Source organism: Elusimicrobiales bacterium (genome assembly GCA_041651175.1).
Classification (GTDB): Bacteria; Elusimicrobiota; Elusimicrobia; order Elusimicrobiales; family Elusimicrobiaceae; genus JAQTYB01.
In genome coordinates this window covers 57,526-105,270 of the sequence record JBAZJT010000009.1, presented here as the reverse complement: position 1 = coordinate 105,270, position 47,745 = coordinate 57,526, and the positions used below count along the sequence as shown (strand labels likewise).

Here is a 47,745-nt window from a genome sequence, read left to right as displayed (position 1 = left end):
TCCATTTCCAGCGTCATGGCTTAGTTTACGAACGACGGAGCGCAAACGGACGATTTCAGCGCGGTTCAGGCTCATCTTGTGTTGGAAACGAGCATTCCTTCAGGCTCATCTTGCATTGGATAATTCTAACAGGGTTTTCCGTCTGGCCTTTTTGGTACAATCATATGAGCCTGCCGGGAGCCTGCGTATTCTGCGCCAACCGGCTGTTGTCCCGGAACAGGCCCGGCGTCCGCGCGCGGCGTTGCCGCGCGGGGTTGTTTTGTTTTCCGAATTGCTATGGCAAAAAAACGTTTTGACGATACCGGTGTTTTGATACTGGCCGCGGGGCTTGGCACCCGCATGAAGTCCGAGCTGCCCAAAGTGCTGCATCAGGCGGGCGGCAGGCCGCTTCTCGCGCACGTGATGCGCGCGGCGGACGCATTGTCCCCCGCCGGCATGTGCGTGGTGGCCGGACACAAGGCGCAACTGGTGCGGGCGGAGATTGCCGCCAACGCCGCGAAGTGGGGCGTTAAATCCGGCTGCGAGATTATAGAGCAGAAAGAGCTTACCGGCAGCGGCACGGCCGTAAAAGAGGCGCGGGCCTTCATAAAAAAATTCTCCCGGGTGCTGATACTCTGCGGCGACGCGCCGCTTCTGCGCCCGGCCTCGCTGTCCGGGATGGCGGGATTGGGCGGCTCCGTTGTGGTGCTTTCGGCGGACGTGCCCGACCCCGGCGGCTACGGCAGAATTGTCCGCAAACAAAACGGAGACGTAGAGAAAATCGTGGAAGAGGCGAACGCCTCCCCTGAAATAGCCGCCATTACCGAGATAAATTCCGGCATTTACCTTTTTGAATCCGCCGCGCTGCTGGCCGCGCTGCCAAAGCTCCGGCCCAACCCGCCCAAGAACGAATACTATCTTACCGACGCGGTGGAGCTTATTGCCGCCTCCGGCGGCAGGGTCCGCGCCAGCCGCGCCGCCGATTATACGGAGACGATGGGCATAAACTCCCGCCGGCAGCTGGCGGACGCGGACAAGCTGCTGCGCGCCCGCAAAGCGGACGAGCTGATGGACTGCGGCGTTACTATCTACGATCCGGGCGCGGTCTGCATAGACGACTCCGTTTCCGTCGGCGCCGACACCGTCATTTACCCCGGCACCCATATTTACGGCGACACTGTCATCGGAAAAGGCTGCGAGATAGGCCCTTTCGCCGTCATAAAAGACTCCCGCGCGGGCGAGGGGTGCAAAATACTCTCCGGCTCCCTGGTGTATGAAAGCGAGTTGGCCCGCGGCTGCACTATCGGCCCGTACGCGCGCATACGGCCCGGCTGCCGGCTGGAGGCCAACGCAAAGGCCGGAAATTTCTGCGAGCTTAAGGCCGCGAAAATAGGCGAAGGCTCCAAGGTCCCGCACCTGAGCTATGTGGGCGACGCCGAGATTGGCGCGCGCGTCAACATCGGCGCTGGAACCATCACCTGCAATTACGACGGCGTAAAAAAGCACAGAACGGTTATAGGCGACGGGGCTTTCATAGGCTCCAACGTAAACCTCGTCGCGCCGGTTGAGGTGGGGCGGGGCGCGAAAATAGGCGCCGGCTCCACCATAACCGAGGATGTCCCCGCGGACGCGCTGGCCATAGCCCGCGCCCGCCAGATAGTCAAGCAGAAAACTCCGGCAAAGGCGAGGTGAACCCGTGGAACTGCGCAGAATCGGCTCCCTGAAGCTGTTTTCCGGCAATGCTAACCTGCCCCTGGCGGCGGACATCGCCAAGGCGCTCAAAACCCGGCTGGGCGAAATCCGCGTGGAGCGGTTTGCCGACGGAGAAACCAATGTCCAGATTCTTGAGAATGTGCGCGGCTGCGATTGTTATGTGATAGAGCCGTCCTGCCCCCCGGTGAATCACAACACGATGGAACTGTTGATAATGATAGATGCGCTCAAGCGCGCCAGCGCGGGCCGCATCAACGCTGTGATTCCCTATTACGGCTACGGCCGGGCGGACCGCAAAACCTGTCCCCGCGTTCCCATCACCGCCAAGCTGGTGGCGGATCTGCTTACCGTCGCCGGCGCCCACCGCGTCATGGCCATAGACCTGCACGCGGGCCAGATACAGGGATTTTTCGACATTCCGGTGGACCATCTTCAGGCGGCGCCGGCTTTCGTGGAGTATTTCAGGAAGCAGAACTACAAGAATCCGGTTGTGGTCTCGCCGGACGTGGGCGGGGTGGAGCGCGCGCGGCAGACGGCCAAGAAGCTGAACGCCGGCCTTGTCATCATAGACAAACGCCGCCCCCGCCCCAACGAGGCGCACGTCTACAATGTCATCGGCGACGTGTCCGACACCACCGCGATTATCGTGGATGATATCGTGGACACCGCCGGCACGTTGGTGGCCGTGGCCAACGCCGTCAAGAAATGCGGCGCGGCGCGGGTGATAGCGGCCTGCACGCACGGGGTGCTGTCTGCCAACGCGGTGGAAAAAATCAACCGTTCCGTCATAGAGCTTATGCTGATAACCGACACCCTGCCGCCCCGCGTCAACGGCAGCAGGAAAATAAAGGTGTTGTCCGCCGCCAAAATACTGGCGGAGGCGATACAGCGCAACCATAACGGGCTGTCCATAAGCGAACTTTTTGATTAACAGGAGGAAGTATGCAAGAACTAAGCATAACCGCGCAGCTCCGCCAGAAAACGGGCGGCAAGGGGCTCTTAAGCTCCCTGCGGCGCGATAAGAAAATTCCCGGCGTGGTCTACGGCGGCGAGAAGCCGCCGGTAACCATCTCGGTTGCGGAAAAGGATTTGCAGCGGCTCCAGAAGTCCGGCAGCAATTCCATAATAAACCTGTCCGCCGAAGACTGGACTGACAAGGTTATCATCAAGCAGATTCAGGGCCATGTGATCACGCTTGATCCGGTGCATGTGGATTTCCTGCGCATCTCCATGAAGAAGAAGCTGGAAATAACCGTGCCCATACGGCTGCACGGCGACAGCAAGGTGATGAAGGAGACCGGCGCGCTTATGGAACATGCGTTGCGCGAGCTTGACGTGCGCTGCCTGCCCGCGGACATCCCGTCCGAAATCGCCGTGGATGTTGCCAATCTGGTGCTTAACCAGGCGGTTACCGTGGCGGACCTGCAGCTGCCGCCCGGCGTGGAATCCCTGGGCGAGCCGACGACTCTGGTTGTCCACCTCGTCATACCCAAGGAAGAGGTGGTGGAAGAGGCCGCGGCTGCGGAAGGCGGCGCGGCGGAGCCGGAAGTTATCGCCAAGGGCAAGAAGGAAGAGGAAGGCGCCGAAGGCGCGGCCCCGGCGGCGGGCAAGGACGGCAAAGCCGCGGCCCCCGCAGGCAAGGACGCCAAGGCCCCCGCCGCGAAAGCGGCGCCGGCCAAGCCGGAGAAGAAATAGTTGTCCGGCGGCGCGCTGGTTATCGCAGGGCTTGGAAATCCCGGCCCGCGCTACGCGCGCACGCGCCACAACGCCGGCTTCATGCTGGCCGACGAGGTGGCGCGGCGCGCGGGCGCGGAGGGATGGCAGTCCTGGCGGGGCATGGGCCAGTGCGCGCGCGGCGAACACGCCGGAAGGAAATTCTGGCTTGTGAAGCCGCAGACGTTTATGAATGATTCGGGCGTGATGGTCCGCGCCTTCGCGGATTATCACGGGGCGGCGCGCGGGGACGTGCTGGTCTGCTGCGACGATATCGCGCTGGAGCTGGGCCGGATACGGATACGCGGCGGCGGCTCCAGCGGCGGGCATAACGGGGTCAAAAGCGTCATCGCCCATCTGGGCGGCATGGATTTCCCGCGGCTGCGCATGGGCATAGGCCCCCGCCCCGCGTGGATGGAGGGTGCCGCCTTCGTGCTGGAGCGTTTTTCGGAAACCGAGCGGGAGCCGCTTTCGCAGATGCTGGACGAGGCGGCCAAAGCCGCGCTGGAGATAGTGGAGAACGGCGTGGAGGCGGCGATGAACAGGCACAACCGCGCGCCGGACGGGGGCAAGCCTAAATGATTACCGAAATCGTTCTGGGATTTTTGCTTATCGCGCTGGGTTATTGCTATCTGGCGAGACCGGATGTCGTCTCGCGCATAAACACCCTCATAAAAAACACCGTTCTGAATGATTCCTACATCGCGCTGGAGCGCAGGAAGATAGGCGTGTTCCTTCTGCTCGCCGGCGTGTTCTTCCTGCTGGCGGCTTTCGCGCGCTGATACACCCGTTTTCCGAAATCCAATTGCGGAGAATTTGCACACACAGGGGCGGACGCCGGAGGGGGATAGGTTCCGGCATCCGCCTTTTTTCGCCCGCGCATGGCGCGCGGACAATTTTTATTACAGGGGTTTTCGTCCTCTTTTCGCCAAAGACGCCTGCGCCGGCCCCAGTGCCGCGTGCATTCCGGCTATCAGGTGGCGCAGCAACAGCTCGCGCCTGCCGCTGTCCAGATTCACAAAACAGACCCCTATGTCGTAGTCGTCCTCAAGCGTCATTTCCACCAGAGTCACCTTGCCCAGCACTTCCAGCTTGTCGTCTTCCTGCGGCTTGGCCATGCGCGGCTGCGACGCTAGGAATTTGGCCCAGCCGGGGATGCGCAGCTCGAGGCGGAGTATATCGCCAATTCCGAACAGCTCTTTGCTGGCGAATACGAAACCGCCGCTGCGCCCGTGCGCGGAGGCCGCATGCCGGCGCTCTTCCTCGTTCATGGAGCCCTGGCGTGTCTTGGCGCAGGACGCCACATAGGAAGGGTTCAGCCGCGCGTAGCGCCGCTTCTTGCCGTAGTCTGGAAACATCATAGCCTGCCTCCGTTTATCCCCTCCGATAGGATACTGCGGCGGACGATTTCCCGTAATCGGGAAAAAACTGAATTTTTTGTAGGAAATCGCCCGCGGTTTTAAGGGAAAAGCCCTACAACTTGTCCGGCTGTTCGCTTTCCTGAATCCACTGGACGGCGCGCTGTATAAGCTCGGTTGCGTTGGCTATGCCCAGCTTGGCCTTGATACGTTCCCGGTATGCCTGCACCGTTTTCACGCTGAGGTTGAAACTTTCCGCTATTTCCCGTGTCGTGCGCCCGCGCCCCATTGCGCGGAAAATCTCAATTTCCCGGTCGGAGAGCCTTTTGTCCGGCGTGCGGCTTGAATCGCCAGAATCCAGCAGGCTGACCAGAACGTCGTTTTTAAGCTCTTCCTTTATGAAAATCTCCCCGGCCAGCACCCTGTCTATGGCGACAAGCACGGTGTCGAACGGCTCGGTCTTCATCACATAGCCGCTGGCGCCGGCGCGCAGCGCGCGGGCGGCGTAGGTCTGCTCGTCGTGCATGGAAAACACCAGAAAGCTGGTGCGGGGCAGCATGGCCTTAAGCTCGCGCACAAGCTCCAGCCCGCTGCCGTCCGGCATGGAAATGTCCAGGATGACCACGTCGGGGGAAGTCTTTTTTATCAGCGCCCTGGCCTGGGAGAGGTTGCAGGCCTCTCCGGCGAATATATGGCTGGTCTTGGCCTTGATCATGTCGGCCAGCGCGCTGCGCATCATCGGATGGTCGTCTACCACCGCTATTTTTCGTTTGACTTCGGACATAGTGCCCCCGGTGTTCGCATATAGTATCCTAGATTATACACAAAGCGCAACCGCAAGTGAACGGGAGCCGTATATTTAATGATGGATGAAAGGGTGCTGGATAACTGCCTTCGGGGCGATGAAGCCGCGTATGAGGAATTGCTGAATATTCACAAAAACCGGATTTTCAGCTTCATACTGCGCTTTGCCGCCGCTCCGGAGGACGCCGAGGATATTGCCCAGACTGTTTTCCTGAAGGTTTTCGCCAATCTGGCCTCTTATGACAGGCGGCGGCCTTTCATGACCTGGCTGTTTGCGATAGCGCATAACTGCTGCATGGACCATTTGCGGAAAAAAAGGCCGGAACAGCTGTCGCTGGATGATGAGGAGCGCCCGCTTGAAATAGAGGATCCCTCCTCCTCCACGGAAGCGGCGGCGGCCCGGAATTTTGAGCATGAAGAGGCCGAGGCGCTGCTTGCCCGCCTGCCGCCGCTGTACCGGGAGGCGCTGCTGCTGCAATACCGGGAGGGGATGGGCTGCTCCGAAATCGCCGCCGTTCTGGGTGTGCCGGAGGGGACTGTCAAAGCCCGGCTGTTCCGGGCGCGTGCGTTGCTGATGAAAAAAATGCAACCCGCCGGGACGGGAGGACGTATCACTTGATATGAGCGGAGACCGGGACATAATAACCCTTATGAAAGCGCTGCCGGAGCGCGCCCCCTCGCCGGATTTCAACGCGAAGGTGCTGCGGCGGCTTGGGCTGGCGGCGCGGCGCAGCGCATTTCCGGGCTGGATTATGCTGGCGGAAGAAATATCCGTCTCGGCCTCCGCCTGCTGGCTTGCGCTGGCGGTTTACTGGGTGGCGAAGCTGGCCGCCTCGCGCCCCGGGCTTATGGCGGAGCTGGCCGCTCCGGGCGTATTATCCGCCCGGCTGAAGCTGCTGGCGGTTGACACCCTGGCTTTTGCCGGCCATGCCGCAGGCCTGGCCGGAACCGCGCTCAAGTTATGCCTGTGCGGTTTTGACGCCGCCGGCTGCGCCGCGCGGCTTATTGTGGCGGCGCTGGTGGCGGCGGCGGCGATAGCCGCCCTCTCAAAACAACATCACAAAGGAGCAAGTGTATGAAAATGAACATGATTCTGGCCGCGCTGCTGCTTGCGGCGGCGCCCTGCCGGGCCTGGGGCTGGCACAGCCATCATTCGGGCAAAATAAGCCATGAGCCCGTAGTCATAGCCCAGGGGCAGACCGCGCACGGGGACATAACCACCGACAAATCAGTGCAGGTTGACGGAGTGCTGGATGGCGATTGCGCCGCGCTGGGCGGGCCGGTTACGGTGTCGCCCTCCGGCAGGATAACGGGAGACCTGGTTTCCATGGGCGGGCCGGTGTCGGTGTCGGGGACGGTGGACGGCGATATAACCGCTTTCGGCGCGCCGGTGGAACTGAGCGGTTCCGCCGGAGGCGACATCTCCTCCCTGGGCGGCGGAGTAACCATGCTGTCTTCTGCCACGGTGAGCGGGGACGTTTCCGCGCTGGGCGGGCGCGTGGAAAAATCGGGCGGAGTGCGGCTCAAGGGCGATATTGACCAGGCTGATTTGAAGCTGCTGCGCCGGCTGCTGCCGCATATGGCGCGGTTGCGCGGCATGGAAGGCAATCCGCTCGGCAAAATCGCGCTGCTGGGAGCCTTCGGGATGGGGCTTGTGGTATTTATTGCGGCGGCGTCGGCGATGCTGCTGCTTATGCTTATCGCGCCGGTATTTTTCCCCAAAAATGTTGAGGCCGCGTCGCAAGCCCTGCGCGCCGATTTCTGGAAGGCGTCCGGCGCCGGGCTTCTGATTGTGCTGGCGGTTTTCCCCTGTCTGCTGGGGCTGCTGGTGTCCATATTGGGGATACCGCTTATTCCGCTGGCGCTGCTTGTTCTGGTTGCGGCCAAGATACTGGGCGCGGCGGCTTTCATGGACGTGCTGTCGCGCAGGTTTTTTGACGGCATCGGCAGGCCGGTCCCCGGCAGGCTGGCCGCCCGGGTGGCGGCGGGGTATTCTCTGATAGTGGCAGCCATGCTGCTGGGGCATATCATTCCCGTTATGGGCTGGCTGCTGACGCTGCCCGCGCTTTTTGTGGTGGCTTTCGGCGTGATGTCGGGGCTTGGCTCGGTCTGGCTGACCAGATTCGGAACCCGGCGCTGCCCGCCGCCTCAGGCCGCCGCGCCCGATGTTCCGCCCGCCGCGCCGCCTGCCTCCGTCGTTTAGACTGGCATGTGCATGCGCGGAGGTTGCACTTGCCCGTCAATTCAGCTAAAATAGAAAGCACGTCGTGGGGACGTGGTGTAGCTTGGTTAACACGCTGCCCTGTCAAGGCAGAGACCGCGGGTTCAAATCCCGTCGTCCCCGCCAGTCTTGACCAAATTCTGCTACCGAACTCCGGTGGCAGTTTTTGTTTGCAGTGGCATTTGGCCCCCGCCGTTCTGCAAAACCGTCCCCCCTAAATACTTCCCGCATATCGCCGGATAACAGCCGTTTATCCAGCGCTTTCTGCAAATCCCCGACGGGAAGCTCCCGCAGGCGCACCTCAATGCGGTTTGTGGATATAATCACCCGCTCCACCAAAAGCCTGATAATCCGCATCTTATGTTCCAGCGGAATCCGGTTGATAAACAGCGCGAATCGCTTGAATACGCCCTGCACTGCGTCCACATCGTAAACCGCTCGTTGGCGGTGCGCTATGATGGCTTCCAGTTGCGCGATTCGCGCCGTAATCTCAACCTTTGCGCTTTCCAGCCGCGCAAGCTCGTCGGCTGTCTGTTTCGTCGCGCCGCCTGACTTTGCCATTTCCACAAGCCCTTGTATCTGCGTCTGCAAACCGTTCAAATGCTCCTGTAATTTCCGCTTCTCGGCTTCCAATGGGCCGATGCTCGCTTTTGTCAACTTTTGCGCCTTGGCCAGCACATCCTCCAGAAATGGCCTGTCCCAGCCGATAGCCGCCAGCTTTTCAATGATGAATTCCTCTAACTTCCGCGCGCCAATGCTTGTGAACGCGCATTTGTCGCCCAAGTTCGTTTTTTGTCCGAGGCATTTGTAATACAGGTAAACCTTGTCCTTTTTAGGCCGGATATACGGCGTTACCGCGCTGCCGCATTCGCCGCAGCGAATCATGCCTTTGAGCAGAAAGCCGTATTTGTTGGCGGCATAATGCACTTCCCCGCCGCGATGGTTGCGCGATGCTAGTAATTTCTGGACATATTCAAATTGCGCTGTTTCGATTATGGGCGTGTGTTGTCCGGGGAATTCCTGTCCGGTCCGCTCGTTGCGGACAATGCCGGTATAGACTTTGCGCTGAAGCACACGCAACACGCCGTCCATATCAAACGGCTGCCCGCCATAGGGTTTACCCGTCAGCGTCTGGTATGCTTTGCGCCGAAAGCCCAGTCGGTTCAATTCCTCTGCGACGCGGATTGTGGATTGGTGTTGGATATAGAGCGCAAAGATGCGACGCACCAGTTCGGCTTCTTTCTCGTTCACCACCAGCAGCTTATCTTTCGCGTCATAGCCCAACGGCGGCAACCCGCCGCACCACAAGCCTTTCTTCGCCCGCGACAGGTGGAAATCCTTTGAGCGCTCTTGGTCCAACTCGCGGTCATACTGCGCGAATTGCACCATAATCGCCGTCATAAGCCGACCCTGAGGGCTTTTGGTGTCTATGCTCTCCGTCGCCGAGATAAACGCGACATTATGCTTTTCAAAAAGCTCCAGCAAATAATGAAAATCCTTGCTGTTGCGCGTAAGCCGGTCCAGCTTGTAGACGATCACGCCGTCTATCTTGCCTTCGCCGATGATTTTAAGAAGCCGTTGCATGGCCGGGCGTTTCAGGCTCTTGCCGGACTCGGCGGGGTCGTCAAACACTTCAGGATATTCCTGCCACCCGTTTGCCTGCTGAATGTTGATGTAGCTCCGGCAGCAGGATTTCTGGCTGTCCAGCGATGTGACATTGTTGCCAAGGTTCTCGTCGTTGGATTTGCGCGTGTAAACCGCAATCAGCTTAATCTTTTTAGTTTCCGCGATTTTGTCAGCTGTCATATAATTATCCTCCACCATGAAGGGTACAGTCATTCCCGCCGAACATCAAGGGTTTTGTGAACCCGCTTCAGGCAGCATATTATCGGCGAATTCGCCCAGCAAATCATGCTCGGCGAGGTATATAAAGCCTTCAGCAAAGGCTTCCGCCAGCGCGTCCATTCGTTCTTCCAGCGTTATGGGCATGTTTGGAATCCTGTTAATCTGCATAGCGTTCGTCCTCCGGCAAATCTGCGTCGGCTTGCCCGACTACCGCGACCGGCTGTTCATCTGACCACCACACGCCAATCCAAACGCGCTGACGTTGCCTGTCAAGCATTGCGCGCCCTTCCGCGAGCTTCATGCTGTCCGCCAGCCGCTTGTTAAAATTGCGGACGCTTACAGGACGCAAACCTTCCGCTTCGCACCATTGTTTGTAAACTTCATAGACAACGGCCTTGCCCAGTTCACGACCTTCTGCTTTTTCAAGCCGCTCCTCAGCGAACTGGAACGCGCTGTCGCAATCCTTGCGGTAACGATTTCCTGCTTCGCGCACGCTGACACAATCGCTGAACCCCTGCTGTTCTTCAAGGCGTCTCAAACCGCGCAGCGCGTATCCAAGCAAAGCGGCGCGCGCCTGCGGTGTGGTGAGTTTTTCCACCAGCGTTCTGTCGGCCTGCACGCCTTCAAAAGTGTTGGGGAACGGGATGATAAGCCAACGCCTGAAAAATGCGTTGGTGGTGTCCTTGCTGCGCGGCAACTCATTGGCGCTGAATATAAGCCTTGCCGTCGTGGCCAACACAAACGGATGCGCGTGTTTGCGCTCCGCTTTTATCGTGTCGCCGGATACCAGGGCTTTGAATATGTCGCTCTGCTCCAACCCGCGCGACGGCAAGTCCGGGTAACAGTTCAGCAACTTGCCCTGCAATTCCGCCAAGGCAAACCGGTTTTCGCTGAAGTCCTGCAACCCGACATGGGACACGTTTTCAGCGCCCAGGAAACTTATCAGCGCGGAAAGGAATGTGCTTTTCCCGTTCGCGCCGAAACCCGTCAGCATGAACGCTTTTTGGAACTTTGTGGTGGGCCGGACAAGATAGCCCAGCAATTCCTCGGCAAGCACAAGCGCGTCCGGAGGAAACACCTCTTGCAGAAACTTGCCCACGATTGCGTCGCGCGCATCAGGCAGATAATCGGCGTTGATTTTGAAGGTGCAATGATAATCCGGCGAGTGCGGCAATAATTCATCCGTCCGCCAATCCACCATGCCGTTGCCGACACAAACAAGCCGCTGCACATGTGTGTTCAACGCCGGTTCAGGCTGTTTTGTGCTTTCGCGGATAAGCGCGCAGACTGATTCCAATCTGTCAGGTTTTGACCTGTCCAGCAAGAACCGGTGCGCCATGTTGCGGGCTGACGATTCGCCGGATTCATAGACACCGTCACGATACACCAGCAGCCGCACGCCGCGTCCGGCATCGTCAATCGGCGTGGATAAAAACCTATGCTCCGACTGCAATTCTTCGGCCAGCCTGTTTGGCAGGAATTCTTTGCCGCTGAAAAAACGCTTAATATTTGTGTCGGGTTGTTGTTTGCCGGTGGTTGCTTCTGCGGTTTGGGTTGCCTCCGCTGCTTGCGCGGAATACTCAGGCGCGTTCAAAGCCAGCGCTATCAATTCTTTTGCGCTATGCCCTGCGCTTATCCAATCTGATACATCCTCGCCCTTCCTGGCAACGCCCGGCAGTTCCACCAGCTTTACGCTTCGGGCAATGCCGGCTAGACTTTTGCAGATTTGCCGGGCATGTTTTCGTCCCACCTCGTCGTTGTCCGGGATAACGGCGATGTACATCTCAGTGAAGAAGCTGCTATATTCGTCGCGCCATTTGCCGGCTCCACCGGGGTTGCAGGTGGCGGTGAAACCATGCGAACGCAAAGTTTCCACATCCTTCTCGCCTTCCACGATGAATACGGTTTCGTCGCGGTCCATCGCTTCAATAAGCTCCGGCAACCGATAAGGCACACGGCGCACGCATTCAAGGTTCCATATCCAACCACCGCTGCCATCCGGACGGCGCTGCCGGAAATCCTTCGGCACATAACGAACCATTTGGAAAAGCAAATCGCCTTGCTCGTCCTTATAATCATAGGCGGCGAGTATTTCATGCCGCACTTTGGCAATATGCGGGATTGATTCAGCTGGCAAGCCGAGCTTTCGGGCAAACTCTTTCAGCCCGCCGCTGCCGCAGCCGGCATGGCAGGTCCACACCCCATCCTCCACATTGAAAGAAAACGAGGCCTGCCGGTCGTCATGGAACGGGCATTTGCCGGAACGCTGGCCGTTCCGCCCGCGCTTGATTCCTTCTATATGACCCGCAAAAAAAGTTTCCGTGTCTGCCATAACTCGCACTCTCCGGGCTTGCGGGCCACAAGGACAATGGAAAAAACACTCAGTGGCGCAAGCTGTAACGCTTCACCATTAAGTTTACCGCCCGTCCCGAGAGGGATAAAATACCGCCTCGCGGAGGGGTTTTATGTAATTACCCGGGGGATTTCAGGCGCGTACCGGAGGGGTCGCTATAAGCAGCACGTTTTCGCCGGTCAGCATGATGTCTACAGAGGGGGTTTTATCAGCCGCGATTCCGAGGTTATGGCGCAGGTTCTTGACGTAATCTTTCATCCGCGATTTCTTGCACTGGATGGTCTCTTTAGCCGTACCGAAAGTTTCCTCGCCGCCGGAAAGGCTGTCGTAGGTTTTTGTAATGCTAAGTTTTTTGCCGTGGTTTTTTATCAGATGGCACAAAAGCTTGAATTCCAAAGTGCGGTTGGAAGCGAATGGGTAACGGTTGTTCTTGTAAAACGCCACACCGTCGGCTTCGTTGACGCGCAAGCCGCCATATGCCAGCCAGTAGCCTTCAATATCTTTTATTTCCTGAGGACTCCGTTCAAAGCGCACAAGAATATTCAACAGCCCCGGCTTATCCTCGTCGTAATCAGCGTCCTGAATGCTTATGTAACTTTTGCCGGCAAGGCTCAGCAGCAACTCGCCCAGGCGGAGCCGCTCGCGGAACTCTTGGAGCAAGTGGAACGGGTCTTCACGCGCCAAAATGGCAGGCCGGTGTTGCTCAAAATCAGCATGCTCCAGTTTGGCGGTGACGTAAAATGTCGCGCCAAAGCGTATATAGCTGGGGCCGAACAGGCTTTCTATGACATCCATGCCGGTTTGGTAGGGAAAATAGTTTATCTCCCGACAATGGCATTGCCCCGCTTCATAGGCCTGCAAGTATCGCGCAAGAAAGGCTTCAAGACCTTTCCGGTCGCGCAGTTGTAATTCGTAAGCCGAAAATCCGCCCTTGCCGGGGTTTTCCGCCAGCGCGAGAAAATCCTTTGTCAGCGGGACAACGTTGCCTTTGCGCAAAGCCGGATACCGGCAATCCTTGGCTGCGCCGGTATATCGGATGGAAATGAATTTGCCGGTTTCGGTATAGTCCAAATCCGCAAGCAAAGCATTCAGGTAACCGGCCTTTATATACGAGCACTTGAACGCTTCCTGATACGCATTGTGAAGCAGGAAAATAAAAAAGTCCGTGGTCACCGAATATAGATATTGGTTGTCAGTTCCCATTGCTAAACCCTCACTTGAAATCGCGCATCAAAACGATGGCCTGAACGGCTGGCGTTTAAAGATTCTCCAAAATTCAGGGGCCGGCGGCAAATGCTGCCCATGACCGGGTTCGAGGCGGTAAGCCACCCGCTAACTTGTATTGTGTGGCGGACCAACTGACCGGGAAGACCGGGTTTGCGCCACTATCCTACTTTTACACATCCAGCCTCATATCCCCGTATTTTGAAGAAGTCGCGCAGTGGAAAATACCCGGTCTTCCCGGTCAAACCCGGTCAGACACGGTATTCCCAACTTGCTTAACGGTGGTTTTTGGACACCATCGTTTGAGAACACCAAATCCAAAGATAATGTGCAGCCGCAAAGCGGCAAGGGGCTTATGGATTTGAGGACATCCAACCCGCAAAACCGACTGCCCCAGCCTATAGGCGGGTCATTTCCTCCCGGCTTTTTGACTATAGACCGCGCGATGCCTAAACGCGCGCGCGTGCAAAACTGTAAAAAGGCACATGTTCGCGCGCGCGTCGGAGCGAAGAAAATGAATATGTTGCAAAAACGCCATCTGTGCCGATTCCAGACGGGCCGGATATGGAAATACCCGCAAAATGGCGGGGCACCCCCCCTTGCGAATTATGGACGCGTTTGCGCATAGGCCGGGTACGGTCTATATCATAAAAGTTGGGAGGAAATGAGCCGCCTATCCGGTCAACAGCTATACAACTTGCAGGATTTTTTTTGTTTGCCTTGGTCAGCCTCCTTTCCATACAAGCAGATACCGACATGGTGGGCAACTACAGCGGCACACCGGCCTGAGCAAAATGCCTAGCGTTTCAACCCACGCCCCCGCATGGGGGGCGACACAAGGGTACATCTGGCCTGCCAGTATTACGACGAGTTTCAACCCACGCCCCCGCATGGGGGGCGACATGCGCGCCAGATAGCTTTTCCCGACGCGGAACAGGTTTCAACCCACGCCCCCGCATGGGGGGCGACCGTAGTCCGCCGCGCGTGTAAAGTCAAGTTTGCAGTTTCAACCCACGCCCCCGCATGGGGGGCGACACCCGCCTTCGGGGGCGAAGCGTCTGGCAAGGTGCCAGTTTCAACCCACGCCCCCGCATGGGGGGCGACACCCGCCTTCGGGGGCGAAGCGTCTGGCAAGGTGCCAGTTTCAACCCACGCCCCCGCATGGGGGGCGACACTTTTGTTCCTCGAGATTTTTTATCTGCTGATACTGGTTTCAACCCACGCCCCCGCATGGGGGGCGACACGAAATAGCCCGCAGTCTATTTCAGGCCATAAGCAGTTTCAACCCACGCCCCCGCATGGGGGGCGACACTCGCTATCCAGCCATCCGCGGAATCCGGGTTGAGTGTTTCAACCCACGCCCCCGCATGGGGGGCGACACCCGGCGTGGATAGCGCTTATTATTACGAGGACCAGTTTCAACCCACGCCCCCGCATGGGGGGCGACACCGGGGGCAAACACCGACGTACTGGTCATAGCCGCGTTTCAACCCACGCCCCCGCATGGGGGGCGACACCCAGTAAGCGCGCCGCCAGCACTTCCCGCGGGAGCGCGTTTCAACCCACGCCCCCGCATGGGGGGCGACCACCTCCCAGTGCTATAAATCCCCCGGTCCCTACGGTTTCAACCCACGCCCCCGCATGGGGGGCGACCACGGTTAAACGCGACATGGCACGCGTTGCGGCGGTTTCAACCCACGCCCCCGCATGGGGGGCGACACATACACCTGAATTCTGCTTATGCTGCAAGTGTATTTTCAGCAATTTCTGCGAATTTGGGCAATGCACCGTCAAATTGCTCTTGCCGCATCGCATACCGTGCGATTTGCAACAATACAAAACTGTTTCCGCGAACCCCACTGGCCATGTCTCCCAACTTCAGGTTCGCACCCGCTCATAAAATCAGCGGGCCTTCCAAATCCATGGAACATTTAGCGCCGACATGTTCCACTTTATGCTGCCAATTGGAACCCATATAGTAGAAACGCAAGCTATCCTTTGCAGGGTCTATCTCATCTATCAAACGATTTTTGAGCTTTACCCAAACGGCCGGATCCACCACACACTCAAATACCGAAAATTGTACACGTTGGCCGTAATCCTGGCAGGCTTTTGCCACACGGCGCAGCCGTCTTGCGCCGGCCTTTTCATCCTTAGCCACATCATAAGTTACCAGCACCATCATGTTACAACCTCACTTCCACAGAAAAGCGGGATACCCGTCAATATCGCCGCGCAAATGTCTTGCAAGCAAAAGCGCCTGAATATAAAACAGTAGACCCGTCTCAACCGTTTCCTGCAAATAGGGATGCGTTATTTCCTCCTGCTTGCGTTTTTGATAGGCGGTCAGAAGCGTCTTCCTGCCTTTATCGGAAAGCAGAACCGCGCCTGTCTCCGCTTTGGTAAAATCATTGCCTGAGAGTTGTTCCCGATTTATCAGGGAGAGCGCCAGCCTGTCCGCGATAACAGGACGCCATTCTTCCATCATGTCCAGCGCAAGGCTTGCTCTGCCGGGCCTGTCCTTGTGCATGAAACCGACACAGGAATCCAACCCCACCGTCTCAAGCGCGGCGCGCACATCGTGCATAAGCAAAGTGTAGATAAACGAAAGCAGGCAATTGACATTGTCCAGCGGCGGACGGCGGTTGCGCTCGTCGAAATTGAAAGCGTCTTTCTGCGCCAGAATCAGGTTATTGAACACGGAAAAATACAGTTTTGCCGCCTCGCCCTCTACGCCCCGCAGGAAATCCAGCGTCGCGCAGCTTTGCGCTTTTTTCACCGAATGGGCAAGAGCGTTGACGGCAGCTTCAACCGCCTGCCTGTCTATTTTATCGCCGTGATCGCGCAAGGCGCGGCAAAGCACGCTGCGGCAGTTGTAAATTTTGCCGATGGTAAATGCGCGCGCGATTGCAAGGCATTCCGTTTCGGTGTCCGCAACACGGTATTGCTTGCGCCGCAAAAGCACGTTGCCGGATATTTTCCCCTGCACGCTCGCCAAAAATCTGCCGTACTCGGTCAGAAAACTGACCGTAATGCCGCTTTCGGCGCAAAATCCCAGCAGAAAAGGGCTGCAAGCCACATTGCCGAAACACACTATGCCGCCCAATGCGATGGCGGGAACTTGCAGCAGTTTTTCCCTGTCCGCGCTGACGACAATGGTTTCCCCCTCCTTTGACAGGTACGAACCTTGAGTGGTAACAAACAAAGTGTTCAGATATTTTTTCACAGGTCAGCAAGAGCCTCGTTGAAATAACCGGCCACCGGTTTTGCCGCATACATGGTTTTCGGCAGGCAAACGCCGATAAAAGAGCAAGCCTGGCATTGCGGGCAGTAACACGGCTTCGGCGTTGCCGCGGTGGAGATGAACTCATGCAAAAGCCGGGCGGTTTCAATGGTTTTTTCGCGCAGTTGCGCGGTGAACTGCACCTCGTGACGGCGGCGCACTTTGCCGTAAAATATGGCCCCCGACGGTATCGCCGTTTTCAGCATTTCCTCAAGGCACAACGCCTGCGCGCAAAGCTGCACATTGTCGCAATCGTCTGACTTTTGCCTGCCGCGTTTATACTCAACGGGGAAAACAACGGGGACACCGGTTCCGCCGTCGCGGAATTCAACAATGTCAGCCTTTCCCGACAAGCCAAGCTCGCGCGAAACCAGCGCCAGCCCGCGCTCAACCCGAACGCCCGGCAGCGTCTGATGCCCCTCGTCATGCGCGCGCTCGTGCATAACCCTGCCTTCGGCAGTGTGCGCATTCTCCGTCCATGACTGCTCTATGTGGATAAGCGCGCACTGCCGCCGGCAGAATATGAAATGCTGCAACGCCGACAAAGGCAGCAATTCCTCGTCGGAGTACATCAGATTTTGTCGTCTATCACGGTTACGCGGGGCGGAACAGCCGCGCGATTGATGTCTACCTTATAATCCGTGAATTCCCGCGCCGGTTTTGCCGCATCTGTCGCTCTGGTTATTTTAACCAAATCAAACAGCTTGCTGGCGGGAGCGCTGCCCATTGCGTCATCATGCTTGAAGATGACCAGTTTTCTGGCGGACATAAGGCCGCGCGCTGCGGAGCGGTCATGCTCAAACATGTTGACCAGCGAGTTCCAGAAAAGTTCCAAATCCGCGTCGTTAAAACCGGTTTGGGAAGCAAGCGGCGCGGAGATGAAACCATGCGCGACATAAATGCCGTAAGGAATGGTGGTTTTGCGGCCCATAGTGCGATTATCGCCGGATTGCTTTTCGGCCTCGGCCTCGGTCGCCACCGCCATGCGGGTGATGGAATGTTCCAATGTAACCACAGGGTCCACTGAACGGGCAAAAGTAAGCTGCACGGGGCCACGCACCTGACCGGCGTTGGCACCGGTACTCATCACAGCTCCGAAGGTGCGGATGTCATAGTAGTTTTTGCACATCTGCACACGACCCTTTTCCACCTCGCCGCCCTGTGCCTCCCCCTTGCTGTTTCGTTTTTTGCCATCCTTTACATCATTGGGTTCTTTTTCAAGGTCAATGCCGAGTTTGGCGTAGGCATCAGCGATATTTTTGTTCAGCACGGCTTTTTCTTTCACGAATATATCATGGCCATCGGAACATTTTTTATCGAGTTGCACATAGTTGCGCACTTTGCGTTTTAGGCAGACATCGGTGACAATGCCGCGTCCGGTTTCGGGGTCTATGCGTGGCAGGTTGCCTGCGTCCGGGTCACCGTTGGGATTGCCGTCCTGCACATCGAATACGTAAACGAAGTCATAGCGGTTCTTGATTGTGTCGGTCATAGCGGTCTCCTTTATTTGTCTTCCTTTTTGGTGTAAAAGTCCTGCTTCTGGTGATAGTAGCCGATTGCGAAGCGGCCCTGGTCGGCCAGCGGCAAATGGGTTGGATAGCCGTTTGCGTCCACGCCGGCATGTATCTCGCCGAGCAGTTTTTCGAATTGGATACGCCGTCCATCGGAGAGTTTCGCCAGATGATGGTTTTTGAGGCGCATCAGATTGCCAAAAACCACTATCGGCGTTCCCGATGCCGCGCCGTAAAACCTCTCGCGGATTGTGGCGGAACCGTTTGCCTCTTCCTGTATTTTTTCCAGCGCGGCAAACAGCCTGCCGAGCAGGTAGCCAGCCGATCTGTTTTCTTTGTCCAAGCTCACTTTGAGTTCCTCCTCTGCTGATGGATTTTTATATCTTGCGGAACGGTTGATGCAGGCTTTTATAAGCGCAGCGCGCGGGTAATTGATTTCATGCTCAGCGCGGATGCGGTTTATGGCAGCTTGCAACAGTGTTTGCGGATAGGGCAGCCCTTCCAGTATGGCCCGCATGGTTTCTCCTGCGAGATTGGGCGGGATATTTTCGGATTTGCTGTTTGCCGCGGTTGAAACAAGCAATCGGAAAAGCGGCAATGCGTCTTTTTCCTTCGGGCCATGCGTTATCTTGATATCGTTAAAATGCCGCGCAATATTTTCAGCCATAACCGCGACAGTTTGCGCAAACCAGAAACGGATTGATATGCGGGAAACATTGGGCGACAACCCCAGCACATAGAAGTTGGTTTCCCGCGCTTGCGGCGTGGAAAAAACGCCGGTCTGAACGGAAGTCAGAAAAGCTTCAATGGCGTGCAGATTGGCGTCCGGGTCGTCTTTGGGCGGCAAATTAAACAGGGCGGCGAAACCGCCCTCAAACGCGGTGTCTTTTGCCGCCCAGAACACTGTGCTGGCGTCGCCGACCTGAAGCCGTTGCGCGGAATCTTTTCGCAACAACTGATTTAGCGCTGTGGTATAGGCGAATTCGGCTTTTTCGCCAACAGGGGCGTTTTCGCCCTGCTTGCCAAACTTCTCATGGGAACAAAATGACGGCTGATTGAATGAAACTATGTTGCCGCCGCTTGGCTGCGCCCCCCACACGCCTTTTATCGCCGTATGCATTCTGGCTATTTTCCCGCGGATTCCTGAAACCAGACACAGACCGTCAACAGCATCATCGCTTTTCGCATCAGCCTGCGCGACGGCATGAACTGTCGGCATTTCAGGGATGATGCTATCGGCTCTGGCAATCCGAAAAGATACATTGCCGCCTTTTTCCAGCATTTGTTTCAAGGTTTCCGCGCATGACGGCAAATTTTCCAGCAAGGCCTTTTTGTTGTCCCGCATGAGGAATTTTTTTAGCGCCGTAATTTCCGGAATACGTTTTTCATCAAGTTCACAAACGCGGCGCACGAATTCGTTATGCCGTTTTGCATCGCCTTTTTCCGATATTCCAAGCGCATATTCCGGATTATCCCAAAGTAAATTGGAGGCAATCCCGCTGGAGCGCTTTATGGAATGCGGCACGAGGAAACGTTTGGCGCGCCGCTTTTTGCCCTCTCCCTCATAGGTGGATTCAATGTTTATAGGATTGCCGTCTGAATCCAGAACTATTATGAAAGGAATCTCTTTCCACTCAAGGCCATACGGCGCAATGCCGCTGTCCGGCAGCGCGGCTTTTCGTTCGTAATATTCATTTAACGCTTGAAGAATCATCTCATCACCTCCGCGCTGTTATGGTCCGGCACCGTGATTATGCCGTACTGCATCATCGCCCTGAAAAACAACGGCTTCGGGTTTTGCGGGTCGGCGTAATCCATATCGTAGAGCATTATGCTGAGGTCGCGGGTTTCGTTTATCGGCGTGGACGACTCTGCTTGAGGGTCAACCAGCCGCACATCAGCCGCGAATTCCCGGCAGCCGAGGTATGGCTGATTAAAGCACTGCCCTTTTTTCGCGCGGCGTTCAAACATCGCCGCGTATTTTGCGGGGGTTTCGTCTTTGCGCATTTCCGCGCGCTCATCTTCGTCGGAAAAGTTTTCCGGCAAGGGGTTTACGGTTTTTTGCCGTTTCTCCGTCGGGATGAACTCAAACTCGGCATGAAGCCGGTATTTCACGTCGCGCAGTATAAGTCCCGCGCGCTGCTGCCTGTCGTCCTCTATATATATGCCTTTTTTGCCGGGGGAGGCAACCCCGCCCACTTCGTTGCGCCTTATTGAAAACCATTTTATCGGCGCGAGAACCTCTATCTTTTTGATATGCCAGCGTATGGCCGGTTTCCACAACACCGCGTCAAATATGGCGCGCGCGGCGGACGGGGTGATAACGTCATAGCTCACCCGTTCAACTTTCATTTCAGGACGGGTAAAGCAGGCGTACGGCCCGCTCGCTTCCAGACAGAATCCTTTCATAATCCTCCTATGCCATCAAGGTTTCCGGCGGTATTTCGCCGTTCAAATCAAGTCCGGTTTGCTCATTATATGAAAGCAAGCCCTGTAAAAGAATTTCGTCTTCCAACTGTTCAAGTCTGCCGTCGGCTGCCATTTGAGGAACCAGCCGCGCGGGGATGTTGACCATATAACGTTGCAGGTTCCGCATTATCTCGCGCGTCGGCCCTGCGGCGCGCAAAGCAGCTATCAACTTTTCATTACCGCTGTAGCGGACTATCACGGGGCGGCTGTAATCGTCTATAAGACGGAACCAGTCCTCTGCCTTTCGAAATTGGAAGTCAACGGAACCGACATTCCTGACGAAGTAATCGTGAAATTCCTCTTTCCCGTTGCTGGTGCCTCTCTGATAAAAATTTTTGAAGTACTTCTTGAATGTTTCCGACTCATGCAGATTGCAACCAGATGAGCATTGCATTTCAATTGTTGTATCTCTGCCTTTTCTCAGTAACGGTGGCAGGCGTTCGTTTTCGGGGATAAATACATTAACTTCTCCCACCTTCAATTTCCCTTCCCGGTTGCAACGCCCTGCGGATTGGGCAATTGAATCCAGCCCCGCGCGGGCACGGTAGACTATGGGGAAATCTATATCAACCCCCGCTTCCACAAGTTGAGTGCTTACCACGCGCACCGGCTTTTTGTCAGAGAGCAATTTTTTTATTTTCGCTATCACTCCCGCCCTGTGTTGTCCGCACATAAGAGCGGAAAGATGTATGGTTCCCTCCGGCATAAGTCGGAACAGGTCGTAACAATCGCGGCGGGTATTTACCACGCAAAGGGCCTGTTCATGCTTTTGCAATTCTCCTGCAATGTCCTGCCATGAAATCGGAGCAGCATCGTGGGCGGCAATATTGTACTGCACCCTGCGTAAACGTTCATACAGTCTTGCGGATGCCGGTGTGATTTCGCGTGTGTCAGCTTCAAGCTCATCCCATGCAGGCTGCGTGGCGGTGGACAAAACAAAAGTTACGCCATAGCAACGCGTCAATTGCTTCATCGCGGTAACGCACGGGTGAAGCAATGTGGGCGGAAGCAATTGCGCCTCGTCGAGTATGACGACGCTGTTAACGATATTGTGCAGCTTGCGGCAACGCCCGGCTTTGGCGGCATATAACGACTCAAAAAACTGCACATTCGTGGTAACTATTACAGGGGCATCCCAGTTCTCGCAGGCGAGACGGGATTGTTCGGTTTCATTTTCCGGCTCCACAGTGCTGTGATGTTCAATCACATTTTCAGGCCCAAGTATTTTTTTTAGCGTGTCGGCTGTTTGCTCCAGAATGCTTGTATAAGGGATGACATAGATTATCCTGCTGCTTTGATGCCGCAACGCATGGCGAAATGCAAAAGCCATGCCGGACAATGTTTTCCCGCCGCCGGTAGGAACGCTCAAGCTGAAAAAACCGGGCGGCTGTTCCGCTGCCGTTTCGCAATAGCCGCGCACTTCCCGCCGGATAATGTTGACCGGACCGGGATTGGGGTCTGCCTCCATTTTCGCCATGTGCGCGAAAAAGCGCTCCGCCAACTTTTCCAAAGGCTCAAACTTCTCACGAAGACCGGCCCGTTCTTTGTTTTCGGCGGACTCGGCGTCAAGCCTGTCCGCATCCACGAGGCAGGAAAAAAGCAGACGTATCCACAAATGAATATATGCCTCGCCTTTATCGTCAGGACATGCTTTTAAGGGAGGAACCGGCGCATTTTTTCCAGGAACAAGGGCATCGGCGTAAGCAGTAATAGAAGACTGCATGGACTGTTTCTGCGCATCTAATTTGTATTTCAATCCATTGGCTCCGGATTGGGCCGTCTGCCAATCGGAAAGACCGGCGTGGTGTCCGGCGATTATATAGGCAAGAACTCTCCCGACGCCATCGCCATATTTGGAAACCGCATGGCACGCCCCGTAAATAGAATGCTGCGGATAAACGGAACAGGGTTGGCCCCCGCTGGATTGTTCAAGATATCGCTGCCATTGCGGCGAGGCTTTTCCGATATCGTGCAACAATCCTGCAAGTTCCGCCCATTTCGCGGAATCGAATTTCTCCGCAAAGGCGGCAGCGCGGCGCGCGACATTGCCGGAATGCTCATTCAGCGTTTGCCATTCCGGCTTGGGTTTGTTTTGCAGGCTGCGAGCAAGATAATTGTTGATATACCCCCCTTGCGGTATTCATTATAACTATTGTGCTGCGCGGCGGCCGCTCTTGGGAGCATGAATTTTTCGCGGTTCAGTTTTTCGCTGTTTTCCCTTCCGCAGAGAGGGCGGCGGCGCGAGTTCTATACCAAACACCTCTTCCAGATTTCTGTCCGAGAGCTTCTTGTGTTTGCCGCCTTTCCTGCCCCTGGCGATGACGCTGCCGGCCTGTGCCGAACCGACAAGCTCTTCATGATTGACGCCGCGCAACAAGAATAGAAGCTCCGGTTTTTCATCCAGACGCGCGCCCACTCCGTAGAGAACCGCCGCCACGTGCTTGCACATACCGGCCCAGTCCGGGCAGGAGCAGTTCAACGCGATTTCCTTCGGCAGAGGGAACAGCCCTTTGTCGCGGTTGGTAACAACCGCCATAACGGTGTCCGACAGTTTTCCGCGCAAAAGGTCCAGGAGGGACGCGACTTCCCCGCCACAGCATTTTTTGACCGCTTTCCACCGGTCATCCGGGAGCGGGTTCACCGCAACTTTGACAGTATAGAGGCGGGAGCCCATCACCCTGGCCTGTATCTCGCCTTTCTTGATATCAAGGTGGCAGACCGAACCGTTGCGAACGTATGACCGTCCGCGCGGCAGGCGGTTCTCGTAATCGCTGAATTTTTCCAGATGCGCGCACCAGGCCTTGCCCCAGAAGGTGCGGGCGATTTGCCGCCCTTCTATGCGGACCGGTGAAGCCGCTTCCCCCTTCTTGCGCAGCTTTTCCATTTGCAGAACCGCTTTGCGCCGCCGCTCCGCAACAGGCACATAAGGCCGCCATCCATATCCCCAAGAAGCCATTGCAATCCCCCCTATTCGTCGCCGCCAGCGGCGATTCCATGGACATCAAGCGAAACAAATTTTAGCAATTCGTCGTCCTTCATTTCTGTCATCAGCGCCTGCGAGCCGGTTTCCAGAAGGTCCCTGGCAAGCGTCGTTTTATCGCGTATCAGAGCGTCAATCTTTTCCTCTATCGTTCCTTTGCAGACAAACTTGTTCACCATCACATTGCGTTTTTGACCGATGCGGAATGCGCGGTCCGTGGCCTGATTCTCCACCGCGGGGTTCCACCAGCGGTCAAAATGTATGACATGCGAGGCCGCTGTAAGGTTGAGGCCCGTGCCGCCCGCCTTGAGCGAGAGGACGAAAAACGGCGGCCCGTCCTCGGACTGGAAGGCAGCCACCAGAGCTTTGCGTTTTTTCACCGGCACACCGCCGTGCAGGACCGCGCCGGGCCGCCTGAATATGCCCGCCATGAAATCCGCAAGCGGCCCGGTCATCTCGCGAAACTGGGTGAAGACGAGAACCTTCTCCTGCCGCGAGGCTATCTCTTCGGCGATTTCACGCAGCCGCGCGAACTTGCCGCTCTCGCCGGGCGCGTAGTCCCCTGTCCCAAGCCACTGCGCCGGATGGTTGCATATCTGCTTGAAACGCAACAGGAATGCGAGTATCGCGCCGCGTCGTTTGATGCCGTCCAGGCCGTTGAGTTGCTGCCGCAGTTCCTCCACCGAATCCTCATAGAGCGCGGCTTGCTTTCCGGTAAGCGGGCAGAAAGCCTGAACCTCGGTTTTATCCGGCAGGTCGGAGATGACGGAAGGGTCCGTTTTCAGGCGGCGCAGGATGTATGGCCGCGCCAATGTCCGAAGCGGGCCGTAGGCGTCCGTTTTTCCTTCTAACACCTTGGTAAAGGCATCAAACTCCTTGAGCGAGCCAAGCAACCCCGGACAGATAAAATCAAAAAGCGACCAGAGGTCGGTAAGCCGGTTCTCAATGGGCGTTCCGGTCAGCGCCACGCGCGAGTCGGCGCGAAGCTCCTTGACCGCGCGGGTCTGCCGTGCAGAGGGATTTTTTATCGCTTGCGCCTCGTCAATGACCGCAAGCCTCCATGACACATTTTTTAGCCACGGCTGGCGCAGGAGCATGCCGTAGGAGGTAAAGACGGCATCCACACCCGCAAGCGTCTTGTCCGGCTCGCGAGATAGCGCGGAAATTTCCTCCGCTTCCATCTCCGAAGGATGGATGAACTTAGCCGACAGCGTCGGCGCAAAACGCGCAATCTCGTCCCTCCAATTTGCTAGAAGCGAGGCCGGCAGCACTATGATTGAAGGACGCTTTATATCGCTGTCGCGCTTGAGGATGAGCAGGAGAGCCAGCACCTGCACGGTTTTCCCAAGGCCCATATCGTCGGCGAGACATGCGCCCAAACCCAGCCGCGACAGAAAACGCAGCCAGCCCACGCCCGCGCGCTGATATGGCCGCAAATCCGCCTTTAAGCCGCAGCCGGGCGTCTTATAATCCAGGGCCTGCGGCTCGCGCAATTCCCGCAATATGCCGGACAGTGTTTTGCCGGCTTCCACAAAAGCCCATTGGCGCGCGGCGTCATTATTGTCAACGCCGGACATGTCCATCGGCGCGCCGGAGAGCAGCCGCATGGCCTCCAGGAATGAAATGCCTTTCTCCCGCGCGGCTTTGCGGACTTTCTCCCAGTGCGACATGGCCTGCGCCAGTTTTTCCCGGTCCACCTCAACCCAGCGGCCCTTGAGGAGGACGAGACCAGACTCGGCTTGCAATAATCGCCGCCACTCCGTGTCGGAAAGGACTTCTCCGTCCAGCACGGTTTCCACATTGAAGTCCAGCATGGCCCCTGCGCCCAACCGCCCCGAAACTTTGTCGCCCACCCTCACCCGCACGACAGGGCGCGGACGCTTTTTCCACCAATCGGGAACACGCAGAAGCAACCCCGCTTCCTCCAGTATCGGCGCGTCCTGAAGAAAGCGATGCGCGTCAGCCGCCGTCCATGCCAGCGGATGAAAAACCTCGCCCGAATCCACCAATTCGCGGGCCAGCGCGCTTGTTTCGGACGCGCGCTGCACCGGCGTTAAAAGCTTCTCCAGCCCGGATTTGTTCTTTGCGCCAGCGTATTCTTCCAACGCTCTTGAGAGGGGCTGGTACTGAACCCTGCCCTGGCTGGATACGCGCGGCGCATAGGTGGCAAGGAAAGCGAAAGGACGTTCGGTGTCGCGCCTGTTCTCCGCCAAATGGAAGCAGACGCGCCCGACGCGATGCCATAGGGGGGCATGATTCTGCAGCCAAACGGATATCCCGCCCTTGCCCGCGACAATTTTGCCGCGCACACACTTGTCCAACTCCGCCCACACAGCCGTCAGTACGGCAGCGTTCAGGTATTCCGCACCGCGCATGGGCGGCGCGGACTGCAGGAGCCTGTCTATTTCAGAAGTTTCCGGCGGAGAAACGGGACTTATTTCTTCGCCCGTAATTTCAGGAATATGGCATAACGCAGTGAGGAAGCGGCTGGCAAAATCCCTCCAGTATGAAAACGCCGCAGGGAGAGTAGTCTGCGTCTCGGCTGTGGCCAGGTGGAGAAGACCCTCGGCGGAGCCTTTTCCGAAAGCGTCCGAAATTTGCCGGACTGTCGTTTCCGGCAGCGGGCAGCGGACGGATATTGCCGCTTCCGCGGATTCCACCCTGAGATGTCCAGCGGGAGTAAGGATGATATCAAGCGCATTCCCGCTGGCGATTGTTTTTGCCATGAGCGAAGATTACTTCAGGCACGTTTATGCCAAATTTTCTACTCGGGTTTCCAGACCATTAGTTAGCAGCAGTGGTTCCGATAAGCGTTTTTACAAAAGTGTCCAGTTGCGCCTCGTATGCCGGAGATTTGCCGATTTGCCGCTGCCTGAACCCGGCGGAAGCCTCGGCCTTTTTGCCGGAAAGCCCTTCCATCAGCCGCACGGTTTTCTCATGCCCGCTGCCGCCGAAAGTGGTGAAAAAAGCGACTTTCGGCAGTTTTCCCGTATTCATCTCAAGATATGCGCGCACTGCGGGAGTCATGTTCCAGGCCCAAACCGGCGTGCCGATTACAAGCAGCTTGTAATTTCCGGGTTTGGCCGAGGCCGGGGCATTTTCCGCAGGAATCTCCTTCATTGCGGCGCGCACAGCTTTCAGATAGCCAATGAATCCGGAGCGGTCGCTCAAATCCCGTATTTCCTCGGTATCCGCGCCAAGCCGCTGCGACAAATCCTGCGCGACTTTTTTGGTATAGCCAGTGCGCGAGTAGTAAACCACCAGAATTTCCTTGTCCGGCATTGTCTGCCTCCTTTACGGCGTGCCACTTTTTCCGATTATACAAAAGCCCGCAGTAGCGATGGCAAAGATGGAGTCGGACGTCAGCCCAGCGTGGGGAACTGTCGCTGGCACCGTGCCATCACGTCGTCGCTAGGCATATTCACAAGACTCCATGAAATTATCCCTTCGATTGGACGATTTTTACGCGCTTGCTCTCGTCCTTGACGACGCGCCAGCCTTTGCGGGCGTACGTAACCATCCTCGCGCGCACGTTGGCCTCAAGGTTTTTGCCCTGCGCGGCATCGCCCGCCTTGTTGGACAGTTCTATGGCGATATCGCGCACAGTATGCCCGCCGCTGAGCAGGAACGGGTCTATGATGGACGCCAACGACATGCACGCCCCGCTGACAGCGGGTTTTTGTCTCGGCGTGGACTTCTCAATTTTAGACTTCGGCTCGGTAGGTTCGGGTTTATGGACCGCACCGGCACTGCTTTTTATCGGCTTCAGTTCGTAATCCGGCCCGCAGCGAAACACAATTCCGCTGGCCAGCTTCATCACAATTTTGCCATCTTTCTCGCCAGTCATTGTCACTGTCGCGCCCGTTTTGGAGAGGTATTTCTCGCCAATTTTCGCGTCGCGCGCTTTCATAATGTTGCCTCCCGTTTCGGAATTTTGCTTCCCGTCACCACTGAAGGTACAGCTACTTCGCGCGGAAATCAAGACTTTCCTTCGCCTGTTTCTCAGATGGGAAATGGCGTCAAAAAGGCCTTGATGTTCGGCAGAAGTCCTTGTACCCTTCAGGTGAGGAGGGAAACGATATGACGACGAGAACCACGACGGGCAAACAGGCGAAATACTACGTGGCGGCGGTATCAACAACGCTGGCGGGGACGAGGTTTCGCTGCACGATACACCGCACAATCGGCAAGTTTGACACGGCGGACGAAGCACGGGCATTTGCCGAGGCGCAAGTCCGCCGCCCCGAAGTCCGCAACGCCAAAAGCCGCATACGGTTTATAATCCGGCACAACGGCAAAACAATCGCGCAGATAAAAGTACAGGAGGCGATATGACCGGCAAAACACTGAAGTCGCGCTATCTGAGCCTCAGGCAAAACGGCTCGGAGATGTACGTGGAAGACGTCGCCCTGACCGGCACGACGGAGGACTATATCCCCGCCGCGCTCCAAAAGCTGGAAATCGTCCGCAAAACCCTGCCGAAGGCGAAATGGAGCATCACGATAGAGGAACAATTCACCGATGGCAACTGGCGAAACAGCAAACGCTATTACACCGTCCGAGACGCCGAAACCGGCAAAATCACACACGCGGAATTTTAACGGAGACGCCATGAAAATCCGATTATCCGTAAACGTGGAAATCAGAATGGGCCAAGGCCCCGAAACCGGCATAAGCCTCGTCGGCTACATGCCCGACGGCACGACATACGCCGAACTGGTCCGCGTATTCGGCAAGCCCCGCCCGTTCGCATTCCCAAGCGGCAAAAGCAAGATTGAATGGGTCGGCAAAATCAACGGGCTGGAATTCAGCATCTACGACTACAAATCCGCCGTCATCCCGGAAAAGAACATGGACTGGCACATCGGCGGCAAAACCGAACTGACGGCAAAACTGTTGCGCGCATATTTCAAATGCAATTCCCGCAGGAATGAGAATACGGGCAAGGTCACGTGCCACACCATACTTACATAAATGAAAACCGAGTCGTGTAAGCCAAGCCGAAATTTTAACGCTGGCTGAATTCAAACTCCGGAATTTGTAGACAGTGAAATGCTACAATTTTTCGCTGCCGCTGATGAGCGGGAATGCGAAAAGGAGGCGATGTTCAATGGTTGTGGTGAAGCTCGCTGGTTGCGGATATAGGAAAACCGATTTACAGAAGGTTGTAGATGTGCAAAGTTCATTGGCAATTTTCAACGAAATTGTAAAAAAGGGCGAGAATATTGCGCCAAAGGGGTTGCTAATATCCGGACACACAATTGAACAATTGGAATCGGATTTGAATCACGGCGGCATGCTATATGCGGTCGAGAAGGATATGCAGTCTTATAATGGGTATCTCCTTTCCACAAACGGTCAGGATTTTGCAAACAAACTTAATGCCCCCGATACCGCTATTGGATGGAGAACGAATGACAAAGAACTCATTTCATCCGCAATGTCTGGACAGTATGATTATCTGGACCAAATAGGCGTTCGTTTTGAGGCACATGGACATGGAGTCGCGGAAGCGTTGCTAAAAAAATATGAGGAAGATAGGAACGGACAATTAATTGTCGTATTGATAATGACGGCCCCTGTTGATAATCTTCGCTCTACGGCTTTTTTCAAAAAACATAATTACCGGATAATCGCTGATGTGAAGTTCAGTAAGTACGGAACAGTGAAAGATTTCTCCGGAATCATTCTGTACAAGGAATTGTGAACCTATGGGCATAGCGGTTATTCTCCTTTACCTTGCCGTCATGTTCTTTATAGCGGCAAAAACCAGAAACACAAGCGACGAGGAGTTTTTCATAGGGACAAGAAATGAATCGGGCGTCGCTGTCGCGCTGACAGAACGCGCAGCGGGGGAGAGCGCGTGGCTTATAGTGGGTCTCACGGGTCTGGCATATTCAATTGGCCTCAAGGCTTTTTGGGTAGTCTTTGGCGAAACGGTATTCTGCGCATGTTCTTGGCTGTTTTTGGCTCCGCTATTCCAAAAACGAATTAATTCTCGAGGCTATGGTTCCATCATTGATTTTCTTGAGAACCGATACGACGACAAATTGAGAATCATCCGTGTTATATCCGCGCTTATTGTCATATTGTTGGTCCCGACTTATTTTTCCGCCCAGCTTTCCGCTGTGAGTAAAGTTTTCCACATGTATTTGGGAACTAATCAAACATTGGGTTGTGCGGTGGTTGGAACAATAATTTGCCTTTACACATTTCTCGGCGGCGCAACGGCCATATTCAAGATCAACTTAATGCAAGCGGGATTGATGTTTGGCGGACTAGTGTTGGTTTTCAGCGTTTTGTTGCATAAAGTGTTGCTTACGGGGAGCGTTCCCGTCCTTTTTTTAACTTCGCTTTGGGGCAGTGGAAGACCATCTGATTTTGCAGACGCCGGTTCTTTTTTTGCGATAGGTTTGGGATTTCTGGGAATTCCTCATCTTTACACCAAATTTTTGTCGCTAAAGCGCACGGAAAATATAAGAAAGATTTCATGGATTCCGATTTTGTTTACGCTTATTTGTGATAGTTTGGCCGTGTTTATAGGCATAATGGGGAAAGCTATTTATCCGAATCTTTTGAATCCTGAATCCATTTTTATGCATGTTTCAATGGGATTGCCTTCCGTCTTAACGGGATTGCTGGTCTGCTCCATTCTTGCGGCGGCTCTTTCCACCGCCGATACACTTTTGCTTTTTGTAACGCAAGTAATCGTTAAAGACACTGTTCAAAAGCTTATTTCAGGGAATCAAACCCCGCAAACAGCGATTCGTTTTTCCAAAATGACCATGATAGTTATCACCGCGATGGCTATACTGACAGGTATAGGAGATAATCGTTTTGTGTTTTGGATGGTTCTGCTCGCATGGTCTACTCTTGCCTCATCATTCAATCCGCTAATTATTATGGGGCTGACCAACAGACGTATCTCGGCAAACATCGCCATAGCGGGCCTGGTTTCGGGTGCACTTTCATCAATTCTCTGGAATATTTTCTTTGCCGCCAGAACCGGTATTTACGAGATGATAATAGGCTTTTTAATCAGTTTTGCCGTAATGGGCATTCTCATAAAGACGCATCACGGGAATAGAGCTGATGAAACTTTACAATAAACTTTTGGCCACGTTAGTTCTTGCATCGCTTATTCCGGTGATGGTCATCGTTTTCACCGTTAATCTGTTAAACAGAAAATACTTGAACAATGCGCTAAACGAGAAGCTGGATCAATACTCTAATGGTTTAGTGCCGCCAAGAACAACAGGCATCACTTTCGACACGGCGAGCGGAAATATTATTTCAGAATCACCCGCCTCGATAAGTAAACAAGCGCTCAAAAGTATTGCGTTGAATCTCCACGAGATTAACAGAAGCACTCTCAGAGCCGAATTTAACGGAGTTGAGCATGTCGGAGCGTGTTTTGTTAAAGAAGCGAGCATTGCCCAATGTGTTTTTGTTCCACAAAATGACGTTGAAAAAAATGCTGACAGTATCACAAATTGGATAATTTTAGCTTCGTTATTTTCAGGTTTTGTATCCGTTTTTTTGATTGTCTATCTGACAAGGTTTGTAACGCAGCCGCTGGAAGCTCTCATAGATTATATTTCCTCAATGAAACCTTCCGACGATTTCCGTTTTCAACCTACAACAACCATGGAAATAAACACTCTGGTGGACAAGCTGGCCATCTATCACTCCAGATTAGAGGAGTATCAGAAAATAATTGCGGCCCACGCAAAAGAAACCGCGATTGCGGAGACCGCCGCGCAGGTGGCGCATGATATACGGTCGCCGCTGGCGGCTTTGGATATGGCGGTTAAGGGATCGGCGCATATTCCGGAGGATGAGCGTATAATCATACGCGCCGCGTCCTCGCGCATACATGACATCGCCAACAATCTCATCGAACAGAACCGCGCCATGAAAAGTCCGGACGGGCAAATCGGCGAGGCGGATTCATCATCGGCGGAGTCGCCTTCCGCGCAGCTTTTGTCGAGTTTGATTGAGCCGCTTATTACCGAGAAGCGGTTGCAGTTCCGGTCCAAAATCGGGATTGAGATTGACGGCGGGGTGGACACTGCCTCTTACGGTTTATTCGCAAGCGTTCAGCCGACGGAGTTCAAGCGTCTGATTTCCAATTTGATCAACAACGCTGTTGAAGTGTTGGATGACAAGGGGCGGGTGTCGGTTCGGCTGGCGCAATCGGGCGGCAAAATATCCGTGAGCGTGTCTGATAACGGCAAGGGCATACCGCCGGGAATTCTCGCAAAGTTGGGACAGCGCGGCGAAACTCATGGCAAGAAGGGCGGCTCCGGGCTTGGGATTTTCCATGCAAAGCAATCGGCTGAAGGCTGGGGCGGCGGGTTGGAAATAGCGTCTGAAATCGGCAAGGGGACAACTGTAACCGTAACGTTGCCTCTGGCTCCGCCGCCGGATTGGTTTGTGTCCGTGCTTACGCTTTCCACTCAATCCGCCGTCGTGATTCTTGATGACGATGCCAGCATTCATCAAATTTGGAAAGGGCGGCTGGAATCGGCGCAAGCCCGCGCGAATGGAATCGAGGAATTTCATTTCAGCACGCCGGACGAGATTCGCGCATTTGTCAAAACCAATCCGAAAGCTGGCAATGCGGCGTATCTGTTTGACTATGAATTGCTTGGCTTTGCGGAAACCGGATTGAGTCTTGCCGATGAACTCGGTTTGGGTTCGCAGGTTACTTTGGTAACCAGCCGCTACGACGAGCCGCGCATTATGGAAGAATGCGCCCGTCTCAAAATCCGGCTGATTCCAAAGGGGTTGTCCGCCCTTGTCCCGATTTCAATAGTGGCAACTGAGCAAAAACCCGTTATGCCAGAAACGCAATCTGCCACTGCCGTCGGGAAAACCGCTGTTTTGGTTGACGACGACCCGCTTGTCCACATGACTTGGAAAATGGCGGCGAAAGCCAACGGGATAACTCTGAAGACTTACAAAAATCCTGACGGGCTAATGGCCGACTACGCTATGTTGGATTTGGCTATTCCGATTTACATTGATTCCGAACTCGGCGACAATGTTAAAGGCGAGGACATCGCCCAAACCCTGCACGATAAAGGTTTTACAAACCTGTTCATGGAAACCGGCCATCCGCCGGATAAATTCGCGCGCCTGACCTTCCTAAAAAACGTGCAAAGCAAAGAACCGCCGTGGCAATAGCCTGAATCCCCCCCTGCGGAAAACTTCCTGGCATAGAAATTGCCCTAGTGCATATGCGGAGGCAAAACCATTCTCAAGTCATGGTTTTGCGAACCGCATTACACACAGGAGGCTTGGATTATGTTTGGCAAAAACCATATAGCGGCGCGGTTGGCGGGGAAATTGGTGAACTTTGGACGCGCGGTTGTCGCGGTGGTTTCCGCAGCTTGCGCCGCCGATCAGGCGAAACCCGCTCCGGCAAAAGTTGTGTGGCTGAAGGAACGGTTCTGACCGGAACACGATTACGCGCTGAGTATCTTTTCCAGTTCCGCCAGATAGCGCTGAATATCCTGCGCCGCCTCGCGCATAAGCGCGATCATCTCGCGCTTTTCTTCCGGCGGGCAGTCCCTCAACAATCTCACCGCGCTTTTTAGGCTTGCGGCTTTGGATTCCAATCCGTGATATATGTCAGTCGTTCCGGCCATATCATTTGCCCCCGTATTTCCTGAGCATGGAATACAACAGCCGCGTGGCGATTTTCAAATCGCCGCGCGTCCGCACCTTTTTGCCTTTGTTCTCGTCTAAATTCCGCTTTATGGCCTCGTATGCGAAGCGGTCCAGCGCCTCATTCAGCCCGTGTTTGAGCGCAAAATCATATTGCTGCTGCGTCAGAAAATCGCCGGCGGGCTGCTGCGTTTCGCTCACGACCTGCTTTATGTGCCGGTGCGCGGTTTCTTTTGTTATCCTGCCTTCGCCGCCCGCCGAGACAAGCTCTACAAACCGCTTCACCTCGCGCGTGTTGCCCGGCCAGTTATGCCGGAGCAGATACTGCTTCGCATCGTCGTCAAAAGCCAATCGCTTGCCGGTTTTGCAGAATGCGTTTATCAACGGGAAAACATCGCATTTCCGCTGCTCAAGCGGTTTCAACGTAATCGTCATTCCATGCACGCGCTGGAAGAAATCAAAGCGCAGCTTTTTCTGCGCCAGCAATTGCTGCATATCCTCCAATGTCGCGCTGATTACGCGGAAATCCGAGTATTCCGGCCTGTCCGAGCCGACGGGGTAAAAACATTTCTCCTCAATGGCCTTGAGAAGCTTGGTCTGCATGGACTGGCTCATCGCGCCGATTTCGTCCAGGAACAATGTGCCTTTGTCGGCCTGCAGCAGCCTGCCTTTGCGGTTGTCATGCGCGCCGGTGAACGCGCCTTTTTTGTAGCCGAACAGTTCGGCTTCCAGCAAATCCTCGCTGTAAGCCGAGCAGTTGATTGCGACAAAATCGCCCTGTCTGCCGGAATTATCGTGGATGATTTTCGCCAGTGTGGTTTTGCCGGTTCCCGACGGGCCGAGCAGCAGAATCGGCAAAGCGGCGGGCGCGTATTTGAGCGCTTCGATTATCATAGAGCGGGTGGACGGGTCGTCGGTGATAAATCCGGATGAAAAAATATCCTGCGCGCTGCCCGCGCCTCCGCGCAGATACCGCGCGATAACGGCGGCGATATTAGAGTCCTCGTTGCCTTTCACATAAAAATCGCGGCAGCCCAGCGCGTAGGCCCGGTTGATGGTTTCCTCGGTCTCGCAACTGGACATCACGACGGGATAAGCGCCTTTTTCAACAGCGGCGGGAATAAGTTTCAGCCCGGAGTAATTGTCATTTTTGCCGAGCAGCAAATCAAAAAAGCAGATGTCATAATGTCCGGCGTTGAGTTTGCGCAAAGCGGAACGGTAATCATCGGCGACATCCACTTCCTGCCCCGCAAGGCTTTTGAGCATGACTTTCTGCTCAAGCTTGTCGTCGTCAACCACCAGTATTTTGAGCGTGTTCATAAAGTCCCCCCAAGCCGGCGACCGCCAACCTCAAAGTATTTCAAATGAAATAAACCCAACCCCACATTCGTATTGTAGCATATTCCCAAAACGCTACAGATGTTTCATGTGCAACAGGATTTTAATAATATTCATTGCGCGCAAAAACCGAGAAACTGCCATTCCCCGGCGTGAATTGCAAAATTAACCGCGCATTCCGCAGTATGGCACAAAAATTGCTTCTGCAATTGTGTCGGACAAAGAGCCCCGCCGAATACTGAAAGGGATTTTCGGCGCATACGAGACAGGACCTCGTACCATGAAACAGAATCAGGGAGAAGGAATAAGTATGAAAAAAGTCACAAATGCTATACTGGGCTGTTCTATGACCGCATTGTTTATAGGCGTCAGCCACGCTGAAAACCAAAGCAGGGCTTTCAATCAAGTCACTGCCTATGCAAGGGCTAATGCTCAGGCGGTTCTAGCCGCCATCCCGGCGGCAGATGAACCGGCGGTTGCGTCGGTTGCGGTGTCCGAGAAACCAAATGCTTCAAATAAAGCGGCAAGACGCCTTGCAACCCTTAAAAATTTGCTAAAAGGCATCCCGGCGCAAGACCGCGCGGAGTTCCTCAACGGGCTTATCATGGAGGACGGGCATCTTGTAACGCCGGATGTGGCTCCCCTCAAGCGAACGATGGAAGATAAACAGATTTTCGCCATCCTTCAATCGCTCAAACCGACGGAAAGCGTAAAACTTAATGCGGCTAAACTGCCTATCCGCATAGCCGACGCGCTAAAAGATGTGCCGGAAGAGGTGCGCGATGAATTCATTGAAAACCTGACCTTCAAAGGCGACGCCATTGTTTCCTATTCCGTTGTCGGATTGAGAAAACTGATGAATGATGACGCCGCTATAGACGCAATGGTGAGACCGCTCCTGCAACTCAATGGCACAACGCCGGCGCATGATTCCAAAATGTTATGCGGCGACGGCGTATGCTTTGAAGCCGCCTGTTATGGCGACTATCATCATAATTCATGCCATGACTGGCCCGGGCAACGTTGCGTTGCTCCCTGTTAGATACGCTGTTTCTGCCGGGGGGGCGTTTTGAAAACGCCTCCCCGAAGGAGTTGTCTCACGTGAACGCAAAAATCGGAATTGTGCCTGCCATTGCCCTGATTGCGGCGTTTTCCGGCTGCGCGGGACCGGAGAGCCGCGTAAACAAAACCAGCGGGGCGATAATTGGCATGAACACGCCCGTTGACTATAATCCCGCCAAAATGGCGGATTTGGCGTCCCGATACAAGTCTGCGGATTTTACCGCGGATCGTCTGCAAACCTATTCAGACAGGACCTTAACCATTCTTTTCGAAGCCCTCAACGATGGCGCTTTTCATTTGCGGGACAATGCCGCTCTTGTCAAAATGCAGGAGTGTGTTCTTGCCGAAAAAATCCGCCGCGGCAAATTCCTTGACCATGATATAAGGGACATGATTGTGGGCTATGTCAGACAACGCTCGTTTGACAAAGCTGCGGCGCTCAAGAATCGTTTCCCCGAATTCAAGCTGCCCTGCGTCCCGGAAATCATTCCGTCAACGGCGCCCGCAGCGGGATTATGGCGCGTTTACGATGTGTCCGACGGCGGGAAAAAAGTTCAAATCAAAACCCTGCCGCTGGAGAATGGTCCCATAATAGTGATGGCCATGCTTACTGGATGCTCCGTCGGAGAAAAAGCCATGTCCGAACTGCTGGCGGACCCGGAACTGGGACCTGCGTTTCGCAAATACGGCATAATCATAACCGACAAATTCGATTCAGTCGGCGTGGCGATGTGGCGTGACTATTTCAAGTTCCCGGAGGTCTATCTCACCGCCGGCAAAAAGTATTTCCCCGGTTTTACGTTGGATTCTTCGCCTTATTTCCATTTCATCCGCGATGGAAAAATAGTGACCCGCATGGATGGCTGGGGCAATGACGGCAAAGAGGATTTCCGCAAAAACCTGCATGCTTTTCTGCCGCCGGAAGCTGAGGCAAAATGAAAACGACTCTCGCAATACTGGCTGTTTTCCTGACAAGCGTCTGCGGCATATCCGCTTCGGACAGCGGCAAGACATTCCCGTTTATGGTTATGAAGGATGTCCTCAAAGACATTCCGCCTCAGGACAGGCGGGAATTTGTCGGAAATCTATGGATTGAAGACGGGCGCATTGTTACCCTGGGCACGGCGGAACTGAAGCGAACGCAAAGCATGGACGCGGTTGACGATATAATCCGCACAATCGCCCAAACCCCTTTGGACAGACCAATGCCGCCCAAGCGCCGTTTTGATATTATAGCCCTAAATAAACTGGTTAAAGACGTGCCGGAAAAATTGCAGCCGGAATTTCTGGACAATCTGATGGTGAAGAATTGCACGCTTGTATCCGCCTATATCGGCGGACTGCGCAAGAAAATGAAGGAAACCAAAATCAAAGAGGTGCTGAAAGCGATTTTCCCGCTAAGCGACAATGCTTCCGCGCCGGGGGATAAAATCAGGTGTTCGGAAGGCATCTGTTACGACGCTGTTTGCGCCGCAAACCCTCCCGCTTCCGGTCCGCCTTATGCGGCCAAACCCGGCTGGGTTTGTTCGGCGAGCTGTGGAATCTATTGAACAACCGATAGGTTTCCGGGTATCGCAATAAAATCCATAAAAATCGGCCTGTTGTCCGCGATGAGCAAATCGGATTTCGCAAAATCGCAGGGTGAGGTTGAGCAATTACACCTGTTTGCACTTTTGTCATCCACCGCCTGCACCGCAGCTTTTGAGCATGTTCATGAAGTCCCACCCCAAGCCGACGATTGCCAACCCCAAGGTGTTTCAAATGAGATAAAATCAACCCCGCATCCGTATTGTTGCATATTCCCAAAACGCTACAGGTGTTTCATGCGCAAGAGAACTGATACTATGGTAAAGTAGCAACAGCGGAAACGTCGCAGAATAACAGAATATAGACACAGGATGTGGGTATGATTAAAGCGCTGGAAGTGGCAAATCTTACAAAAAAATATACGCCGCAGGCCGGGGTGGAAAACCTGAGTTTTTCCATAGCCTCCGGCGAAGTGCTGGCCTATATCGGACATAACGGCGCAGGAAAAACCACTACCATCAGGACTCTGCTTGGTTTGCTTAAAAGCGACAGCGGCGAGATAAAATACTTTGGCAAAAGATATGACACTTATGCGGGAGATTTTGATGCTTTGCGCGGACAACTGGGCGTATGCCTGGACAATCCGGGGTTTTATCCCAATTTGTCCGCGTTGAAAAATCTTGCTTTATTCGGGGAATTGTATGGCGTCTGCGGCGCTGAGTTCTCTTCCCGCGCCGAAGAACTGCTCAAGAAAATGGCCCTCCATCATGTCAGAAATGATAGGGTGCAAACATTCTCCAAGGGCATGCGCCAGAAACTGGCCCTTGTTCGCGCGATGCTGCATAAGCCAAAACTCATTTTTCTGGACGAGCCGATGACAGGATTGGACCCCGCCGCGCGTGTTTTAATGCGCGAGACGGTGCGCGAATTGGCAAAAGAACAGGGCGTCTCATTCTTTCTGGCATCGCATGACCTTAACGAGGTGGAACAGCTTGCCGATAATATAATTATCCTGGAAAAGGGCCGGATAAAACAAAAAGGGACTTTGGCGGAATTGCAGAATGCCCGTTCCGTGTTTAGTTATACACTGGTGCCGGATAAGCCGGTATCGCCGGAAGTTCTTGAAAAACTGCGTTCCGTCCTCGCGTGCGCTGTCTCCGAGACAGATGCCAGCAGAATAAATCTCTCCGCCACAACGCCGGTGAAATTGGCGCGCGTAGTTGCTGAATTTGCCAAGGAAAACATTGAGATACTTGAGTTCCATAGCGCGATGAATCTTGAGCAGATATATTTTGAATCCTTGAGGCGTGAATGATTAACCGAGCTTTGCTGAAAAGCGAGTTGGAGGAACTTTTCGCTAATCCGGTTAGTTGGTTTCAGGCGATTGGGTTTCATGCCGCGATGTTTATTGCTCTTTCATTTTTGGTGTTGATTGGCGCGGGCAAAAAACAGGATTTCTGGAATTCTTACGTATTGTTTAGCGGCACAGCTTTCTGGCTGATGATGACCATTGTCTCGGCTTCCTATATTTTCACAAAACCTAAAATCAGCAGGACGATGGATGCTCTGCTTGTCTCGCCAATGCCGGTTGCGGAATTTATGAACACCGGCATACTGGCTTGCGCGCTGTTTAATACTGTGAACCTTGTTATGCATTTTCTTATCGCTATGCGCTATATGCATCTCCCCATGGCAATGCAAACAGGATTGGCCTTGGCGGGTTGTTTTTCTCTTGGCATGGCGCTGTTGTTTGTGCTGGCAAGGCTGGCTTTAAATATGGATAGCGGGGAGCAGCTAAACGGTTACATCGCCCTATGCATCATGGCGCTGATAATTTTTCTGGCGTTATGCAACACGCTGAGGGTAGATATGCGGATTTCCGCGCCGCAATTGGCGGCGCTATCCGTGATTTTGTTGGCAGTTTTCATTGCGTCATTCAAATTTGCAAGCCGAAAAATTGAGAAAGAAGAAATTGTTAGGGAAGACAAGGGAACTGCCCGGATGTCAAAGGCCAGCGCATATTGTCGTCGCAATTTGTCCGCATTTGCTGAAAACCCCGCAGTTAAATTGTGGCAAGCGCTTTTTCCCCGGAATGCATTGCGAACTAACGACTCCGCAAAATACGGGAGAAACAATTTTCTTTTCTTTATGCGGCAAGCTTCGTTCGCCACGCTTAAAATACCGTTTATCTATGTTGTGGCAGCATTGCCGGTATGGCCGGCAATATGGCTGACAGATTTGCATGCTGAAGAAATGAGCGCGGCCAGTCTCGCCCTTGATTTTGCCGGGATGATGCCCGGCTTATTGACATTATTATTGCTGATTTCCATATATCAATGCGCTACGCAGATATTTACCGAGGACAAGAGGAATAACATAGTGTCTGAATTTTTATGTTCTCCGGCCACCGGACATCAGTTGGTTTTGGGCAAGGCGCTGGGCATTGCGATAGCGGTGTTTGCCGTAACAATTGCAATTGTATTTGCCGAACTAGCCGTCTTAAAACCTGTTTTTTTTGCGATGTTTATTAATGCCGCCGGCTTTCTTATGCTGGCGCGGCTGTCGGTATTGACGATTATATTTTCGCTTTTTTTCACACTCTGCGTCTTGGCGGTTAAGGACCGGCGATTTGCCAACATCGCGCTATTGGGCGTTCCCTTCCTTCAGTGGGCGATAGCAAAAGCGGCAAATCTTGCGCATTCGCCGGACATGCTCCGGCGATATTCTGTTGAATACGGGATTATGATTTGCATCTGGCTGGCCCTGTATGTTTTATATCTGTCCAAGCGACGGATTCTGGAAGCGGAAAGCGCGCTCCACATATAGAATATGACACGAAACAATCAGAGGAGACATTATGGATAAACTTGTAATAGGACTGGCAATTTTTGCGGTTTCCGCAACAGCGCATGCCGAAGTGTTGCGAATCAATGATACAGACAAAAACATATTCCGTGTGATATACGAGCTTTCCGCAGATTCCGCTAAGGATAAAACTGCGGCCTATATAAGCTCCTTGTGGAAAGAGAATTGGCCCAAAGCGGAACTTGTCGCCGGAGAAACGGCGCACACCTCCATGATTCAGGAGAGAAGCCGTAATAATTTCGTGCTTTATTCGGTGTTCGGCGAAAAATCACAGTTTCTTAATCAGATGGGCGATTCTTTGAATCTGCATGTATACAGTTCCAGCGTTTCGATCGGCGGGGAGATTTATCAATGCGCCAACCCGCGTCTGATTTTTGCATGGAAAGAGGAAATGTACAACGGTTATGCGACGGTGTACGCCGCAAAATCCAATGCGCAATTAATTGGCATGGATAAATTGCCGCAGGAAAATAATTATTCATATCTACTCTTCGACGGCGACAAACTGATGATGCGGGGTTCTTACGACGACTTATACAATTTCTCAAAAAACGCTGTCTCCGTGTCCGAAGCTGGCGAGGATATGAACCAGTTTTTCAGCGATTTGGAAAGCATTCATCCAAATCTGCTGGCCAATATCTCAGCCGATAACTATTTGAAGCTGAAGCGCCAAACCGCTGACGAAATAGCGAAAAAGGGCGGGGGTACCGGAACTATAAGCGTGAAAGACCTGGCATACATTCTTTATTACGCCGCCGCGCAATTCAAGGACGGTCACACGTCGCTGCAGGCATTGGGCATGTTCGGTTCAGCGGAAAAATTGGCGGGAGGCGAAAAAATATTCCCGCCGTTTGTAACCCGGTTTGTCAACGGTAAATTTATGGTTTCCGAAGCTGCGGACAAAACAATAACAGGCCGCGCGCTGGTTGCCGTCAATAATATTCCTTTCGCTGGATTTATAACGCCAATTCTGGACCGTTGTTCGGCTGAAACCCTGTCTTTTCGCGCCAGCCGTTTTCAGGATGCCCAGGATTTTTGGTGGGCATTTTCGCGATTGTTGGCCGATACGAATGAGTTTGAAATAACGGTGGATAACGCGGATGGCAAACTCATCAAAAAGACGGCGCATACAATTGACGCGAAAGCTTTTGGATTGCTGTATTCGGCTTCACGCAATCCATCTGATCATTCCAATACCCGCGTGGAATTTCTGGACGGCGGGAAAATAGCGCATTTCATATACCCGTCATTTGACTATACTGACGCGGAAATGCAAACCATAGACCGCATATTCCGGGATATAAAGAACAACGGCTCGAAAGAATTGATTATTGACATTCGCAACAACGGCGGCGGCAGTTCTGACATGGGAATATTTATTCTCAAATACATATCACCTGAAAAATTGCGCGCGTTTTCCGGCGCGCAAGTGAAAATATCGCAACAAGCTATAGAGCAGTATGGGTATTACGGGAAATACAAGCAAATGATCGGCCTGGTTACTGACAGCAAGAATGACAACGACGACGAGGAAAGCGGGGTCTCCCCCAAAATTCCCGATGCGTTTTTCAAAGGGAAGACATATCTTTTAATAGACAACGGGACATTTTCATCCGCCACTGATTTCGCAACAATTTTTCGCGATTACTCGCTGGGGGATATAATTGGCTACGAAACCGGCGGCGTGGCCGCGTCTTTCGGGGATGTTATATCCCGGAGGCTTAACAATAGTTGGATACGTTTTGGTGTTTCATACAAAAAATTCTATCCTCCAAAACCCAGACCTGGCGATGACACACATGGCGTATTGCCTGACATTCCAGTAACGGATAAAATTTTAGGTGAATTCAAGTCCAGCAGCGATCCCGTGTTGGATTTTACAATTCAGTTGCTTAAAACCCGCAGAATGGCTCATAAATAGCGCCGTGGAATACGGGATTTCTTATGGATATTTCAATACGCGCTTCAGGAAAATCATACACACGGACTTTACAGGGCATAAAGATCAGCAGCTTGATGAGGCTTTCGGAGGCAAAGTTTGCCGCCGTTCTGGCCGAGGTTGAAAACTCCCGACTGTTTTCGCTTTTGAAAACAGCAGGGATTATCCGCCTGTCGGAATTCCCGCGCGCGCGGTTTGCGACGAAGCAATTCGCCGGGTATGACGTGAAACGTTCCGTCAGCGGGATTGGCGGATTGATAGATGGCAACGGCGATTTGGTTAAGCTTATCCAGCGTGTGGGACAGGAAAAGTTCGAGACTTGGTTTTTGAAATCCGAGGCATCCGAAGTTGCAGTTGTCGAGGAATGCGATTTGACGTTGGACGAAATCCGCAAACTACGCGACTTTGTGGATAAGGTTTATATCCAGTCCGAGTTTGAGCGACCCGGCAACGAGCCATCAGCACAACCGGAACAAGTCTTGAGCGTGGTCGCCGGTATCAGCATTGAAAACGGCAAACCCGTCCTGTCATTTTTCCACCGCGAAATCTGGAAAGGGCAATATGCGGTGAACCAACAAAAGCTAGCTGAATATTTACATGCGGTGTCCGCAGATGAAGCCGATAAGGCAAAATCCATCATCAGTAGGCTGGAATTTCTAGAGCGGCGTAAAACCACGCTTTACCGCCTTTTGGAAATCTTGCTTAAAGAGCAGGAAGCCTATCTCGTTTCCGGCGAGCCGTCAAAACGCAAGCCGCTGACGCAGCGCGAATTATCCCGCGAAATAGGCGTTGACGCCAGCGTGCTGAACCGCCTGGTTTCCAATAAGTCCGTGCAACTGGCGTGGGGATTGGAAGCCCCGCTTTCCGCGCTTATCCCCAGCGCCAAACAGGTAAACCGGGAATTGCTTTACCAAATCATTGAGGCAACCCCCGATTGTACCGACGAGCAGTTACGCAAGGAAATGGAATCCCGCCATAACGTAAAACTTTCCCGCCGCTCCATCGCCCAATACCGCAAAGAATTGTTCCCCGCAAAACGCCGCAAATCATAAATAGGTTTCTCATGCTCAAAACGGTGATAATCCCGTCATTCAAGAACGTGGGATTTTAACTTTTGCGATGGGGTATGCATTTGTGGGCAAATTGAATGCGTCGTCTGTTTCCTCAAGCAGCTTTTCGCGTTGGCGATATGGTCGGTTTAGATGAATCCGGTCTGAGGCCAAGCCGAGTTTTTTAGGTGTAATATAGCCATGAAAGCGCTGATTTCTCTTGAGCCTGTAGAACAGCGGATTTATCTGATTCGCGGGCATAGGGTTATTTTAGATTTTGATTTGGCAGCGCTTTACGACGTGGAAACAAAGGCTCTCAAACGAGTTGTCAGACGGAACATCAGCCGCTTTCCATCAGATTTCATGTTCCAGTTATCCTCTAGGGAATTGCAAAACTTGAGGTGCCAAATTGGCACCTCAAAATGGGGTGGGCAGAGATATTTGCCATTCGCTTTTACCGAACAGGGCGTTGCCATGTTGTCCGGGGTGATCAATAGCAACCGTGCGGTGCAGGTTAATATCGCGATTATGCGAACTTTTGTGAAGCTGCGGGAAACGCTGGCATTGCATAAGGAACTTGCCAAAAAATTTCAGGAACTGGAACGGAAAATTGTTCACCATGACGAGCAAATCCAGTCCATATTTGAAGCCATCAGGCAACTGATGTCGCCTCCCGACAAGGACAGCAAAAAAGTTATCGGATTCCAGCCCTAAAACTACGAAATAGCCAGTGGTAACCCGCCGTTCAAGAACGATGGGATTTGAACTTTGTTGCGCATGGCCGGTTACCGGCACGCCAATGGATTTCATCAATAGCGCAGGTGGGGAAAGGCGATGAGCGGGCAGATCTTTGTGTTCAAAAAGCCGGTAGGTATCCCGTCGTTCTGTAAGACGGCGGGATTTGAACTTTTGCGATGGAGTATGCGTTTACTGGCAAATTGAATGCGTCGTCTGTTTCCTCAAGCAGCTTTTCGCCGTTGGCGATGTGGACGGTTTGGATGTCGCAAAGCAGGCTGAATGCAGGTGTGAATGGCGTTTCGCTATAGGGGAAATGTTGTTTTGTGTCGTCGGAAGCGAATGGATTTTTGGTGTTTGCGTCGTGCCAGCCCCGCCACTCTTGACCAAATTCTGCTACCGAACTTCGGTGGCAGTTTTTGTTTAGAGTGGTTTTTGCCCCCTGTTGTCCAATAAGACGACCTCCGCCAAATACTACCCGCTTATCCAATGCTTTTTCTAAAACTCCGACGGGAAGCTCGTGCAACCGCACCTCAATCTGGCTGTTGGATACGATAACCTGCTCCACCATCAGCCGGATAATTTGCACCTTCATTTCCACCGGAATCCGGTTTATGAATAATGCGAAGCGTTTGAACACGCCTTGCACTGCGTCCACATCGTAAACTGCCTGCTTCCGATGGGCAATTATGGCTTCCAACTGCGCGATTCTGGCGGTAATTTCCGTTTTTGCGGCTTCCAGCTTCGACAACTCCTCCGCCGCTTCTTTTGACGCGCCGCCGGACTTAACAACGCTTAAAAGGGCCTGAATTTGTTTTTCAAGTCGTTGATACTGTTCGTGCAACTGCCGTTTCTCGGCTTCAAACGGGCCGATGCTCTGCTTCGCCAGCTTCTGCGCCTTGGTCAGTACCTTCTCCAGAAACAGCCTGTCCCAGCCCAATGCCGCCAGCTTCTCAACGATAAACTCTTCCAGCTTACGCGCCCCGATGCTCGTAAACGCGCATTTCTTACCTTGTCCGGTATTCTGCTCAAGACAACGATAATACAGATAAACCTTGCCCTTCTTGGGCCGGACATACGGCGTTATCGCGTTGCCGCATTCGCCGCAGCGTATCAGCCCTTTAAGCAGGAAGCCGTATTTGTTGGCGGCATAATGCACTTCGCCCCCGCGATGGTTCCTTGAAGCCAGCAATTGCTGAACCTGCTCAAATACCGCAGGTTCTATAATCGGCGTGTGCTGTCCGGGGAACTCTTGTTTGGTGCGCTCGTTGCGGACAAAGCCTATATAAACCTTGCGCTGAAGCACCCGCAACACGCTGTCCATGTCAAAAGGCTGTCCGCCATAGGGCTTACCCTTTTGCGTCATGTATGTCTTGCGCCGGAAACCTAGCCGGTTTAGTTCTTCGGCTACTTTTATGGTGGACTGGTGTTGCAGATAAAGCCCGACAATGCGCCGGACAAGCTCGGCCTCCTTTTCGTTGATAACCAGTAGCTTGTCTTTGCTGTCATAGCCTAAAGGCGGCAAGCCACCGCACCATAATCCCTTCTTGGCTCGTGATAAATGGAAATCTTTGGAACGCTCTTGGTCCAACTCGCGGTCATACTGGGCGAATTGCACCATAATCGCCGTCATAAGCCGTCCCTGCGGACTTTTGGTGTCTATGCTTTCTGTCGCCGATATGAACGCCACATTGTGCTTTTCAAAAAGCTCCAGCAGATAGTGGAAATCCTTGCTGTTGCGCGTCAGCCGGTCCAGTTTGTATACGATAATGCCGTCCACCTTGCCTTCGGCTATGCACTTCAAAAGCCGCTTTATCGCGGGTCGTTGCAGGCTTTTGCCGGATTCCGCCGCATCGTCAAACACTTCGGGATACTCCTGCCAGCCGTTAGCCTGCTGGATATTGATATAGCTCCGGCAGCAGGACTTTTGCGAATCCAGTGAGGTGACATTATTGCCAAGATTCTCGTCGTTGGACTTGCGCGTGTAAATAGCTATCAATTTTGTCTTTGTGGCTTCCGCCGTCATAGAATTATCCTCCGCACCTGAATGGTATAGTCTTCGTCTCCGAACATCAAGGCGTATCTGAACCCGCTTCAGGTGGTAGAGAATCCTGGAACTCGCCCAGCAATCCCTGCTCAGCTAGGAATAAAAACACTTCGGCGAAAGCCTTCGCCAAAGCGTCAGCACGTTCTTCCGGGGTTATAGTGATATAAGGAATAGTCTGCATACCATAAACAAACCGGAAAGGCCCAAAAAGTGACCAGCCGCCGTCGGTATGTTGATTTTTTATGCAACATCTGCTATACTCTGTATATGAGCCCTGAATTGACGTTTGGAAGACGATTACAACAACTGCGGCAAGATAAAAATCTTTCGCAACGCGACTTGGCGAAAAAGGCAGAGATGGATTTTACCTATCTAAGCAAGATTGAGAATGGCAAAATGTCGCCGCCGCGCACGGATGTTATCGCGCGTTTGGCTAAGATTTTGGAAGCCGATATTAATGAACTGTTGAGCTTGGCGGGCGAAATCCCGCAGGCATTGAAGGAAAAGATTGGCACGTCCGAAGCCGCGCGGCAGTTTATCTGCCGCCACGCGCCGAACTTGAGCGACAAAGAATGGGAAAAATTGCTTGAGTCTGTAGAGAAAGGAAAAGCAAAATGAAATTTTACCGCAACGCGGAAATAGAACGCATCGCCGACGAAAAGTTACAGACCTTGTCACTGTCGCTAGGCAAACCATTGTCCGCGCCTATTCCCGTTGAACTGATGGCTGAAAAAGTCATGGGGTTGAATCTGCTGTGGGAGCCAATTCAAGAGTTGCCCGGCGAGGTTATATTGGGCGGATTAATGCCCGAAGACAAACTTATCGTGCTGAACGAAAATCGTCAAAAACTTTTTAACGAAAAACCCGGCTTGGAACGATTTACAATCGGCCACGAATTGGGCCATTGGGAGTTATTCGTCGGTAAACACAGTTTTGGGTCCTTATTGCCGGGCATAGATGCCACGGGGCCGGTCCTACATCGGGAAACAGGGCGCGGCCTGGCGGAAATCATAAAGGCTCTTATCCAAACAGAAGAGGGCGTTCGCGCTGTCGCGGAACGGCAATCCCGCACAGACCCGCCAGATGAAGCGCGGGTAGTAAACAGATTCTCGGCTGCGCTGTTAATGCCTGCTGACCTTTTACGCGCCGAAGCGCTCAAAATTGACCGGACACAATGGCGCAATCTCTACCAGTTGGCGGAGCGGTTTGGCGTAACCATCACCGCGCTTACGGTGCGATTGAAACAACTAGACTTGTTGAGCGTCGGAGAAGATAAAAAGCTATATGGCTCTGCCGATGAAGCAAAAGGGCAGATGACCTTAGGCTTGTAGCGGACAAAATTTTTTTGCCCGTCGTGTTGCATAAAAAATCAACGGGCAAGAAAAAGCCGCCTTCTGGCGGTATCTTACAGCCCCATGAGGGCGGAGGTTACTACGATGATGAAAGAACACAAAAGACTTACCGCTGGGTTTTTCCGCAGCGTGAACGCGCCTGAACTGTTCAAACAGTTCTTTGATAAGTTTGGCGCATGGCAGCAGTTGGGATTGAAAGAAAAGCCAAAAAACGACGATATTTACGACGCATGGCAACTGTTTGTCCATGCCAAGCGCGAATCCATAGATGATGCGCTTTGTTGTATGAACGACATTTCCTGCGAAGATGGGCGCACCTATTTATATGCCGCCGCGCAGGAAGCTGGGATTAGCGATTATAAGGACCTCAATCTGCACAAACTTGCCTTATTGCTTTGGCTTAACCATCCGACTCGCTTTGCTTCAATATACGACTGCTTCATTGTGGAAAAGAACGACAACCTGAAAGTGCTGATAGGCCGCCCGAATACTCCCTGTTCCCCCAGCTCTGCAGACTTTGAGAAGTTCAAAACCAGCCTGCGCGAGATATTGCGCCGGGGCGGCGAAGGGCCGCGCCTAAAAATTGAAAGTCTGCCGGAAACGCAGGATAAATGGGTGCTTGTGGTACCGCACGAGCATTTCATGAAACCCGAACATGAGTTCAAAACCGAAACCACCATTGGCACGCGCGACCGTCGGCCCGTTC

The 47,745-nt window shown here is 53.7% G+C and carries 48 protein-coding genes, 1 tRNA gene and 1 CRISPR repeat array (1 of these 50 only partly in view); of the genes, 30 read left to right on the top strand and 19 right to left on the bottom strand.

Going from position 1 to position 47,745, the window contains the following annotated elements; translation table 11 throughout:
- The 6 genes from WC421_06805 to WC421_06780 form a co-directional block, all read left to right on the top strand.
- Positions 1–313 (top strand): hypothetical protein (locus WC421_06805; protein MFA5161939.1); only part of this gene is annotated, 313 nt, incomplete at its 5' end.
- Positions 277–1,671, top strand: a complete 1,395-nt coding sequence (glmU, locus tag WC421_06800) for a bifunctional UDP-N-acetylglucosamine diphosphorylase/glucosamine-1-phosphate N-acetyltransferase GlmU (GenBank protein ID MFA5161938.1) — start codon at positions 277–279, stop codon at positions 1,669–1,671. The genes WC421_06805 and glmU, both read left to right, overlap by 37 nt.
- A gap of 4 nt (positions 1,672–1,675) precedes the next feature.
- Positions 1,676–2,623, top strand: coding sequence for a ribose-phosphate pyrophosphokinase (locus WC421_06795; protein ID MFA5161937.1), 948 nt, complete (start codon positions 1,676–1,678; stop codon positions 2,621–2,623).
- Between the two features lie 11 nt (positions 2,624–2,634).
- A complete protein-coding gene (locus WC421_06790) occupies positions 2,635–3,387 on the top strand; it encodes a 50S ribosomal protein L25 (protein ID MFA5161936.1) in 753 nt (250 codons plus the stop codon).
- The gene (gene pth, locus WC421_06785; protein MFA5161935.1) at positions 3,388–3,987 is read left to right on the top strand and encodes an aminoacyl-tRNA hydrolase; all 600 of its coding nucleotides are present in this window, start codon (positions 3,388–3,390) and stop codon (positions 3,985–3,987) included.
- Positions 3,984–4,187 carry a hypothetical protein gene (locus tag WC421_06780; protein MFA5161934.1) on the top strand — a complete coding sequence of 68 codons (204 nt, stop codon included), beginning with the start codon at positions 3,984–3,986 and terminating at the stop codon, positions 4,185–4,187. The genes pth and WC421_06780 overlap by 4 nt, the downstream gene beginning before the upstream one ends.
- A 120-nt stretch (positions 4,188–4,307) precedes the next feature.
- Here WC421_06780 and WC421_06775 read toward each other — a convergent pair whose 3' ends face one another.
- Together WC421_06775 and WC421_06770 are read right to left on the bottom strand one after the other, a co-directional pair.
- Positions 4,308–4,766, bottom strand: coding sequence for a hypothetical protein (locus tag WC421_06775; GenBank protein MFA5161933.1), 459 nt, complete (start codon positions 4,764–4,766; stop codon positions 4,308–4,310).
- A gap of 112 nt (positions 4,767–4,878) precedes the next feature.
- Entirely contained in the window at positions 4,879–5,547 is a 669-nt protein-coding gene (locus tag WC421_06770; protein MFA5161932.1) for a response regulator transcription factor, read from the bottom strand.
- 78 nt (positions 5,548–5,625) lie between these two features.
- Here WC421_06770 and WC421_06765 point away from each other — a divergent pair, with 78 nt between their 5' ends.
- The 7 genes from WC421_06765 (at position 5,626) to WC421_06735 (ending at position 9,654) form a co-directional block, all read left to right on the top strand.
- Complete coding sequence (locus WC421_06765) at positions 5,626–6,186, top strand: RNA polymerase sigma factor (GenBank protein ID MFA5161931.1); 561 nt, start codon at positions 5,626–5,628, stop codon at positions 6,184–6,186.
- 1 nt (position 6,187) lies between these two features.
- Entirely contained in the window at positions 6,188–6,646 is a 459-nt protein-coding gene (locus WC421_06760; GenBank protein ID MFA5161930.1) for a hypothetical protein, read from the top strand.
- Positions 6,643–7,770, top strand: a complete 1,128-nt coding sequence (locus WC421_06755; GenBank protein ID MFA5161929.1) for a polymer-forming cytoskeletal protein — start codon at positions 6,643–6,645, stop codon at positions 7,768–7,770. Before WC421_06760 ends, WC421_06755 begins: the two co-directional genes overlap by 4 nt.
- Positions 7,771–7,836: 66 nt before the next feature.
- Positions 7,837–7,914, top strand: a tRNA-Asp gene (locus tag WC421_06750).
- A gap of 234 nt (positions 7,915–8,148) precedes the next feature.
- Positions 8,149–8,340 carry a hypothetical protein gene (locus WC421_06745; GenBank protein ID MFA5161928.1) on the top strand — a complete coding sequence of 64 codons (192 nt, stop codon included), beginning with the start codon at positions 8,149–8,151 and terminating at the stop codon, positions 8,338–8,340.
- Positions 8,341–8,790: 450 nt separating this feature from the next.
- Positions 8,791–9,132, top strand: coding sequence for a hypothetical protein (locus tag WC421_06740; GenBank protein MFA5161927.1), 342 nt, complete (start codon positions 8,791–8,793; stop codon positions 9,130–9,132).
- 117 nt (positions 9,133–9,249) lie between these two features.
- Positions 9,250–9,654, top strand: coding sequence for a hypothetical protein (locus WC421_06735; GenBank protein ID MFA5161926.1), 405 nt, complete (start codon positions 9,250–9,252; stop codon positions 9,652–9,654).
- Here WC421_06735 and WC421_06730 read toward each other — a convergent pair.
- From WC421_06730 to WC421_06665, 14 genes are all read right to left on the bottom strand, one after another.
- Positions 9,640–9,777, bottom strand: coding sequence for a hypothetical protein (locus WC421_06730; GenBank protein MFA5161925.1), 138 nt, complete (start codon positions 9,775–9,777; stop codon positions 9,640–9,642). The genes WC421_06735 and WC421_06730 overlap by 15 nt on opposite strands.
- Before the next feature lie 13 nt (positions 9,778–9,790).
- Complete coding sequence (locus tag WC421_06725; GenBank protein ID MFA5161924.1) at positions 9,791–11,965, bottom strand: phage/plasmid primase, P4 family; 2,175 nt, start codon at positions 11,963–11,965, stop codon at positions 9,791–9,793.
- A 153-nt stretch (positions 11,966–12,118) separates the two neighbouring features.
- Positions 12,119–13,189, bottom strand: coding sequence for a hypothetical protein (locus WC421_06720; GenBank protein MFA5161923.1), 1,071 nt, complete (start codon positions 13,187–13,189; stop codon positions 12,119–12,121).
- Between the two features lie 824 nt (positions 13,190–14,013).
- A CRISPR array of direct repeats spans positions 14,014–14,930; the repeat unit is 32 nt; unit sequence GTTTCAACCCACGCCCCCGCATGGGGGGCGAC.
- A 174-nt stretch (positions 14,931–15,104) separates the two neighbouring features.
- Positions 15,105–15,395: a CRISPR-associated endonuclease Cas2 gene (gene cas2, locus WC421_06715; protein ID MFA5161922.1), complete on the bottom strand. Its 291-nt coding sequence runs from the start codon at positions 15,393–15,395 to the stop codon at positions 15,105–15,107.
- A gap of 9 nt (positions 15,396–15,404) precedes the next feature.
- Positions 15,405–16,436: a type I-C CRISPR-associated endonuclease Cas1c gene (gene cas1c, locus WC421_06710; GenBank protein ID MFA5161921.1), complete on the bottom strand. Its 1,032-nt coding sequence runs from the start codon at positions 16,434–16,436 to the stop codon at positions 15,405–15,407.
- Positions 16,433–17,065 (bottom strand): CRISPR-associated protein Cas4, encoded by a 633-nt coding sequence (cas4, locus tag WC421_06705; GenBank protein MFA5161920.1) that lies wholly within the window; start codon positions 17,063–17,065, stop codon positions 16,433–16,435. Before cas4 ends, cas1c begins: the two co-directional genes overlap by 4 nt.
- The gene (gene cas7c, locus WC421_06700) at positions 17,065–17,985 is read right to left on the bottom strand and encodes a type I-C CRISPR-associated protein Cas7/Csd2 (GenBank protein MFA5161919.1); all 921 of its coding nucleotides are present in this window, start codon (positions 17,983–17,985) and stop codon (positions 17,065–17,067) included. Before cas7c ends, cas4 begins: the two co-directional genes overlap by 1 nt.
- Positions 17,986–17,996: 11 nt before the next feature.
- The gene (cas8c, locus tag WC421_06695) at positions 17,997–19,718 is read right to left on the bottom strand and encodes a type I-C CRISPR-associated protein Cas8c/Csd1 (protein ID MFA5161918.1); all 1,722 of its coding nucleotides are present in this window, start codon (positions 19,716–19,718) and stop codon (positions 17,997–17,999) included.
- Positions 19,715–20,413: a type I-C CRISPR-associated protein Cas5c gene (gene cas5c, locus WC421_06690; GenBank protein ID MFA5161917.1), complete on the bottom strand. Its 699-nt coding sequence runs from the start codon at positions 20,411–20,413 to the stop codon at positions 19,715–19,717. The genes cas8c and cas5c overlap by 4 nt, the downstream gene beginning before the upstream one ends.
- 7 nt (positions 20,414–20,420) lie before the next feature.
- A complete protein-coding gene (gene cas3 / locus WC421_06685) occupies positions 20,421–22,538 on the bottom strand; it encodes a CRISPR-associated helicase Cas3' (protein MFA5161916.1) in 2,118 nt (705 codons plus the stop codon).
- An 84-nt stretch (positions 22,539–22,622) separates the two neighbouring features.
- A complete protein-coding gene (locus WC421_06680) occupies positions 22,623–23,429 on the bottom strand; it encodes an SWIM zinc finger family protein (protein ID MFA5161915.1) in 807 nt (268 codons plus the stop codon).
- Between the two features lie 11 nt (positions 23,430–23,440).
- The gene (locus WC421_06675; protein MFA5161914.1) at positions 23,441–26,179 is read right to left on the bottom strand and encodes a DEAD/DEAH box helicase; all 2,739 of its coding nucleotides are present in this window, start codon (positions 26,177–26,179) and stop codon (positions 23,441–23,443) included.
- Positions 26,180–26,237: 58 nt separating this feature from the next.
- Complete coding sequence (locus WC421_06670; protein MFA5161913.1) at positions 26,238–26,735, bottom strand: flavodoxin; 498 nt, start codon at positions 26,733–26,735, stop codon at positions 26,238–26,240.
- A 157-nt stretch (positions 26,736–26,892) separates the two neighbouring features.
- Complete coding sequence (locus WC421_06665; protein MFA5161912.1) at positions 26,893–27,363, bottom strand: hypothetical protein; 471 nt, start codon at positions 27,361–27,363, stop codon at positions 26,893–26,895.
- A 170-nt stretch (positions 27,364–27,533) separates the two neighbouring features.
- Between WC421_06665 and WC421_06660 the strand changes: the two genes are divergently transcribed.
- The 6 genes from WC421_06660 to WC421_06635 all read left to right on the top strand — a co-directional run bounded on the left by WC421_06660 (position 27,534) and on the right by WC421_06635 (position 32,642).
- Positions 27,534–27,788 carry a hypothetical protein gene (locus WC421_06660; GenBank protein MFA5161911.1) on the top strand — a complete coding sequence of 85 codons (255 nt, stop codon included), beginning with the start codon at positions 27,534–27,536 and terminating at the stop codon, positions 27,786–27,788.
- Positions 27,785–28,054 carry a hypothetical protein gene (locus tag WC421_06655; protein MFA5161910.1) on the top strand — a complete coding sequence of 90 codons (270 nt, stop codon included), beginning with the start codon at positions 27,785–27,787 and terminating at the stop codon, positions 28,052–28,054. Before WC421_06660 ends, WC421_06655 begins: the two co-directional genes overlap by 4 nt.
- Positions 28,055–28,064: 10 nt before the next feature.
- Positions 28,065–28,427: a hypothetical protein gene (locus WC421_06650; protein ID MFA5161909.1), complete on the top strand. Its 363-nt coding sequence runs from the start codon at positions 28,065–28,067 to the stop codon at positions 28,425–28,427.
- A gap of 136 nt (positions 28,428–28,563) precedes the next feature.
- A complete protein-coding gene (locus WC421_06645) occupies positions 28,564–29,160 on the top strand; it encodes a hypothetical protein (protein MFA5161908.1) in 597 nt (198 codons plus the stop codon).
- Between the two features lie 4 nt (positions 29,161–29,164).
- On the top strand, positions 29,165–30,562 hold the full coding sequence (locus tag WC421_06640; protein ID MFA5161907.1) for a hypothetical protein: 1,398 nt from the start codon (positions 29,165–29,167) through the stop codon (positions 30,560–30,562).
- Positions 30,546–32,642, top strand: a complete 2,097-nt coding sequence (locus WC421_06635) for a HAMP domain-containing sensor histidine kinase (GenBank protein MFA5161906.1) — start codon at positions 30,546–30,548, stop codon at positions 32,640–32,642. The genes WC421_06640 and WC421_06635 overlap by 17 nt, the downstream gene beginning before the upstream one ends.
- A 281-nt stretch (positions 32,643–32,923) precedes the next feature.
- On the opposite strand, the gene WC421_06630 is transcribed toward WC421_06635, so the two are convergent.
- Together WC421_06630 and WC421_06625 are read right to left on the bottom strand one after the other, a co-directional pair.
- Entirely contained in the window at positions 32,924–33,106 is a 183-nt protein-coding gene (locus WC421_06630; GenBank protein MFA5161905.1) for a hypothetical protein, read from the bottom strand.
- A gap of 1 nt (position 33,107) precedes the next feature.
- Positions 33,108–34,445 (bottom strand): sigma 54-interacting transcriptional regulator, encoded by a 1,338-nt coding sequence (locus WC421_06625; protein ID MFA5161904.1) that lies wholly within the window; start codon positions 34,443–34,445, stop codon positions 33,108–33,110.
- A 328-nt stretch (positions 34,446–34,773) separates the two neighbouring features.
- Between WC421_06625 and WC421_06620 the strand changes: the two genes are divergently transcribed.
- The 8 genes from WC421_06620 (at position 34,774) to WC421_06585 (ending at position 43,619) form a co-directional block, all read left to right on the top strand.
- Positions 34,774–35,505 (top strand): hypothetical protein, encoded by a 732-nt coding sequence (locus WC421_06620; protein ID MFA5161903.1) that lies wholly within the window; start codon positions 34,774–34,776, stop codon positions 35,503–35,505.
- An 80-nt stretch (positions 35,506–35,585) separates the two neighbouring features.
- The gene (locus tag WC421_06615; protein ID MFA5161902.1) at positions 35,586–36,464 is read left to right on the top strand and encodes a hypothetical protein; all 879 of its coding nucleotides are present in this window, start codon (positions 35,586–35,588) and stop codon (positions 36,462–36,464) included.
- The gene (locus tag WC421_06610; protein MFA5161901.1) at positions 36,461–37,075 is read left to right on the top strand and encodes a hypothetical protein; all 615 of its coding nucleotides are present in this window, start codon (positions 36,461–36,463) and stop codon (positions 37,073–37,075) included. The genes WC421_06615 and WC421_06610 overlap by 4 nt, the downstream gene beginning before the upstream one ends.
- Positions 37,076–37,431: 356 nt before the next feature.
- Entirely contained in the window at positions 37,432–38,367 is a 936-nt protein-coding gene (locus WC421_06605) for an ABC transporter ATP-binding protein (protein ID MFA5161900.1), read from the top strand.
- Positions 38,364–39,878 (top strand): hypothetical protein, encoded by a 1,515-nt coding sequence (locus tag WC421_06600; protein ID MFA5161899.1) that lies wholly within the window; start codon positions 38,364–38,366, stop codon positions 39,876–39,878. The genes WC421_06605 and WC421_06600 overlap by 4 nt, the downstream gene beginning before the upstream one ends.
- A gap of 31 nt (positions 39,879–39,909) precedes the next feature.
- On the top strand, positions 39,910–41,838 hold the full coding sequence (locus WC421_06595; protein ID MFA5161898.1) for a S41 family peptidase: 1,929 nt from the start codon (positions 39,910–39,912) through the stop codon (positions 41,836–41,838).
- Positions 41,839–41,861: 23 nt separating this feature from the next.
- Positions 41,862–42,908: a hypothetical protein gene (locus WC421_06590; protein ID MFA5161897.1), complete on the top strand. Its 1,047-nt coding sequence runs from the start codon at positions 41,862–41,864 to the stop codon at positions 42,906–42,908.
- 198 nt (positions 42,909–43,106) lie between these two features.
- Positions 43,107–43,619 (top strand): ORF6N domain-containing protein, encoded by a 513-nt coding sequence (locus tag WC421_06585; GenBank protein ID MFA5161896.1) that lies wholly within the window; start codon positions 43,107–43,109, stop codon positions 43,617–43,619.
- Positions 43,620–43,761: 142 nt separating this feature from the next.
- Here WC421_06585 and WC421_06580 read toward each other — a convergent pair whose 3' ends face one another.
- Positions 43,762–45,666, bottom strand: a complete 1,905-nt coding sequence (locus tag WC421_06580; GenBank protein ID MFA5161895.1) for a recombinase family protein — start codon at positions 45,664–45,666, stop codon at positions 43,762–43,764.
- A 288-nt stretch (positions 45,667–45,954) separates the two neighbouring features.
- Here WC421_06580 and WC421_06575 point away from each other — a divergent pair, with 288 nt between their 5' ends.
- The 3 genes from WC421_06575 to WC421_06565 all read left to right on the top strand — a co-directional run.
- The gene (locus tag WC421_06575) at positions 45,955–46,305 is read left to right on the top strand and encodes a helix-turn-helix transcriptional regulator (GenBank protein MFA5161894.1); all 351 of its coding nucleotides are present in this window, start codon (positions 45,955–45,957) and stop codon (positions 46,303–46,305) included.
- Entirely contained in the window at positions 46,302–47,018 is a 717-nt protein-coding gene (locus WC421_06570; protein ID MFA5161893.1) for an ImmA/IrrE family metallo-endopeptidase, read from the top strand. The genes WC421_06575 and WC421_06570 overlap by 4 nt, the downstream gene beginning before the upstream one ends.
- Before the next feature lie 105 nt (positions 47,019–47,123).
- Positions 47,124–47,745 carry the 5' portion of a hypothetical protein gene (locus WC421_06565; GenBank protein MFA5161892.1) on the top strand. 551 nt of this gene lie beyond the right edge of the window, so the window shows 622 of its 1,173 coding nt (coding positions 1–622); the start codon lies at positions 47,124–47,126; its stop codon lies off the right edge, out of view.

What these genes read in the sequence shown, in the direction of transcription:
- WC421_06790 (MFA5161936.1), top strand. Translation starts at nt 2,635, where the DNA reads ATGCAAGAACTAAGCATAACCGCGCAGCTCCGCCAGAAAACGGGCGGC.
- WC421_06725 (MFA5161924.1), bottom strand. Translation starts at nt 11,965, where the DNA reads ATGGCAGACACGGAAACTTTTTTTGCGGGTCATATAGAAGGAATCAAG.
- WC421_06660 (MFA5161911.1), top strand. Translation starts at nt 27,534, where the DNA reads ATGACGACGAGAACCACGACGGGCAAACAGGCGAAATACTACGTGGCG.
- WC421_06595 (MFA5161898.1), top strand. Translation starts at nt 39,910, where the DNA reads ATGGATAAACTTGTAATAGGACTGGCAATTTTTGCGGTTTCCGCAACA.
- WC421_06745 (MFA5161928.1), top strand. Translation starts at nt 8,149, where the DNA reads ATGTTCCAGCGGAATCCGGTTGATAAACAGCGCGAATCGCTTGAATAC.
- WC421_06575 (MFA5161894.1), top strand. Translation starts at nt 45,955, where the DNA reads ATGAGCCCTGAATTGACGTTTGGAAGACGATTACAACAACTGCGGCAA.
- WC421_06570 (MFA5161893.1), top strand. Translation starts at nt 46,302, where the DNA reads ATGAAATTTTACCGCAACGCGGAAATAGAACGCATCGCCGACGAAAAG.
- WC421_06650 (MFA5161909.1), top strand. Translation starts at nt 28,065, where the DNA reads ATGAAAATCCGATTATCCGTAAACGTGGAAATCAGAATGGGCCAAGGC.
- WC421_06775 (MFA5161933.1), bottom strand. Translation starts at nt 4,766, where the DNA reads ATGATGTTTCCAGACTACGGCAAGAAGCGGCGCTACGCGCGGCTGAAC.
- WC421_06585 (MFA5161896.1), top strand. Translation starts at nt 43,107, where the DNA reads ATGAAAGCGCTGATTTCTCTTGAGCCTGTAGAACAGCGGATTTATCTG.
- WC421_06630 (MFA5161905.1), bottom strand. Translation starts at nt 33,106, where the DNA reads ATGGCCGGAACGACTGACATATATCACGGATTGGAATCCAAAGCCGCA.
- WC421_06675 (MFA5161914.1), bottom strand. Translation starts at nt 26,179, where the DNA reads ATGGCAAAAACAATCGCCAGCGGGAATGCGCTTGATATCATCCTTACT.
- WC421_06770 (MFA5161932.1), bottom strand. Translation starts at nt 5,547, where the DNA reads ATGTCCGAAGTCAAACGAAAAATAGCGGTGGTAGACGACCATCCGATG.
- WC421_06580 (MFA5161895.1), bottom strand. Translation starts at nt 45,666, where the DNA reads ATGACGGCGGAAGCCACAAAGACAAAATTGATAGCTATTTACACGCGC.
- WC421_06655 (MFA5161910.1), top strand. Translation starts at nt 27,785, where the DNA reads ATGACCGGCAAAACACTGAAGTCGCGCTATCTGAGCCTCAGGCAAAAC.
- WC421_06600 (MFA5161899.1), top strand. Translation starts at nt 38,364, where the DNA reads ATGATTAACCGAGCTTTGCTGAAAAGCGAGTTGGAGGAACTTTTCGCT.
- WC421_06765 (MFA5161931.1), top strand. Translation starts at nt 5,626, where the DNA reads ATGATGGATGAAAGGGTGCTGGATAACTGCCTTCGGGGCGATGAAGCC.
- WC421_06640 (MFA5161907.1), top strand. Translation starts at nt 29,165, where the DNA reads ATGGGCATAGCGGTTATTCTCCTTTACCTTGCCGTCATGTTCTTTATA.
- WC421_06625 (MFA5161904.1), bottom strand. Translation starts at nt 34,445, where the DNA reads ATGAACACGCTCAAAATACTGGTGGTTGACGACGACAAGCTTGAGCAG.
- WC421_06755 (MFA5161929.1), top strand. Translation starts at nt 6,643, where the DNA reads ATGAAAATGAACATGATTCTGGCCGCGCTGCTGCTTGCGGCGGCGCCC.
- cas8c (MFA5161918.1), bottom strand. Translation starts at nt 19,718, where the DNA reads ATGATTCTTCAAGCGTTAAATGAATATTACGAACGAAAAGCCGCGCTG.
- WC421_06665 (MFA5161912.1), bottom strand. Translation starts at nt 27,363, where the DNA reads ATGAAAGCGCGCGACGCGAAAATTGGCGAGAAATACCTCTCCAAAACG.
- WC421_06680 (MFA5161915.1), bottom strand. Translation starts at nt 23,429, where the DNA reads ATGGCTTCTTGGGGATATGGATGGCGGCCTTATGTGCCTGTTGCGGAG.
- glmU (MFA5161938.1), top strand. Translation starts at nt 277, where the DNA reads ATGGCAAAAAAACGTTTTGACGATACCGGTGTTTTGATACTGGCCGCG.
- WC421_06735 (MFA5161926.1), top strand. Translation starts at nt 9,250, where the DNA reads ATGCTTTTCAAAAAGCTCCAGCAAATAATGAAAATCCTTGCTGTTGCG.
- cas7c (MFA5161919.1), bottom strand. Translation starts at nt 17,985, where the DNA reads ATGACCGACACAATCAAGAACCGCTATGACTTCGTTTACGTATTCGAT.
- WC421_06720 (MFA5161923.1), bottom strand. Translation starts at nt 13,189, where the DNA reads ATGGGAACTGACAACCAATATCTATATTCGGTGACCACGGACTTTTTT.
- WC421_06635 (MFA5161906.1), top strand. Translation starts at nt 30,546, where the DNA reads ATGAAACTTTACAATAAACTTTTGGCCACGTTAGTTCTTGCATCGCTT.
- cas4 (MFA5161920.1), bottom strand. Translation starts at nt 17,065, where the DNA reads ATGTACTCCGACGAGGAATTGCTGCCTTTGTCGGCGTTGCAGCATTTC.
- WC421_06645 (MFA5161908.1), top strand. Translation starts at nt 28,564, where the DNA reads ATGGTTGTGGTGAAGCTCGCTGGTTGCGGATATAGGAAAACCGATTTA.
- cas2 (MFA5161922.1), bottom strand. Translation starts at nt 15,395, where the DNA reads ATGATGGTGCTGGTAACTTATGATGTGGCTAAGGATGAAAAGGCCGGC.
- WC421_06610 (MFA5161901.1), top strand. Translation starts at nt 36,461, where the DNA reads ATGAAAACGACTCTCGCAATACTGGCTGTTTTCCTGACAAGCGTCTGC.
- WC421_06590 (MFA5161897.1), top strand. Translation starts at nt 41,862, where the DNA reads ATGGATATTTCAATACGCGCTTCAGGAAAATCATACACACGGACTTTA.
- WC421_06780 (MFA5161934.1), top strand. Translation starts at nt 3,984, where the DNA reads ATGATTACCGAAATCGTTCTGGGATTTTTGCTTATCGCGCTGGGTTAT.
- cas5c (MFA5161917.1), bottom strand. Translation starts at nt 20,413, where the DNA reads ATGAAAGGATTCTGTCTGGAAGCGAGCGGGCCGTACGCCTGCTTTACC.
- WC421_06730 (MFA5161925.1), bottom strand. Translation starts at nt 9,777, where the DNA reads ATGCCCATAACGCTGGAAGAACGAATGGACGCGCTGGCGGAAGCCTTT.
- WC421_06605 (MFA5161900.1), top strand. Translation starts at nt 37,432, where the DNA reads ATGATTAAAGCGCTGGAAGTGGCAAATCTTACAAAAAAATATACGCCG.
- WC421_06620 (MFA5161903.1), top strand. Translation starts at nt 34,774, where the DNA reads ATGAAAAAAGTCACAAATGCTATACTGGGCTGTTCTATGACCGCATTG.
- WC421_06760 (MFA5161930.1), top strand. Translation starts at nt 6,188, where the DNA reads ATGAGCGGAGACCGGGACATAATAACCCTTATGAAAGCGCTGCCGGAG.
- WC421_06670 (MFA5161913.1), bottom strand. Translation starts at nt 26,735, where the DNA reads ATGCCGGACAAGGAAATTCTGGTGGTTTACTACTCGCGCACTGGCTAT.